The following is a 54,382-nucleotide window of genomic DNA, read 5'->3' on the forward strand; positions in this document are numbered from 1 at the left end:
TTGGGTATGAGGGCGATTGATACTGTTAAGCAGTCGGACGCTAAAGAATGGGCTATCAGAATGAGCGAAAAAGGATATGCCTATAAAACGATTGATAACTATAAGCGTTCCTTGAAAGCTTCATTTTACATGGCGATACAAGACGACTGTATCAGAAAGAACCCATTTGAATTTAAGCTAAGTGATGTTCTGGAAGATGATACAGAGCAGAAAGTTATCCTTACACCAGAGCAGGAAGAACGCCTGCTTGCCTTTATGGAAAAGGACAAGATTTATAGTAAGTATTATGATGAGGTTGTGCTTCTGCTGGAAACGGGACTTCGTATTTCTGAATTTTGCGGACTGACGACGCATATTGATATGCAGAACAGAATACTCAATATAGACCACCAGTTATTGAAAGACAGCGAAATGGGCTACTATATTGAAACACCAAAGACCAAAAACGGAAAACGGGAACTTCCATTGACAGAACGGGCTTATCAAGCAATCCAAAGAATACTAAAGAACAGAGGAAAAGCACAACCGCTGATTGTAGGTGGTTACAGCAATTTCCTATTCTTAAACCGTGAGGGCTTGCCTAAAGTTGCAGGAAACTATGAGGGCATGGTGCGAGGATTGATTAAGAAGTATAACAAATATCACACGGACAAGTTACCGAACATCACACCACATTCATTCAGACATACTTATTGTACGAATATGGCAAACAGAGGAATGAACCCTAACACTCTGCAATATCTCATGGGACACGCTAACATAACCATGACACTTGGTTATTACGCACACGGGACATTTCAATCTGCAAAAGCGGAGCTGGAAAGGCTGGCTTGTTAATATCGGAGCTTATATTTACTACTCATTTACTACTTTTGGTTGCATTTTCATGCTGGTAAATGCCAGCTTATGCAAGGTATCTTCCAAAAAGAAAATACCGATAAAGTCCTAAAATACGGGATATATCGGCATTTACCAACTTATGAAAAGATAATCAGAAATTTAGTAAGTTTTTGCATCAAAAATGCTGTATCCAGCTTTATTAAAAAAGAAAATATGTTCGGCATTTTATTGTGATATTCTTAATACTATGCTATACTATATGTATGAAGGAGAATCTTATACATTACCGCACTTGTGTGTGCAATATTAATTACCATATGGTATGGTCAGTGAAATACTGGCGGAAGATATTGAATGCGGAGATTGAAGCATATCTTCAGGAGCTGGTGCAGGAGATCGCAGCGGATAAAGGTTTTACCGTCCATTTGTTTGAATGCGGGGAAGGAGACCATGTGCACTGTTTTGTGTCTGCTCCTCCCAAATTATCCATAACTGCGATCGTGAAATATCTGAAAGGGATCACCGGCAGGAAATTATTCGAACGTTTTCCGGAAATAAGAGAACAGCTTTGGAAAGGAGAGCTGTGGAACCATTCCTATTATGTGGAAACGGTCGGGTCTGTGTCGGAAGAAAACATCCGCAGATATATTGAGCATCAGAGTAAAGTTTATTGAGATCATAGAGGTGGGAAATGCTGCTGTCAAAGAAAACATCCATAAAGGTCAGTCAGGAATATGCAAACGTCATCGGACATATGTGTTATGCGGCATCCAAGCTCTGGAATGTCTGTAATTACGAACGTCAGCATTACAAAGAAATGGGAATGGAGAAATACCCGGACTGGTATTATCAGAAAAAATCCCATAGAGAGGATCTGTGGTATAAACAGCTTCCATCTCAGACAGCCCAGGAAGTCTGCAAGCTGCTGGATAAAGCATGGAAATCTTTTTACGCCTTGAAAAGATCCGGAGGGATTGAGAATCCCAGACCACCGCGGTTTAAACAGGAAAGTATCCCCATTACCTATATGCAGATGGGAATTGTACATGAATGGGACACAGAAAAAGTCCGTCTGTCCCTTCCAAAAGCATTAAAAAGATATATGGAAGAAACGTATCAGATCCATGAGAACTTTCTTTATCTTGAAAATAAGATTTTCAGGGGCATGGATCAGATCAAACAGTTGCGGATCTACCCACCGGAAAAAGGTGAATGTAAAGTTATTGTTGTTTATGAGATTTCAGAGAGGGAAGAACTTTCGCAGAATGGACACTATCTGTCAGTTGATCTGGGACTTCATAATCTTATGACATGCTATGATTCCGGGAATGGGAATACATTTATCCTGGGCAGAAGATATCTTGCATTGGAAAGATATTTTCATAAAGAGATTGCAAGGGTGCAGGCACAATGGTATGGACAGCAGTCTGTGAAGGAAATAAAACATCCAGTCACATCAAAACATATTCGCAGATTATATCAGAAAAAGCAGAACTCGGTAACGGATTATCTGCACAAGATCACAAGATACTTTGCAAAATACTGCCGTGAACAGGGAATTACCTGTGTTGTGGCAGGGGATATCCGGAATATCCGGAAAGGAAAAGACCTGGGACACAGAACAAACCAGAAGTTCCACAATCTGCCGTATAACAGGCTCTATAGCATGATGGAATATAAGCTTAAGATGTACGGGATCCGTTTTGTAAGACAGGAAGAAAGCTATACCAGCCAGTGCAGTCCGCTGTCACCAGAGGTGGAAAAAAGATATGCACAGCCATGCAACCGAAAACAAAGGGGACTGTACAGGGACAGAAACCGGAAGTATAACGCAGATGCTGTAGGTGCATATAACATCCTGAGAAAATATCTCTCCGTATCCGGAGAGAAAAAGGAACTGTCCGTAACCGGACTAAAAACGCCAGAAATAATAAAAGTAGCTGTATAGCTCTAAAGAGCAAACAGTAGTGGTGTCATGGACGCACCCTGAAAAGGCGGTATCCCGCCTTAATTCAGATGCTCTGGTAACTCAGTTGCCGAGTAGTTCACATAGAAAATAAATCATTATAAAAAGATCCTGTTCATACTATGATATATGCGATGATTATGGAGATAACAATTATGACTGCCAGTATGGAAAGCCAGAAATAATCTATAATTCTTTGATTGCAAGGTATTTTGTTGTATTGCGTGTCTTGGTCAGGTTCACCTCCTCTCTATTTCGTCGAGTTTTTTAAGAAATCAATCTCCATTTGTTGCTGCTGTGTTTGAGCTTTTAGTAGTCGGTTTTCAGCTTTCAACTTCTCAATATCTGATAATTGAGAAATCGCTTTGTTCTTACCTCGTCGATCATATAATCCTTCGATTCCTTTATCTTTATATTTTCTAACCCATGCATAAACTTGTCCGTAGGAGCAACCATATTTATTCGCTGTAGAAGAATAATTACATCCCGTGTTCAAGGCTTTGCGGTATTTTTTTGGATTTCAATGTGTCAAACTCCCGTGTTTATGAAAGTTGTGTTTTTCTTGGCAATATGTTACAATTACTCTATATAAATTTATAACTTTTCTGGACAGAAAGTAAAAGGGGAACGTCATGAAGTGTATTAAAACAACGGACGCGGTAGGACATGTACTGTGCCATGATATTACCAGAATTGTGAAGGATGTGGTAAAAGATACAGCCTTTCGTAAAGGACATATTGTACAGGAAGAAGATATTCCGGTTTTGCTATCTCTGGGAAAAGACCATCTTTATGTGTGGGAGAAGGATGAAAATACTTTGCATGAAAATGAAGCAGCGCAGATTCTGTGTGATGTGTGCATCAATGAGAATATGCATCCAACGGATGTAAAAGAAGGAAAAATTGAGTTGATTGCAGATTGTGACGGAGTATTTCAGGTGGATGTGCCGAGGCTGGATGCTATTAATGAGATCGATGAGATTATGATTGCCACCCGTCATACAAATTTCCCGGTAAAAAAAGGTGACCGTCTTTTAGGAACCCGTGTGATTCCGCTGGTGATTGCAAAAGAAAAAATGGATTTGGTGAAGAAAACAGCAGGAGAAAAACCGCTGGTATCGCTGGCACCTTATAAGAAACGGAAGGTAGGAATTGTAACCACCGGAAATGAAGTATTTTATGGAAGAATTAAGGATACTTTCACACCGGTAATCATCGAAAAAATGAAATCTTACGGTGCTGAAATTCACGGACATATTCTGTGCAATGATGATATGGAAAAAATCACTGCCGCTATTATGAAATTAAAAGAAGAAGGGGCAGATCTGATTGTCTGTACCGGTGGTATGAGCGTGGATCCAGATGATAAGACACCGGGCGCGATCAAAAATACAGGAGCGAGAATCGTATCTTATGGTGCTCCGGTACTTCCGGGAGCGATGTTCCTGTTATCCTATCTGGAAGATGGCACACCGATAATGGGACTGCCGGGATGTGTGATGTATGCAAAAGCCACCGTATTTGATCTTGTTCTGCCACGTATTATCGCAGGTATAGAAGTGACAAAAAAAGATCTGGCACATATGGGAAATGGCGGATTCTGTCTTGGTTGCAAAGAATGTCATTATCCGAACTGCAGCTTTGGAAAGGGCGTATAAGAGCAGGACAGGAGGAATAAGCATGGAAAAGCTTACGGTAGAGTAGGCACTGGAAGCACTGCTGGAACATACAAAAGTAATAGAGGAAACGGAAACTGTACCACTTTTGCAGGCATGTGGAAGAGTGTTGGCAAAGGATATGATTGCAGGATTTGATAACCCGCCGTTTGACAGATCAACTGTGGATGGTTATGCCTGCAAAGCGGAGGATATAACGGATGCATCAGAAAGTCATCCGGTACAGTTGACGGTATTGGAAGAGATTGATGCGGGGCAGTATTCCAGAGTCACAGTGGAAAAGGGGCAGGCGGTTCGGATTATGACAGGCGCAGCTATTCCGAAAGGCTGTGACTGCTGTGTCCGTCAGGAGGATACAGATTATGGAGAAGAGACTGTCAGAATCTTCCGTCCGACCGGACAGTGGCAGAATTACTGTTATCAGGGAGAGAATTTTAAAAATGGAACGGTTCTTTTGAAAAAGGGTGACAAAATCGGATTTATTGAAGCAGGTATACTGGCCAGTATGGGAGTCATAAAAGTGAAGGTTTATCGTCGGGTAAGAGCAGCTGTTCTGACTACCGGAGATGAAGTAATGGCACCCGGAAAAAGATTGATTCCGGGGAAGATTTATGATTGTAATCAGGGACTTCTGGCGGCTCGCATGAAAGAATTTGGTGCAGAACTGGTGGAAGTGGCAGCCATAGAGGATCGCCCGCAGGCGGTGACAGCAGCAGGCGAAGTCATGGCTCTGGACTGGGGAATTACATTGCAGTGTGATACCACAGGAAAAGAAGACGCCAGCAGTGTAGGAGTGCGAAGTCACTTTATACATCCGGTACTACCGGAAGCAGATGGCACAACGAAAAACGTATTTCCATGTAAAGTGGAAAGAGTGATTGAGGACGTGTTTTCGTATATCTTGATCGTATCTACGAAAGAAGAAGCCAGGATTCGCGTAGATGTGACGAAAGAACAATGGCAGCAGTACCAAAAGCATATTTCTGGAAATAAGATATGGATTGGGATAGATGAAAAAGATGTGATGTTATTAAAATAAATGAAAGAATCACCGTATCAAGGTTGAGGTAATCTATGATACGGTGATTCTTTCGTGAAAAATGCGAAAAAGCTTTCAATATCCAGTTCTGGTGGTTTAATATGCGGTTGTCAAACATTATTTCGTAAATACTTTCATTCGATCCCTTCTGGCTGCACAGATCAGGGTCAGGTGATATTTTTTTGCAAGATCAATTGCTTCAGAAGTAGGAGAAGCCTTGCTGGAGAGAATTGGAATCCCTGCATGGATGACCTTTAAAGTCATATCAGTAGGTATTCTGCCGCTGGAATATACCATACATTGATGCAGGTCAATATTGTGCCGCAGAGCGTAGCCGATCACTTTATCCAAAGCATTGTGCCGTCCGATATCTTCGCAGGAAAACAGAATGTGATCTTTTTGAGCGAGAATGCAGCTATGTGTGGCAAAGGTAATGCCATGGAGAGGAGAACCATCCGCAAAGGCATCCGCCATATGAAAGATCCATTCTGGTTTCCAGAAAATCGGTGTAAGTGACTGCGGCTCTTTGGATGTAACAAAGTAATCATTTAAAATATGATTGCCGGTACAGCAGGTAGGAGTTACTTCTACAAAGGCATCCGATGAGGATTGTGTGCTGTGTGCCGAATTTTTTAAATAGACTTTTGCACGTTTTCCATATTCACAGATATAGATATGATCTACATCTTCGGAAGACGTGATGATTTGTTCTGTCAGCAATCTTCCAAGAACCAGTTCAGTCAGATGCTGGGGCAGGCAAACAAGTTTCATAGTCAGATGATCATTTATATAGACATCCATCATATGTTCGTTCAATACTTCTTCTTGTTCCGTACGGGATTCTCCATTTCTTCCGATATATTGATATGTTTTTGTCTCTAGCAGAGACAGATTTTGTTATTGTTCGTTAATATACATAATTTCTCCAATTGAAAAAACAATTCTTTTATCATGTTTACTATGTGTTATACTAGATCTAGTATAATAGACATCTCTTTATTTCGAAAGAGTGAATTGAGGGATGAAGGAGGAAATAAAATGGGAAAGATTATGGCGGTAAATATCAGTGAGAAGAAAGGTACACAGAAAAAGAATGTACATAGTGCCAGACTGATGGAAGAATTTGGAATCGAGAAGGACGCCCATGCCGGCAAGTGGCATCGCCAGGTGAGTCTTCTTTCTTATGAAAAAATAGAAGAATTCAAGGCAAAGGGAGCACCGATCGAAGACGGAGCATTTGGAGAAAACCTGATTGTAAGTGGATACGATCTGAAGGCATTGCCGGTTGGCACCAGACTTCGCAGCGGAGAGGTATTATTAGAAGTGACACAGATCGGGAAAAAATGTCATAGTGGATGTGAGATTTATAAAATTATGGGTGACTGTATTATGCCAAGAGAAGGTATCTTTACCAGAGTACTTCATGGTGGCGTATTGACAGAAGGCGATGAAATTGTGATAGAGAAGGCAGCAGGTGAGGCAGATGGAGGCGCTTACTGGTGTGAATGTGGCACTTTTGACAATTTATGACATGTGTAAGGCAATTGACAAGTCCATGGAGCTGACGGACATTCATCTGGTAGAAAAAAGCGGAGGAAAAAGCGGGTTATATCGAAACCCGAAAGAATAGTATGAAGGATAGATTTGGAAGAGAGATTGACTATCTGCGGATATCCATTACAGATCGATGTAATCTCAGGTGCGTCTATTGTATGCCGGAAAATGGAGTTGTGCAGATCCCGCATGAAGAAATTCTGACTTATGATGAGATTACCAGAATCAGCAGATGTATGACTGGTTTAGGTATACGTAAGATCAAACTGACCGGAGGAGAACCGTTAATTAGAAAGAATTGTGCCACACTGGTTCGAATGTTAAAAGAACTTCCTGGCATCGAAAAAGTGACATTAACGACCAATGGTGTATTGCTCGAAGAACAGATAGCAGATCTGGCAGAAGCGGGGCTTGATGATATAAATATCAGTCTGGATACTTTAAATGCAGCAGAGTTTGCAAAGGTAACCAGGAGAGAAAGTCTGGATCGGGTGCTGGAGGGAATCCAGGCGGCATTACAGTATCCGCAGATTGGATTGAAGATTAATTGTGTGCCGGTAGTGGAAGAGCAGGAAAATCTGGTATCGATAGCGAGACTTGCAAAGCAATATCCGATTCATGTTCGTTTCATTGAAATGATGCCGATTGGATATGGAAAGGATTTTCAGTTTCGGGGAGAAAGTGAAATATGCGAAATATTAGAGAAAGCATATGGAAGAATGACTCCAATAAAAGAACGATATGGGAATGGACCGTGTCATTATTATAAAATAGAAGAATTTCAGGGTAAAATAGGATTTATCAGTGCGATGACGCATAAGTTTTGCGACCAGTGTAATCGTGTGCGTATGACAGCAGAAGGATTTTTAAAAGCCTGTCTGCAATATCAGACTGGAACGGATTTGAAGAATTTGATGCGTTCAGGATGCACAGATGATGAACTGACAGAGGCAATACAGAAAGTAATATGGGAAAAACCGGTCAGTCATCATTTTACATCGGAAGAGATTGAGACAGATGAATGTAAATTAATGTCCCAGATAGGAGGATAAGGAATTATGAAAGCTGCGATTATCACATCCAGTGATTCCGGATATGCAGGAGAGAGAGAAGATAAAAGTGGTTCGGTAATCCAGGAAATTTTGGAAGCGAACGATTACGAAGTGGTGCATACCATTCTTTTGCCGGATGACAGAAAGATGCTGGCAGATGAGATGGCTCGTATAGCAGATGAGGGAATAGCAGAGCTGATTGTAACTACGGGTGGAACCGGATTTTCGCCGAGAGACTGTATGCCGGAGGCAACAAAGGATATTATAGAACGTGAAGTGCCGGGGATTCCGGAAGCAATGAGAGCATATAGTATGACGATTACACCAAGAGCTATGCTCAGTCGTGCAGCAGCAGGTATTCGAAAAGGAACACTGATCGTGAATCTGCCGGGAAGCCCGAAAGCAGTCAGAGAAAGTCTGGAATATATTATTCCAGCGCTGGAACATGGATTACAGATCCTGACCGGGGAGGCAACGAACTGTGCCAGAAAATAATCGGAAAATGCAGACTGATATATCTGAATTAGAAAACGGTCAGTTGGCAGAACAGCAATTGCCATCAGATTTTACGCTGGTAGTCCTGGCAGGTGGTGCCAGCAGCCATATGGGAAGGGAGAAGTCAGATCTGCTTTTAGATGGACAGACATTTTTGGAGATACAGATCGGAAAAGGATGTCAGTTGGGAGCAAAACAGATCTTAATTTCTGGATATCGTGGAACACAGTGTGGGGAAGAGATTGTGCCGGATCGAATTTCCGGTCAGGGTCCACTTGGCGGTCTGGAGAGCTGTTTTCGAAGGGCAAAGACAGGAAAATGCCTGGTGCTGGGGGTAGATACGCCGCTGGTACCTGTGGAAGAACTTCAAAATCTGTTGAAGTTCGCAATGGAAAAAGCCGACCAACCGGTGACTATGCTGTGTCATAATGGAAAAGAAGAATCGCTGATAGCGGTATATGATGCCAGACTTTATAAAGAGATCACAGATTTTCTGGCATCAGATGCATCCGACTATCTCAACGGAGCAATCATTCCGGTGGATGGAGGGTATCTCGTAAAATAGCATAATACAGAAGGCGTATAGGATTATGAAAGGCTTTCGATTAGGTTTTAAATGATTTTTCGGATAATAGCACTTCCATGCAGATCGCATACAGGATCTGCAAACAGGTGGTGTTTCAGGCAGAATTCGTCTACAGCTTTGTTACATCCGGAAAACTGGGTACTGTATACGTCATGGATCAGGAGAACTCCGCCGATAGACAGACGTTCATAAAACAGAGGTAATGCAGCAGCAGTTGGAGCATAGAGATCTGCATCTAATGATACGAAACAGAAAGTTTCATCGGTAATATCGGAAAAAGTATCCGGAAACCATCCTTTATGGATGATCACATGTGATGGATCAGGCATGATGCGAAGAACAGAATCTACATCTGTAGAAGAAAAGTCACCTGTTTTAGCGCGAGACAGATGCCTGGAGGTTTCTACGGCAATATCTTTTTCTGAAAAGCCTTCAAAAGTATCAAAAAGATGTATTTTTCGATCCGGAAAGGCCGTACTGATCAGGCAAGAAAAATCACCCTGGAAAACACCAAGTTCTGCCACATCTCCAGGGATATTTTGTTGATGCATCTGTTCGGCTAAAAGGCGCATAACCGCAACCCGTGCATCGAACATGCGAAGTGCAGAAGGATCACAAAATGAACCGTGATAGCCCAAGTGCTCCATCTGCTGCATCATAGAACCACGCCGCTCTTCATCCAATACACCAAGAATAATCAGATCAGGAAGAAGAGCAGCGGCCTTTGATGGAGAACAGATTGGGATATTACCAATAAATTGTCCATGTTTGCGCGGATCATTATCGGCAAAGCACATGATCTGATAGGAATTTCCAAGAAGTCGGGCAGTCATCTGCCCAATCTGTCCGGCACCGAATATAATAGTTTTGTAGACATGTTTTGTCATCATTTCATAGCAGCCTTTCTTTCAGCTCGAACCTGAATCATTTGTCCTGTGATAGATATTGCGATTTCAGCAGGTGTTTCTGCTTTAATATTAAGTCCCACAGGCGTGATAATACGGTCTAATTCTCGCTCATCGATTCCATACTCTTCTACGAGACGATGAAATACACCAGCTCTTTTGGCGAGACTTCCAATGACGCCGATATAGCATGCAGGTGTGGCAAGAAGTTGTGCCTGCACAATCGTATCATAGGCATGACCTCGTGTCATGACACAGCAATAATCAGCATCTGTGATAGAAATGCTCTGATCCAGATGATCAAAATCGCAAAGGATTGTCTCCGCTGCATCCGGGAAAAGAGCAGGATCTGTAAATTCCGGACGGTCATCCAGAACGATGCAGTGAAAGTCAACACTTGCAAGTATTGGTACCAGCTTTTGTGAAACATGCCCGCCTCCAAATACATAGACAGTTCCGGATGTACCGATTTGTTCTGTAAACAGGTCACAGGTTTCATTGCGATGACGGCATGGTCTTGCAGATAAGGAAGATAAGATGGAAGAAGGAACATCAGCATTTCCAGTCAATCCATAGGATGCACTGTAAAGACTCATACCGGATGTAGCATGAAGATCACAGATCAGCCAGAAATCTTTTCGTTCTTTATATAATGTTTCAGCAGTTACTGCAAGTTCCATAATAATAGGGTCATTATGGTCCAGATACTGGAAAAATACGGTAACATCACCACCACAAATCATACCGATATTCTCAACATCTTTGCGATTCAACCGGAATTCATGTTCACAGGATTCTTTCTTTTCAAGAATATCAAGCGCCATAAGCTCTGCACGATATTCGACAGAACCTCCGCCTATGGTTCCGGCAACTCGGCCTTTTTTTCCAACCAACATACGGGAACCGGCACCTCTTGGCGTTGATCCTGAGGAAGCAACGATGGATGCAAGCACAAGGTCGTTTCCTTTTTGAAATTCTTGTTGTATGATCTGAAATAAAGTTCTCATATATAAAACACCTCCTGTAATTTTCTATAAGTCATATCGTCATGTGACAGATGGTCTGTATCATATTTTGCAGATCAAGAGCCTGTTTAAGCTGTCGTTCATGAGATTTCAAAGCTTCGGGACTGTTACATTTACACAGACTTTCCGCAAATCGTTTTTCGATGGTTACACGTTCGGTTTCCTGAATCAGTTTATCTGATAAAAAGACGATAGCCGCTTCATTCAGAAGTGTCTTCTGTAAACCATGATGTTGTGAAATAATCTGACTGATTTCAGTATAGCCTAATTGTAAGAAAAGATCACCACCTGTTTTGGTGTGATGTTTTTGAAGTCTGGCAATATCGTGAAGGAGTGCTCCGGAGCGAATCAGTTTTTTATTAAAAAAGTAACCATGAGATTCCAGCAGATCGCAGAAATGGCAAGCCAATTCAGTCACTGCATCACTGTGCGCTTGTACATGATGAGGAAGAGACACCGAATCGCGAAGCATCCGGCATAGTTCGTCATGCAAGTCAGGATGAGGCAGCAGGTAAGTCAAATCGGATAAGACAACATGATCGTTATCGTCTGTGTTCAGATGATAATAGGAACCACATGGAAGACGAAAATACTGTCTGGCATGCTGTTTTGAATCAAGCAAATACAGATAAGAAGAAATTACATCTGTATGAGCAACAATCGCAATATCACCCTCAGAAGAACGAAGAATCTCATAAATTGCCTGCGAAAAACGCATGCCAGATGCGAAAGGAGTTTCTGCTCCTGGAATCGGGTAATCAGGATTCATTCCACGTGCTTCATATATGTCCGGCCATCTTTTGCGTATCTCATCAAATGAAAGACCATCCCATTCTCCCAGATTTCGTTCTGTTAAATCTGAGATAGTGATATGTGGAAGATCAGGTGTGATATGTGCAGCCGTTTCCATAGCTCTTGACAAAGGACTGCAGTAAACAGCAGTTATTTTATCATCCAGTTCTCCGTGAAGAAGGACTGACTGCAGATGTCCAAGCATAGATAAAGAAAAATCAGTCTGACCGATACAGTAAGAATGTTCATCTGGATATTGTGGTTTTCCGTGTCGAATAAGATAAAGATTACGCATTGAAAAATCCTCTGAAACACTTTTCAAATATTGCTTCGGAACAGGTACGTGTTTCCTCTGAAAAACGGGCATATCGCTTCAAAAATTCTTCTCCGTATGGTGTCAGCTCACTGTGACTGCCCTTTACACCGCCCTGACTTCGAATAATCAGCGGTTCATGAAGCTGAGATTCTAATGTATGGATCAGATTCCAGCTGGTGGAGTAGGAAATGTGCATGCGTTCGCAGGCATCACGAACAGATCCTGTTTCATGAATCAGTGTAAGCAGCGAATAGAGCTGTTCATCAAAGAAGACCTTTTCCCGTGCCAGCTGAATCTGAATCTCTGAACGGATCAGACTTTGATTGTGTGCACGAAGAAGTTCTGCATAATCCTCTGGTGTATCCGCATCATGAATGATTCCAGGATCTTCTACATTTAAACAATACATGGGAGTTCCACAATGTTCTACAGCACCCTTCAGACCAGTGTTTCCATCATTGCTTAAAATGGACTCAATTAATGAGGAACGAATCAGGATCGGATGACCTGGAGTTCCGTTACAGACCGGAGTGACAAGAGGCTGTCCAAGAGAAAGCATTTGTGTAACGGTATGTGCTGTGAATAGTGGAACATCTACAGGTGTAAAGAGTACCGTATCCACTTTGTCTTTTAAATATTCCAGTCCAATCCTGACAGAATCAAACATATGAGTAGTTTCATAGTCCTCATTTCGAAGAAAAATAACATGATTGGAAGCAAGGTGGCGTTCTAGAGCATCCGCATTGTATCCGGTTACCACTACTATTTTAGAGATTCCGGCCTGCCGGAAGTTATTAATCACACGCTGCGCGATGGAAATGGATCCAAGCTGAAGCATGGGCTTGAAGTCTCCCATTCGTGACGATTTCCCTGCAGCTACGATGAGAGCACCTGTCTGCATCATAGATACCTCCTAAAAATAACATTGTACAAATTTGACATTATTATAGCATGAAAAGTGAGGATAAATAGTAAAATTTTTAAATAAAGTAATAAAAACAATATAAAAAAGGACGAAAATAGCCAACTAATAATTATTTACAATTTGTAAAACTGTACAAAATTATGATAACATGAAATTATACAAAATAATGTAAACAGGAGAACGTTTCCATGGATAAGATTTTTGAAATTACCGCAAAAGAAGTTACGATACAGGTAAAAGATGAGCGCACAGGAGAGCAATACAGTCGGACACTTCCGATTGATTATTATGAGAATGCGAATGTTTTAAAACTCAGCGGTGAGAATCTGGACGGAAGCAGCTCTTCCATTGTTTTCTATTCTGTCAGAGGAATGGAAAGACTTAAAGATCTGACGGGTAAGGGAGCCGATCATGATCCATGCGGAACACATAAGTCAGAAGATTTGTAACATCGGAACGTGTATTTTTTAAAGGAGGAATGAAACATGATTAAAAAGACATTGAAGATCAATGGTGTGGAGCGAATCCTTATTCTTGATAAGGATGAGACATTGGCTCAGGTACTTCGTGAGCATCTTCTTCTTACAGGATGTAAGATCGGTTGTGGAGAAGGTCATTGCGGAGCATGTAATGTTATTATGAACGGAAAAGTTACAAGATCCTGTATTTACAAGATGAGCCGTGTTCCGGACAATGCAGAGATCACAACAATCGAGGGTGTGGGAACAATTTCTGATATGCATCCGATACAGGTTGCATGGATGGCATATGGATGTGCACAGTGTGGTTTCTGTTCACCAGGTTTTATTATTTCAGCAAAGGTTCTTCTCGATAATAATCCGAGCCCTACCCGTGAAGAAGTGAGGGACTGGTTTAACAAGCAGCGTAATCTCTGTCGTTGTACAGGTTACAAGCCGCTTATCGATGCGACCATGGCGGCAGCAGCAGTTATGCGTGGCGAGATGACCAAAGAAGACCTCGTATTCAAGCAGACAGGTGATTCTATTGTCGGTACAAACTATATCCGTCCATCAGCAGCACAGAAGGTAACAGGTACCTGGGATTTCGGTGCAGATGATGCATTAAAGATGCCGGAGGGAACTCTTCGTCTTGCACTTACACAGGCCAAGGTTTCTCACGCAAATATTCTCAGTATCGATACAACAGAAGCAGAGAGTATGCCGGGAGTTGTTCGTGTTATTACAGCGAAGGACATTAAGGCAGCAGGCGGAACCAACAAGATCAATGGTCTTGTAATGCTTCCGAAACACAATAAGACAGACGGATTTGAGCGTCCTGTACTCTGCGACGAAAAGATCTTTCAGTTTGGTGATGCGATTGCGATCGTAGCTGCCGACACAGAAGAGCATGCACGTGCAGCAGCAGATGCAGTTAAGGTGGAGATCGAAGAACTTCCTGCATATATGAACGCAATGGATGCAATTGCACCTGATGCAGCAGATATTCATCCTGGTATTCCAAATGCATTCTTTGAGACAAATTGTATCAAAGGTCCTGATTTTGACTGGGATAGTATACCAGATTCCCAGCAGGTTGAGATTGAATCTTACTGCTCACGTCAGCCACATCTTCACCTTGAACCGGACTGTGGCTATGGATATATTGATGAAGACGGTATGATAACAGTGCATTCCAAATCTATCGGTATACATCTTCATATGCCTATGATCGCAGATGGTATCGGTGTACCAATGGAAAACTTAAGACTTGTTCAGAACCATGCAGGCGGAACATTTGGTTACAAGTTCTCACCGACAAATGAGGCTCTGATTGGTGCAGCTGTTAAGATTCTGGAACGTCCGGTATCGCTGGTATTTAATCAGTTCCAGAACATTACTTATACAGGAAAGAGATCTCCTGCATTTATGAATATTAAGCTTGCAGCAGATGAAAATGGTAAACTCTTAGCACTTTGGGGTAACAACTATGTAGATCACGGTCCATATTCAGAATTTGGCGATCTGCTTACCATGAGACTTTCTCAGTTTACAGGCGCAGGTTATGGAATTAATTCTATTCGTAATAAATCAACAACCGTATTTACAAACCATGCATGGGGCTCCGCATTCCGTGCTTATGGTTCACCACAGTCTTATATGGGATCTGAGATTGCGATTGACGTGCTGGCAGCTAAGATGGGAATCGATCCGTTTGATATCCGTGAAATGAACTGCTATAAAGAATCAGAGGGCACTACCATCCCGACAGGTTATCCACCGGAGGTATATTGTGAGGAAGATTTGTTTAAGAAAGCACGTCCATTGTATGAAGCGGCGAAAAAACGTGTTGCCGAAAAGAATGCAGCTTCTGACGGAAAGATGAAATATGGTATCGGTGTATCTCTTGGAGTATACGGTTGTGGTCTTGATGGTGTTGATACATCAAATGCATTTGCAGAATTAAATCCGGATGGAACCGTTACGATGTATGCTGCATGGGAAGATCATGGACAGGGGGCTGATATGGGTGTTCTTGTATCATCTCATGAAACACTGCGTCAGGCAGGAATCAGACCGGAACAGATTAAACTGGTTATGAATGATACGAAGACATGTCCGAATGCAGGACCTGCAGGAGGATCACGCTCACAGGTTATGTCAGGTAATGCATGTCGTCTGGCTGCAGAAAATCTTGTAGCAGCAATGAAGAAAGAAGACGGAACATTCCGTACTTATGATGAGATGGTAGCAGAAGGGCTTGCAACAAAATATGAAGGTAACTGGGTAACTACATTCTGTGCAGATCATCCGATCGATCAGGATACCGCACAGGGCGATCCATTTGCAACTTATATGTATACTATCTTCCTGCCGGAAGTTGCTGTTAATACAGAAACAGGTAAAGTTACCGTTGAGAAATTTACTTGCGTAGCTGACGTAGGTACGATCATGAACAGACTTCTTGTAGAAGGTAATTTCTATGGTGGTCTTGTACAGGGTATCGGTCTTGCTCTTTCGGAAGATTTTGAAGATTTGAACCATGACACCACTTTGAAGAATTGTGGTATTCCATATCCAAAGGATGCTCCGGATGATATTGAACTTCACTTCAATGAAACATATCGTCCAAGTGGTCCTTACGGTGCGGCTGGTTGTGGTGAGGCTCCACTGGATGCTCCACATCCTGCAATCCTGAATGCAATCTTTAATGCGACAGGTGCACGTATTACACGTATCCCTGCCCGTCCGGAAAGGGTTCTTGCAGCATTAAAAGAACTTGAGAAATAAGCTTAATTCATAATGTGGTTGGAGTAAAAGCTGCCAACTGTGATATAATCAGGGGAGACGGGAAACTGCCTCCCCTTTACAGACGAAAGGAGTATCAGGTTATGACATACATACAGGAGAGGGGTTCTACTCACGTTTATCATGTAAATCGAATGTCAAAAGAAGAGATGGATCATATGATCAGTCTCTGCGTCCATGAACAGCCGGCCTACTGTGTTGCAGCCTGTCCTTTCAAAATGGATACAAAAGAGATGCTGTATTATGCTGCAAAAGGAAATTTTAAGAAAGCGTTGGCAATTTATGAGAAAATTACACCATTTCCAATGATTCTCTGTGATGGATGTACGGCACCTTGCGAAGATAATTGCAAGCTTTGTGAACTTGGTGATGGTGTCTCCATACGAGAAGTAGAACGTGCGATTGTCCGGTATGGAGAACCGGGAAGACGAAGCAGTGTATTCCGCATGAGAAAGAAGAAAAGGGCAGCAATCTTTGGTTCTGGATTATTTCCACTGTTTCTTGCAGGGGAATTGGAAAAGAAAATGTATCCTACGACAATTTATTGTAAGGAAGAAGATTATGAAAGCTATATTGCAGCGGCAGCCGGACATCTTTTGGAATCAGACCGCAGCAATGAAGCGAAACGTCTGAAATCTATGGATCTTTCTTTTGAATTTGGATGCAGTTTGAATCTTTCGTTTATCAGAGAAAAAATGGAACTGGCAGATGTGGTATGCGCATCAGAAGAAGTGGCAAAAATGTTAGCTCCGGAAGAAGCAGCAGATGTCGAGATTATGTTAAGAGAACAGGCAAAGATTGTCAGCGGACCTGCGGAATCTGTGATGGATGCGGCTTTTGCCGCAAAGCGGGCAGCTTTGACAGTGGATCTTCTGGTACAGAATTTATCGCCGCACAGCAACAGAGGCAGTGAAGGAGCAGTGACTACCAAGCTTTATACGAACATGGAAGGAATCCATGGATCGAATAAGATTTTCTGTGGTCAGGATGGGTATTCAAAAGAAGAAGCTGTAGAAGAAGCAAAACGATGTATTCAGTGTCATTGTGACGAATGCATGAAAGGCTGTGTGTATTTAAGTGAATATCAAAAACATCCGGGTTTATTAGCCCGTGAGATCTATAATAATACGCAGATTATCATGGGAGATCATCCGATGAACAAACCGATGAATGCCTGTGCCCTCTGTGGACAGTGTACGGTGATCTGTCCGAATGGATTTGATATGAGTCAGGTGTGCAAGTCAGCAAGAGAAAATATGGTATCTACAGATAAGATGCCGCTGGCGCCACATGAATTTGCACTGATGGACATGTTATTTTCAAATTCAGAGGCTTTTTTGAGCAGACTCCAGCCGGGATATGAAACTTGCAGATATGTATTTTTCCCAGGCTGTCAGGCAGGTGCGATAGCGCCGGATGTGGTTATGCAGGCATACGAAGATTTAAGTAATCGGGTAGATGGAGGTGTTGCTCTGATGCTAGGATGCTGTGGTGCAATCAGCGAATGGGCAGGCCGCTATGAAATGACAGAAAAAGTAAATGAGCAGCTGAAACAGGAACTAGCCAAGCTTGGTGATCCGATCATCATAGCAGGTTGTCCAACCTGTATGAAGCAGCTAAAAGAAAGTATTGGAGCGCATGTTATAGGAATCTGGGAAATTTTGAAAGAAATCGGACTTCCACAGCAGGCAAAAGGACTGGAGATACCGGTTGCCATACATGATGCCTGTGGTGCCAGAGGGGATGCACAGACACAGGATATTATAAGAGAACTTTTGTTGGATATGGGATGTACCGTTGAAGATACAGAATATTCCAGAGATTTGTCTCCATGTTGTGGATATGGAGGTCTGACGGCATATGCCAATAAAGATATGGCAGCGAAAATGACAGAAAAGTGTCTGGAACGTTCCGATGCACCATATATTACATACTGCATGGCATGCAGAGACCGATTTGCCAGAGAGGGAAGAGAATCCCGACATATACTTGAACTTCTGTATGGGGCAAATGCCAGCAATATGCCTGATATCAGTGAGAAACGCTACAACAGGCTCATATTGAAACAAACACTTTTAAAAAACATCTGGAATGAGGAACCGATCATGGAGAAAAAAGACTATACTGTTGCCTATACAGAAGAGGCAATCCATATGATGGATGAGCGCATGATACTGAAAAGTGATGTGGAACGTGTGTTATCAGATTACAGAGAAAATCAGGAGGCAATCCTGGATGAAGAAACAAAAGAACTGGTGACAAGAAGCAGACTGGGAAATGTCACATTCTGGGTGCGGTTTGTGGAAACAGAAGACGGATATCTGGTACACAGAGCATACAGTCATCGAATGAATATTATGAAAAGGGTGGGACAGTAATGGCAGTAGAAAGAACATATTATACGATTGATCCGGAAGGAAAGCTGACCTGCATGAAATGTAAGGTTCCTCTTGTAAAAGGAAAAGCAAAATTTATGTATCTGGAAAATGGGTTTCCTGTGGAAATGCCTGTCTGTCCAAAGTGTGGGTTTGTGTATGTTCCGGAAGAACTCGCACTTGGAAAAGTGCTCGCGGTGGAGCGTGCACTGGAGGATAAATAGATGAACAGGCATCCGGGAGGGGAAGCGCAGACGCTTCATCTTCTGGAGAACATAGAATGGAAAAAAGAAATGAAAGCACTGGATCTTGGAGCAGGAGAAGGAGACACGGTTCGAATCCTGAAATCATTTGGGCTGGAAGCACATGGCGTGGATCTTTTCCCACGGGGCAGTGATGTGGAAATTGGCGATTTTCTGCATTTGCAGTATTCATCAGACAGTATAGATCTTTGCATCAGCCAGTGTGCATTTTTTGTCAGCAGAGATCAGAAAAATGCACTATCTGAATGCTGGCGCGTTTTGAAAAAGGGAGGTTTTCTTTTATTGTCAGATCTTGATACCGGAAATCTTTTGAAAATGGCAGAACAGACAGGATTTACCATTCTCCGGCAGGAGGATCAGACGTTACTTTGGCGGGAATATTATCTGGAAGCAATCTGGAATGATTCGTTCTGCTGCGAAGAGTATAAGCTTCTGCAGAAAGAATATAAAGGAAAGAAGCTGCGCTATACCATGTTGGTTGGCAGAAAGGAGTAGCACATGGATCTTTATGAAAGAATCATAGAACTTAGCAGTATGGGTTATCATTGCTCACAAATGGTTATGATTATGACACTGGAAGCCATAGGTGAGGAAAATCCACAGCTTGTAAAGGCTTTGGGAGGTCTTGGCGGCGGGATCGGTTATTGTGGAGATACCTGTGGCTGCCTGACAGGAGGAGCCTGTGCGATAGGTTTGTTCCTTGGCAATCTGGCTCCGCAGGAGAAAGAAGATATACAGATGAAACCGGCTGTGCAGGAATTATATCAGTGGTTCCATAAGAAGACCGAAGAAGAGTTTGGTGCTTTTTATTGTAAGGACATCACTTCCAATCTGGATTGGGGAGTGATCATGGAGCAATGTCCTGCGCTGATTGCAGATACTTATACAAAAGTGATAGAAATACTGACAGAACGGGGAATATTGGAACTATGATTACGCTGGGTAAAACAAAAAGTGTATGCCCGATATGTATGAAAGTACTTACGGCAAAAAAATGTATCGGTGAAGATGGCATTTATCTGGTGAAAGAATGTGATATCCACGGAAAGTTTCAGATACTGATCTGGGAAGGAACGGCAGCAGAGTATCTTTCCTGGGGAAGAGAAAACCTGTCTGCGGAGACTCCGGTAAATCCCAAAATCAAAGAGAAATCCTGCCCGGATAATTGTGGACTCTGTGAGGAGCACGAACGAAAAGGCTGTTGTATGATACTGGAAGTGACAAAGCGCTGCAATATACACTGCCCGGTCTGCTTTGCTTCGGCAGGAGAATGTCTGGAAAACGGTGATCTTTCAATTGATGAAATAGAAAAGCAATATGATTTTCTGATGGATCATGGAGGACCATTCAATATTCAGCTCTCAGGTGGAGAACCAACCATGCGGGAGGATCTTCCGGAGATCATACATATGGGTAGAGAAAAAGGGTTTACATTTTTTCAATTGAATACCAATGGAATCCGTCTTGCGCAGGAAGCAGGATATGCCAGAAAACTAAAAAAAGCAGGACTGAATACAGTATTTCTTCAGTTTGACGGTGTCACAGATGATGTGTATCAGACATTGCGAGGACGCTCTATGATAGAACTGAAAGAAAAGGCTGTGTTAAACTGTTCGGAAGCGGAACTGGGAATTGCCCTGGTACCTGTCATTGCGCCAGGAGTAAATGACATGCAGGTTGGAGATATTCTGAAGTTTGCGATGGATCATATGCCATTTGTAAGAGGAGTACATTTCCAGCCGATCAGCTATTTTGGCAGATGTTCTCAGCAGCGTCCACAAGCTCCGATTACCATACCAAAGATGTTGAAGCTGATCGAGGAACAGACTGACGGGCTTATGAAAAGCAAGGATTTCGCCGGTGGTGGAGCAGAGAATCCATACTGTTCTTTTCATGCAAGTTATCTGAAAAAAGGTGAGAGGGAACTGAAACTTTTGGAAAAGAAATCAGGCAGAGGATGTTGTTGTACTACCAGCGATAATTCCAGACAGTATGTGGAAAATCAGTGGAGCTATAGCACAAAAAAATTTGATGATGGAGAAATGACACAGACAGATGCGCTGGATGAATTCCTGATCCGGGTTCATAATGAAACTTTTGCAGTATCAGGGATGATTTTTCAGGATGCATGGAATCTGGATCTTGAACGTCTGAAAAGATGTTATATCTGCGAGGTGGATTCTGATTATGGAATGGTGCCGTTTTGTGCATATAATCTGACGAATTCGAAAGGAATATATTTATACAGAAAGTGAAACGATCGAATATAGATGCAATGATCTGTAAGCAGGAAGGTATTACAGAGATTACAAGAGATGAAATACACAGAATACAGCTGGAGAAATTAAATATTGTACTGAAGAGAGAGAAAGAACGAGAGGGTTTTTACCGAGATTTGCCGGAAAGACTGGAAAGCCTGATAGATTTGAGAAGCCTTCCTTTTACGACAGAAACAGATCTGGCACGAGATGGAGGCAGGATGCTGCTTTGCTCCCAGGGGGAAGTCCAGAAAGTGATATCAGAACAGACAAGCGGAACTACCGGTGCCGGTAAACGTGTATTCTATACAGAGGGAGACTGTGAACACACCATAGAACTTTTTATGGCAGGTCTGGGTGAATTTATTTATCCTGGAAGTATAACGATGGTGGCTATGCCATTTTCAGGTCCTTTTGGATTAGGAGAACTGATCGCGGAGGCAATCAGACGTCTGGGAGCAAAACCTCTTTCAACCGGGACAGGAAGAACTTATGGCGAACTGAACAGGATTCTGGAAGAGGAGCAGCCGGATACGTATGTGGGAATGCCGACGGCATTGCTTTCCATGCTTCGAATGTGCGGAAAAGGCAGTATAAAAAGAGCACTGGTATCCGGAGATGCCTGTCCGAAAACTGTCATGAAAGCAATCGAAGAAATTCTGCAAACACGACTTTGGCCGCACTATGGTTCTAGAGAGATGGGGCTTGGAGGTGCCATTTGCTGCACGGCGCATGAGGGCATGCATATGCGGGAAAACCATTGTATTACAGAGATTATAGATGAGAACGGAAATGTGCTGCCGGACGGTAAATGGGGAGAACTGGTGATTACAACCATTGGAATGGAAGCACAGCCGTTGATTCGATATCGAACCGGTGACTGGTCAAGGATCATTCCAGGAAGATGCCTCTGTGGAAGTGAAATAAAACGCCTGGACTTTGTAAAGCGGATGGATCCATTGGGAAGTATCAGAGAGATGGATGAATTACTGTTTGAGATTCCGGAACTGGTAGATTATTGTGTGAAAATTGTAGATGGAAAAAAGGAAATTACAGCGCTTTTTACATCGGACAATGGAGAAGAACGAATCAGGAGTGTTTTGGAAGAGAAGGATATTCGTTCATGGAACTGCAAAAAAGCAAAGTGGGAAGATGGGGCGCTGTATCCTGGCAAACGAGTTACAAGGCAGTGATTTCGTGGTATCATGGAATCACTGCCTTGCCTGTTATTCGGGATAGTATGGACAATCTTCCTGGATACATTCGCGATTATCTTCGCAGTATTTACACGTTATAGAAGACAACGGAATGTTTACAGAACAAAACTGACTGTAAAAATGAACGGCTTCTTCAATGGCAATTCTGCTGGTACGTTTGCAGCAGCGAGGTCCACCAACATCTGCCAGTCTGGATAAAATAATGGAAACAAGTTTTTGAGGAAACGGCCATGCATCTTTGTGAAGTGGACTGGATCCAGTCATAACGGACATGAAAATACCGGCTCCGGCAGCAGCTCCACAGACACCCCAGTAACCACAGGTACCGCCCGGAACCTGCTTCGCTCTTTTACAGATTTCAGATAGTGCAGCATCGTAATCCATATGTTCTCCATTATTGCGAAACGCTGTCAGAAGAACGCACGGAACAATTGCATGATGCTCTGGTCCATGCATATGTACAGATGGAAGATCCATAATTTTTTCCAGAAGAAGCAAAGCATCTTTTTCGGTACTGTCTCTGAGCGCTGCGATTACCGGAGCATATGTGCCATAGCTGTGACAGGCATCACAGATAAAGTGACTATTTTCACAGACCGCATTGGTTAATTGCTCTTTATGGCAGATACTACACGTCTGAATAGAGCTTTCAGCACGATACGTAATAGGAGCACCACAAATCAGACATCCGGAAAAATGTTCCGCTTCACCACAACAACAGGAATTATTCGTATGATCCATTTGATTCACCTCCGGAGAATTTATTTTAATAGTGTTAACGATGTAAAAAGTATAACATAAAATGAAAAAGTAATGATAAAGTATCTTGACAATCATGTTACTTTGGGTATATGATTTTATCCAATAAAGGGGAGTAACCTGCGCTTAACAAATTGCGTTTGTGATGTTGTCAGTACGGTGGAAGCATCCGGTATCATAAGGAAATGGTGAGACTTTTATTGCATTTTTTATTATGCAATGAAGGTCTTTTTTTTATATTTTTTTCAAAGAGGTCTTTCATTGCATAAGAAATTCAGGTAGTAAATACTTAGAAACGATGAGGCGGAAGTGATGAAGGAAATTTATCAGCAGACGGTAGAAGAGGTTCTTGAAAGGGTGAATGGCAAGAAATCTGGGCTTACAAGTGAACAGGTGAAAAGATCCAGAGAAAAGTGTGGGTGGAATGAACTTACAGAAGGAAAGAAGAAAGGTATCCTGCAGATTTTCTTTGAAGGAGCTGTCTATTTCCCGACAGCTCCTTTTCTTGTATTCATTCGGCTGATACAAAGCGACAAAGCCGGCACAATATCATAAGTAATATATAAAACTCTGATGTACATATGATTAAAAAGAATCAATCATATGCATTAGCCGCTCATGAAAAATATCTCTTTCTTCGTAAATTTTTTCTAATTCTTTTTCAGTAAACAATGCATAGGCGCTATCAGGAACAGCTGTTAATCTATCACAGGTAAATGGTATACGTCGCCCACCTCTGAAAATGGCTGCTTCCCAGTACTTTTTTCTAAAATATTTAATTATTCCCATGTAGTACCATCTCTTTCCCATATTTGTTATTGACGTTCTGGCAAATAAAATACTTCTGTTCTTACTATATTATCATCAAAATCCGCAAGTCAAATTCCAGTTTGGAGAATTGAAAAAATGGAATTTACCTATTAAGACATATAAACTCTTGACAATAAAGCTCCTATATAGTATGTTTTTAATAAACTACTATATAGGAGCTTTTGTATGGAAATGAATGGAGGATTTCTTGTCACAAAAATAAAACAGCTTGGAGACCGGATTTTTGAGAAGATTCTCAGTGAAAAGAATATTGATGCGTTTAATGGAGCCCAGGGACGTATTCTTTATGTGCTGTGGCAGGAGGATGGTATCTCAATTAGGTCACTCTCGACTAAATGCGGATTAGCGATAACATCTCTTACTACGATGCTGGAAAGAATGGAAAATCAAGGGCTGATAAGCCGTGTTCAGTCTGAAACGGACAAAAGGAAAACACTCCTGTTTCTGACTGAGAAAGCACATGCCTTAAAGGGCGAGTACGATTCTGTATCTGATGAGATGGGCAGTATTTACTACAAAGGTTTTTCAGAGGAAGAAATTACCCGGTTTGAGAAATGTCTCGACCGCATCAGAAAGAATCTTGAGGAGTGGCAGAAGTCATGAGTATTTGTATCAAAGATCAGATTCAGAACATGAATATCGTCATTGGCTGCACAGTGGGGTGTACATATTGCTATGCCCGCAACAACGTGAAACGCTGGCATATGATTGATGACTTCGCTGACCCTGAATTCTTTCCGGGTAAGCTCAAGATGATGGAAAAGAAACGTCCGCAGAACTTTCTTCTTACCGGGATGAGCGATCTCTCCGGATGGAAGCCGGAATGGAGAGACGAGGTATTTGCAAAGATCCGTGAAAATCCACAGCATCAGTTCCTGTTCCTTACCAAGCGACCTGATTTGCTGGATTTTGATACCGATTTGGAAAACGCATGGTTTGGCGTTACGGTGACGAGGAAAGCAGAACTGTGGCGTATCGACGCCCTTCGGAAAAACGTCAGAGCAAAACATTACCATGTTACCTTTGAGCCGTTATTCGACGATCTCGGCACAGTTGACCTTTCCGGAATCAATTGGATCGTTGTGGGCACCATGACCGGAGCTCAGAGCAGGAAGATTCATACGGAGCCGGAATGGGCATGGTCTCTGGCGGACCAGGCACATAAGCTCGGCATTCCGGTGTTTATGAAGGAAGACCTTGTCCCTATCATAGGGGATGAAAATATGATTCAGGAAATGCCGGAAGAATTTAATAAAGTGTTAGAGGTACAGAAATCATGGAAGAAGTAATAAATGGAATCCTCATTCGTGAGGTGGAAACAAAGAACATCATGACTAAGTCTAGTCTGCCGGTAGGCGGTTACTCGGTCAATCCCTATGTGGGCTGTACACATGCCTGCAAGTATTGCTATGCTTCTTTTATGAAGCGCTTTACCGGGCACAAGGAGGAATGGGGCACTTTCCTTGATGTGAAGCATTGGACGGAAATTAAAAATCCGAAGAAATATGCCGGACAGCGGGTGGTCATCGGTTCTGTGACAGATGGCTACAATCCACAGGAGGAGCAATTCGGGAATACCAGAAAACTTTTGGAGCAGCTGATCGGCAGTGACGCAGATATTCTGATCTGCACAAAGTCGGATCTTGTGGTACGAGATATTGATTTACTGAAGAAGCTTGGACGTGTAACCGTTTCATGGTCAATCAACACACTAGATGAAAATTTCAAGAACGATATGGACTCTGCTTCGAGCATTGAGCACCGTATCGCTGCTATGAAGCAGGTATATGAGGCAGGTATCCGTACAGTCTGTTTCGTATCCCCGGTATTTCCCGGTATCACGGATTTTGAAGCAATCTTTGAGCGGGTAAAGGATCAGTGCGATCTGTTCTGGCTCGAAAATCTCAATCTTCGAGGCGGTTTCAAAAAGACAATTATGAATTATATCGCCGGAAAATATCCTGATCTTGTACCACTTTACGACGAGATCTATAACAAGCATAACCGCAGCTACTTTGAAGCACTTGAAGTAAAAGCTGAGAAAATGGCTAAGAAGTATGATTGTGCCTTTGTGGATAATGAAATGCCTTATGGCAGAGTCCCGCAGGGACATCCGGTGATCGTAGATTATTTCTATCATGAGGAAATCCGTGGGACAGAGAATACCGGAAAAAGAAATCGCTAACTTCCAGTTTGTATATATCTTTTAAAAGGTATATGATTAAGAAAAACGGTAGGAGGTATCTGAATGAAATCACATAAATATTGGTCTATCGGTGCACTGATTACAATGCTTGGAACTTTTTATACAGGTTATAAGGGATCAAAAGAAGGCCATAAGTACTTTGCAGCAAGTTCTTTGCTTTGCATGATTATGGCTATTTATACAGGACACAAGATGATTTCTGGTAAAAGTAGGAAGAAAAAAGAAGTTTCAGTAGAGAGTGTTGAAGATTAAAAAACAAAATATTTTAATAAATAACGCCGGTGCGGGATTTTTGATATCCAGTACTGGCGTTATTTATTCTACAGGGGCTTGGGGGGTGTAGCCACCAAATAGTCAGTTCGCATTCCTTGTCAAAAGACATCGGATCACAGTTCAGTACATCCATATAAAACTCTTTTCGTAGGATGCTTCGTCTGAATTCATCTGCAATCTCCGTCATAATAAAAATATCTCCATCATTTCAAAAGAGAATGCTGGAGATATTTCGCCTTGCTTATTCTTGTAGTAACCAATCGGCTATATCGTGAATTACGATTCCTTTATAGCTATATTGGGGATGTTTGGTTCTAGCAATAATCATTTTCGGATAAGCATCTCGAATCTGAAGCCGAGGAAAGCATTCTCTCTCAAATGTTTACTGTCCGGAAATGTTGTCGCTGATCTGAATATAAAACTTCTCGTTGCTTCTCTGAGCAATAAAGTCGATTTCCTTTTGATAGAGCTTGCCGACATAAACATTATATGAAAATAGATCATACGCTCTGTTTTTTGCAATATTTTATCTTGCGAATTTATCATTGTAACGAATATGCATATCTTCCCAATCCATGAACAATACATAAAATACTTTCCCGTATTGCGGGCTCTCTACAATTCTTCCATGATCAAGAACAGAAAAATAAGTTCCGTCAGCTTTTCGAAGATGAAAGTGAGTATAGTCATTTTCATTGCCGTTGTCAATCTGTTCCCAGATACTTGATTCTATCTGTTGCTGTTCATCTTCACGAATCAAGTTGCGAAAACTTTTCTCAGTAAGTCTGAACAGTTCATCTATATCTTTATATCCGGACATATGAAGAAATTCATCATTTGCAAAAATTAGTTCATCATCTTCTTTGTCAGCTCTGTATATGATGAATGCACCTGGAAGATGTTCAGAGATATCCTTGAATGCGAATCCAAGTTGTTTGCGGGCACCTGACCGAAGTCCTTCTCTGTAGACCATACATCCATTTTTTCCATGAAGCTTTATTTCATAAAGAGCTGCATCTGCGCAGCGCATGAGTTGTGAACGATTGGATGCAAATGTTGGATATTCTGCATATCCTAGAGAAATATAAAATGCATGTTCCTTACCATGGTATGAGAATGATTTAGGAAGTTTGGTGAATTTCTGCAGCTGTATATCTGCTTCTGCAAAGGTACAATTTGGTAAAAGAATGCAGAATTCGTCACCACCATTTCTTCCAAGTAATGCATCGGATGGGAAAAAAGTCTTCATGCTGTCTGCAAGATTCTTTAGTGCCCTGTCTCCGTAATTATGTCCATAGATATCATTAATAAACTTGAAATCATCGATATCAAGGAGCGCAGCCACAAAATGTGTTTTTGGATTTTTTTGAATCATTTTTTCTGCAAATTCATCAAATCCATAGCGGTTATAAATATTTGTAAGAGAATCTGTGCGTGCCAGTATCTGAAACTTTTTCTTATGTTCTTTTGCTACTAACCATACTCTGGTAAGAACTGACAGGAGAAGGCTTATTGTAAGAAAAATTCCGATGATGATTATCAGTAATGTGACATTTCTCCATCCACTTTTAGGAGTTACTTCAAATTTCCAGTTTTCGTCTCCTATTGTAAATGTATAAGAAACAGGACGATTTATTTGCCCATCTGATTGATAAACCACTTTATAAGTATCACTCCATGGAGCGTCTGTTTTTGAAATTTTGTATTCGTATCCAAAATTTGAAAGTGCACTGATTGAATCTGAAAAAATATCCGGAACACGCAGGATAACAATAGTAAATCCCCAGAAATACTCATGTCCGTTTTTATCTTTCAGGTATATGGGATTGCGGACTGCAATTCCATATCCTCCCTGTTTTAATTTGAAGGGGCCCTGCGTAATGATTGTATGGTTGTCTCTTGCGTAACAGGAAATTTTTCCGCGGTCTTTATCATGGATCAAATCAATCTTACCTGCCTCATTTTCATTAGCCGGATAAATATCTGTAACAACACCATTAGGAGCGAGCTGTACACTTTCAATAGAATCAGACATAAGATTTCCTGCAATTGTTTCAAACTGACGGATTTCGCCATCTTCACTTATTAAGATTTGCTTCAAGGTATCTGTGATCTCAATTCCATTTGTAATTTCATTCTTTATTTGTTCGCCATAGGTGGCTACGTTTAATTGTGCTGTTATGTGTCTCTGCTCTTTTTCGTGGGTGTCTGTTTTGTATACAATCAAACTAATAAGGCATATGCCCAGTAAAAAAGTGATAAGAGGCACAAGTGTTTTCTTTTTCACTTGGTTCACCTCATTTTGTTCATGGGAATTATTATAATAAAGCATTATATCATAGAAGTTGAAAAACAGAATAAGTTTTATGAAAAAACGAACTGTGCAAAATCTTTATACATCTATGACAAAAGAATGTATATCGATAGGGATTTGTGAAATCTATATATTTTAAGAAGGAGCCTTGGAATCATCATAAATATCCTGTATTTTTGCTTTTACAGCTTTACGACGTTTTTCTGTATCAGAAGGTACGTGGTGGAGCCATGCAAGATATCCTGAGCGAGAGACACCTAAAAATTTCAACATTCCGGAGACGGAAACCCGGCGTCCAGCCTTTTTGGCAGCTTCCGTCTTCTCAGACACTTCAAGATAAATGGCTTCCGTCATTTTTCCAGAATGTTGATTGCTTTTTTTAACACATCAAGTGCATCTTGGGCATCACGTAATTCACGTCTGAGACGGGCAATTTCCTTCTGCTCATCAGATGCATAATTACCAGAACCACGAACAGGAATATCACCTGATTCCCGGAAGTCTTTCAGCCATTTTGTTAATGTGCTGTATCCGATGCCAAGATTTTCTGCACATCCACGTACTCCGAGATCTTTGGAGTGTGTGGATTATTGACTAGAGCCTCTCCTGATGGTATATTTAGATTACCCGACGGGTAATTTAAAAAGGAGGGCAAACGTGCAGCTACTATACAATAACAGTAAAGTTCAGAAACAATGTACCGATTTAAAAACTGCAAAAAAATTGTTTGGCGGGAATGCTGCATTAGCAACCAGCCTATTTGCCCGAATAAATGCTATGCTGCAGGCGAGTGTAATTAAGGATATAGTAATGATGCCGACGTTTCATTTTCATAAGTTGAGTGGCAATATGGATGGATTTTTTGCTATAGATGTAAAAACGAGAAGAGATCCATGGCGTATTATTATTCAGCCATTAGATGAGAATGAAGAACCTTATGATCCTTGTAATATTGATGAAATTGCTGGTGTGGTTAGAATTGTTGAAGTAAAGGAGGTAAGTAACCATTATGAGTAATTATATTGAATATAATGATAAGATTGCTTTTCATCCTGGATACTATATCAAAGAAATCATTGAAGAAAGTGGACTTTCTCAGAAAGATTTTGCAAAACGATTGGATACCACGCCAAAGAATTTAAGCATTCTGGTACGTGGGGAGCAAAGCTTATCAATCGATATAGCCATGAAATTATCTCGAATGTTAGGGACTAGTGTTGACTACTGGCTGAATCTTCAGAAGAGCTATGACGCTTTGATTGCTGAGTTTGAATCATCCAAGGAATTAGAGCAGGAAAGAAGAATTTTCAAGTACTTTCAGTACACATATTTCAGAGAGAATTTTGGATTGCCTGATCTTCCGAGAAAAACAAATGAGCAGATTAAGTGCCTACGTGAATTTTTAAATGTTGCATCATTATCTGTTTTTACAAAGCAAAATATGGCAGTTAGTTTCCGAAGTGCATCTGAGGATATGAAAGAGGCTAATACTGCCAGAGCAAATGCAATGGTTCAGATCGCAATTAATCAGGCACTGAAGATAGAAGCACCTAAGTTTGACAAAAAGAAGTTTGAAAAAGCTGTTGATTATGCATTGACATTAACAACACAGCATGGTGATTTTTATCCACTGATTAGGAAGGCCTTTGAAGATGCGGGAGTAATATTCGTAATACTTCCAAATCTTCCGGGTTCAGGAATAAATGGTGCAACCAAGAAGATTGGGCAGAATGTAATGCTGATGGTGAATGACAGACGTTTCTATTCAGATACATTTTGGTTTACTCTGTTCCATGAGATTGGCCATATTATTAATGGTGATTATGGAATTACGTTTGAAAATGAGCACGCTGGACAGGAGGATGCAGCAGATAAATATGCGGAAGACAAATTGATCCCTCCGGGAGAATATGAGGCTTTCGTTAGAATGAATGAGTTTAGCGAAAATGCTATCCGCAGATTTGCTGAAAGAATTGACAGAGATCCGGGTATTGTCCTTGGCCGCTTGCAAAATGATCAGATTGTTCCATTTACAAATGTTGCACTGTCAAAAGCATTAAAACACAAATACAAAGTAATAACATCATAAAGAAGTATATAACTTGAGGTCGTCTACCGTTATCCACGATAGATGGCCTTATTTTTTATCCATTTGGGGAGAAAGGAGGTGAAAGCGATTGGAGGAATTTAAGGCGAAAAGACATGCGGTCAAAAGGATGACCCGAAAGGGACTTGTGGAAACAGATTCCAGAGAAGGGATAGTGAAGGAAACTGCGGAAGCAAAGTCCGGTGGAAGGCGCATCAATGAGGCTGACTTTGTGTGCACCATCATTTGGTACTGCACGCAGTACATGAATTATATTATCCTGGGAATCGCTGAATTCATGTTGGTAGGTGTATTGGCTGCAGGAGCATTTGTCCTGGCATTGGAGTCAGAAGTGAGAAACTGGCAGTGCTGATGAGAGGATACCTGCAATCTATGAAGGCAAATCTGAGAGAAATTATTCACTATATTGACGAGTCAACACTTGAAAAAGCGAAGAACGAAAAAGTTCAAAAGCAAGAGTCTCCCTCAAAGACGTCAAAAGACGTAGAGGAGTCTGTTGATAAGATGATCTCCAATCGTATGAGCAAAGCATATTCTGAATGGAAATCAAATCAAGATACACAGCCATTTAATGAAAATATAGAGAAGGAATACCAGAAGCTTTTGGAAACACTGTCTCCGGAACAAGAGGAAGTGCTTACGAAGTATTGTGATGAAATATTTGCCAGCGGAGCAGAGACAGAAGAGTTTTTCTATCGCCTGGGTATAAAGGATGGACTGAGATTAAAAAGTACGGTAAAATCTGTATTAGAAATGATGTCGTGAAATCGGAAGTTGGAGGGATAATGAGATGAATATAAAAGATTTTAAGTGGACGAGAGAACCTGATGATTACACGCTGACAGATGACAAAATTGAGATTATTACACAGCCTGGAACTGATTTGTGGCAAAGAACTTACTATCATTTCCGCAATGATAATGCTCCGGTTCTGCAGATAGAAACAGAGGAAAAATTTTTTTCATTTATAGTGAAAACTGATTTTAAGGAAAGCCATCATCGCTTTGATCAGTGCGGTGTGGTTATGTATCTTGACAGTGAGAATTGGTTGAAAGGTTCTATAGAATATGAGAATGACTATTTTCAGCACCTGGGAAGTGTTGTGACAAACAATGGATATTCAGATTGGGCAACTACGGAAATTGATGCAGAGATTAAATCTATGTGGTATCGTCTCAGTAGACGTGAAGATGATTATTGCATTGAATGTTCTGAGGATGGAATACGGTTTAAGCAAATGAGGATTTGTCATATGTGGGCTGGTGCAGGAAAAATCAAATTTGGAATTTATGCATGCAGTCCGGAAGATTCATCGTTTAAAGCGGTATTTACAGATATGAAATTGATGGAGTGTCAATGGAAAGCCCACGATGGTCAAATGCCGGATGAGATGTAGCAGACCGTATTTGATATAAAAAACCAATATGAAAATAGTTAAAGTTTTTCAGTTTGTGTAACTGAGAAAAATGAAAATTGCGGAGGTGGATTTGTTGAAGGAAAGTACATATCAAACTCCTTGCGGAACAATTCACTATTGGTCAAATAATCTGAGTTTGGATACAACGACGCTTGTATTTTTACCAGGGCTGACTGCTGACCATAGATTATTTGATAAACAGGTTGAGTACTTCGATGGAAAATATAATATTATTGTATGGGATGCACCGGCTCATGCCTCTTCCTGGCCGTTCCGCTTTGACTTTGATCTGTTTGATAAGGCAAAATGGCTGAATGGGATTCTTGAAAAAGAAGAAATCATAAAACCAATTATAATAGGTCAATCAATGGGAGGATATGTGGGACAGGCTTATGCACAATTGTATCCTGACCGGCTGGCAGGTTTTATTTCCATTGATTCAGCACCGCTGCAGAGGAACTATGTGACAGCAGTGGAGATCTGGCTTCTGAAAAAAATGGAACCAGTATATGCACATTACCCATGGAAGTTGCTTTTGAAATCCGGAACTGAGGGAGTTGCAACTTCTGAGTATGGCAGAAATCTGATGAAGGAAATGATGCTGGTCTATGATGGTGATCAGCATCGTTATGCCCAAATTGCCGGGCATGGATTTCGTATTCTGGCAGAGGCAATGGAAAAGGATCTGCCATATGAAATCAAATGTCCTTCCCTGTTGATATGTGGTACAAAGGATCATGCCGGTTCATGCATAAGGTATAACAGAGAATGGCATCGAAAAACGAAAATTCCTTTAAAGTGGATTGAAGGGGCCGGTCATAATTCTAATACAGATAAACCGGAGATGATAAATAGTTTGATAGAAGAATTCCTTTCAAACATATAAAGACTATTGAAAACAATTGGTCAACCGTTATAAAAGGACAATAAACAAATCGGAATCAGTAGGAGGATCATTATGAGATTTTATAACATATTTTTCAGCCCGACAGGAGGTACAGAGAAAGTAGCAGATATTGTTGCGAAAGGGACGAAGCTGGATGCTGAAGAAATCGACCTAATTAAAGAACCAAATAAACTCATGAAGGTGAAATTTGAAAAAAAGGACCTATGTTTGGTTGCTGTACCGTCTTACGGTGGACGCATTCCATCAGTTGTAACGGATATGTTCCGCAAAGTAAAGGCAGATGGTACGAAAGCAATTCTTGTGGCAGTATTTGGAAACCGTATGATTGATGATACTCTATTGGAACTACAGGATGTTCTGGAGGCATCAGGATTTGTATGTATCGCAGGAATGGAGGCAGTCGCAGAGCATTCCCTGATGCACCAATTTGGAACCGGACGCCCGGATCAGCAGGATGAAAAGGAATTGCTGGAATTTGCCGCAAAGATTATGCAAAACAGCGAAGCACAAAGGACACCTGCATTTCCGGGAAACAGACCATATCGAGAATATGGTGGTGTTCCACTCAAACCTGTTGCAAATGGAAAATGCACTTCCTGCGGTCTGTGCGCAAAAGAATGCCCGGCAGGTGCCATTCCGTTGGACAATCCGAAGATGACCGATAAGGATAAGTGTATTTCTTGTATGCACTGTGTAGCAGTCTGTCCGAAGAAAGCAAGAAATTACAGTAAGCTTGTCAGTTTTATCGCTGGACTGAAAATGAAAAAGGTTTGTTCCAGTAGGAAGGAAAACAAATTGTATTTATAATAGGGCGAGCAATACAATGAGAAACATGTAAATTGATACGTGAACAATCGGCTCAGTATGATATTTAATTAAATATTGCAATGAAAAGATCATTTACCGTAAACAAGCAGTAGATGGTCTTTTTTATATCTTTTTGTGAACAAGTAGAGATTTATAGCTGGTAATATGTGTTTTATCATAATCCGTGAAATAAGATGAGTTAATTCTTCGATTTACATATTTTTTAAGGTGTTCCGGCATGGTATTATGATACTTATAAAGAACCAATTATATCTGTTGGAGAGAGCGGTGAAAAGTTATGAAGTTATTGTTTAAACAAAGGCTGTTTTCATGGTTTGACAGCTATGATATCTATGATGAAGCAGGCAACACTGTTTATGTAGTAAAAGGCCAGTTGTCCTGGGGACATAAACTTGTAATTTATGATGCCTATGGAAATGAAGTAGGAATGGTTGTTCAGAAAGTACTTACTTTTCTTCCTAAATTTGAAATTTATAAAAACGGCAGTTATATCGGATGCCTGAGCAAAGAATTCTCATTCCTGACGCCACATTATAATATTGATTACAATGGATGGCATATTGATGGAACCATTATGGAATGGGACTATAGCATTCTTAATCAAAGCGGTTATTCAATTGCACGGGTTAGTAAAGAACTGTTTCATATGACTGATACATATGTTATTGATGTGCAGGATCCAGGAAATGCATTGGATGCGTTGATGTTCGTACTTGCGATTGATGCAGAAAAATGTTCCAGAAATTAAATAGTTGATCTTGTTGTCGAAGATATTCGGAGATGGGGAGGTAGCATGGGATTATTCAAAAAGAAAATCGTGAAAAAAACATATGACCGAGAACATATGAAACCAGTTATTCGTGCAAGCATTTGTACCGGAGAAGAAGTAGCAGGATTCAAAGACATACGGACTGGAAAAATCGAAGAAATCATGCTGATCAGATCTCCAGAGGACTTAGAAAAATTCAAAGAGATATATGAGATAACAGAGGAAATTGCAAAAGAATATTAGACATTGGATGAGGAGGAGATGTTGTCATGAGAACTATAGGTAATATCCTTTGGTTTATATTTGGAGGATTACTGGGCGGTTTGGCCTGGGTTTTTGCAGGTTGCATATGGTGTATTACAATTATTGGAATTCCGGTAGGTCTGCAATGCTTTAAATTTGCAACCCTGGCATTCTGGCCGTTTGGAAAAGAAATCGTGTATGGAAATGGCATGTTTTCATTTCTGGTAAATCTTATATGGATTATATTTTTTGGATGGGAAATGGCACTTGGAAACCTGATAGTGGGTTGTATTTGGTGCATTACGATAGTTGGAATTCCATTTGGAAAGCAGTTCTTCAAGATGGCAAGACTCTCTTTCATGCCATTTGGTGCAAGTGTGATAGGGTAGAATGTGTAAGGTCTTATTGATGAAAAATGAAATAATATTATTCACGGATGGTAATATTAATATTGGAGTTCAAATAAAACCTGAACAGGAAACAGTCTGGTTGACACAGAAGTATTGTTTGATGTTAAGCATATGCAGCAGCCGGTCACTGATAAGGAATTTAAAAATTTCACAGACTGTGCGGTTAAGAAAAGTAACGAAAATGCCCTGATTTTCACAACTGAAGATATGGAGAAGCCTTTCATAAGCTTTGATGAAGGAATGTAGAATTTCTTTGAACCGGAGCTTCAGAAGAGATTGTATGAAATGGAAAAAGTCATTTAATATATATTGATCAATGATATAATATTCTAAAATGTTGATGATAAAAGAAATATAGTAATTAAAAATGTTACAAAGTTGTTCTTGATAAAAATATTATTTGATAACAGGAGATGTTTTATGTTAAAAAGAAAAGTGACGCATTACATAAAAAATGGGTAGATTCAAAAAACAAAAAATGTTTTGTAATTCAGGGAGCCAGACAAACAGGAAAAACATATATAGTTGAAAGATTTGCAGAAGAGAACTATGAAGAAATTGTTGAAATTAATTTTAAACAGATACCTTCTGCGATGGATATTTTTTCCGGTGATCTAAAAGTAGATGATATGGTTATGGCTATGTCCGTATTTGATGACGGAAAGTGCAAAAGCATTAGATAAAATATTGCAGACCATGAGAGAGTGGGGAAACTGATATTTAATAACTTTGAATTTGGAGGTTATCGGAAATGACTGAAAGAGAAAAAATGCTAAGTGGAGAGTTGTACGATCCAACGGACAAAGAATTGGAGCAATTACGTGTGAATGCACGTAAATTAGCAAGAAAATACAATTCGACGGATGAAGATGATCAAGAAAAACAAGCACAGATATTGAGGGAATTATTGCCAGCAACAGAGGAACTCCCCTATTTACAGGCGCCTGTTTATTTTGATTACGGATGTAATACGTTCTTTGGAAGATTCAGCTCTGCTAATTTTAACTTTACATGTTTAGATGTATGTGAAATACATATAGGCGATAATGTGATGATTGGTCCAAATGTTACATTGGCAACTCCTATGCATCCATTATTACCTGAAGAACGCAATATTAGGAAAAGAGAAGATGGAAATTTTTATAATCTTGAATATGCGAAGCCAATAACTATAAAGGATAATTGCTGGCTGGAATCCAATGTGGTTGTTTGCGGTGGTGTCACCATAGGAGAAGGGTGTGTAATTGGTGCAGGGAGTGTTGTAACAAAAGATATTCCGCCGTATAGTTTGGCAGTTGGAAATCCATGCCGGGTCATTCGAAAAATAACTGAGAAAGATCATATGCCAGATGGAATTGAAAAGAATTAAAAATTTGCATGGATGATAAGCAGTTCATCTGAATAAAGAAAATAAAATGATCACAATTAATAACGCCGATGCAGGATTTTTATAATCCTATATCGGCGTTTGTTGGTTATAAGAGAATGTATTTTACACTTATTTTCCAAATGTATTGCTGGATTTAGCAGCAGCTTTAGCTGCCATGGTGTTAGTGGACTCAAACAAGGAAGTTGTCGGTGCGACCGGACACATCAGTACCCGTCCTGTTCCACGATAAACATTTACCAGACCCTCTCCGCTAACTGCAGATCCGACAAGTGTTTTTGTAGATCTTTCTACGGTAAATTCAAGATTTGATGACCAGCATACAGCAAGGTTTCCATCAATTTTCAGTTCATCATTTTCCAATATGACTTCAATCAATTCATCTTCGGGAACATTAGACTCCAGTGCAGCTACACCATTTCCCTGCAAACTCAGATTAAACAGACCTTCGCTACCTAATACTGCTGATGAAAGGTTCTTTCTGGCTACAACTTTACTTTTTACATTTGCATCACAAGCCAGGAACATGCCATCTTCAATTGTCATTCCGGCTGGTCCCCATTTGCCAATGTCTGTAAGGATAATATATTTGTATGTCGGTTCTAATACCAGACAGCCTTCACCAACATATTCCGGTTTAACTGCGGTTTCTTTTGTAACCGCACCCTTGAATGCCTTTCCAAGGAAATCTCCGATACCTTTTACACCAGATGTGGCTTGTACATTACCACCCATCCATTGCATGGCACCAGCCTGGATAACAGCTGAATGGTCTTTATCAATATCAATAACAACCTGTCTTCTTCTGACATGCATTTTACTCATGAAATACTCATTCATTGCATTCATAGGTGAAACGCTGGCATCCTGCACATATTCAAGCACGTGGAAGTTTTCGATACTTTTCGCATATTTTCTGTTTTCATTTTGCAAGTTTTCAATTCGCATAGCATAATCTCCCTTTTAATAATAATTTATGATGTTGCTCGGATATGCTTATTATAAAAGAGGCAGCATAGATAGGAAACAATTCGTGCAGAGAAATATAAAGACAGAATTCTCAAAATTCGAGAAATATAAAGATGCAATTCTTCATGGTGGCTGTGTATTATGAAAAATAAATTTGTTATAGTGACAATATCAACAAAAAAACAGAATATAAACGGGGTGATCAGATGGAAGTGGCACAGAGAATTCGATTAATCCGGATAATAGAAAAGATGGAGAAAAATCCGGCATTCAGTAATAAGCTTGGCATAAAGAACACATCTGAATATTTAGCAGAAAAAGAACAGAAAAAATGAAAGACACATATCAGAATGAGTTTCAGAAGGAGTAAAAAATGTTATCGTTATTATTTGCAATTTGTATGATTTGGTTTGTTGGAAAATTTTTTGTTTTTGGGTTAAGAGCATCCTGGGGAATTATGAAATTACTTTGCACAGTTATTTTCTTCCCGGTGATATTGATTGGTATGGTTGTAGGTGGACTGATGTACATTGCTTTTCCATTGTTGATTGTCGGTGGCATTATAGCATTGGTGACGTCACATTCATAATCGATCAGGAGGAGAAAACGTATGGGATATGATATTGAAAAAGAAAAAAGAGAAGCAATTGAAGCTGGACGTAGAGCTTTGAACAGTCTTCAGGCAGCAAAAGAAAATTTAAACAGTGCAAAGAACTGGGGACTGGTAGATATGTTTGGCGGTGGTTTTTTCACTACGATGCTAAAACATTCTAGAATTGATCAGGCCAAACGGAATATGGAACAGGCAAAGTATGATCTTCGTAATTTCAGTAGAGAATTAAATGATGTAAATATGGTATGTAACTTGAATATCGATACTGGAGATTTTCTTTCTTTTGCGGATTATTTTTTTGATGGATTTGTTGTGGACTGGGTGGTCCAGGATCGAATCAATAATGCACAAAGACGGGTAGAAGAAGCAATTCGAAGAACAGAAAGTATCGTCAATCAATTACAGCGTATGTAAAGGAAAAGGCAATGAGTCAGAAATGGTTCATTGCCTTTCGTCGCGTTATGGCTTATTTTAATTTTTCTTTTTTGGCATTTAAGAGCTCAAGATTCTTGGTGAAGGTGCTTTCTCCGGAACCTTGATACCAGCTTTGCGGATCATAGCATCAAAATTTTTTTCAATTATATGCAGGGTATTCTGTTGCTTCTGGAGATCCTGCTTTTCTTTTTTTGCTGAGGACAGTTCTTCTTCCAGTTCCATCTGTTGGCGCTACAGTTTTTCAGCCGACGGAAGTTTGTGAATACCAAATTCTGAGCACGTATGATGTCACGACAGGCCCGATAGACTTCACAGTGTTTCTGAATTACTTGTTGATTTTGAATTGCCAGCCTCGTTTGCTGAATCTTATTATCGGTAGCGTGAATGGAAGCCTCCAAATCTGCAACATGATTTTTGAATTCTTCGTAGTTTAGTTGGCAATTAAAGGCCTTTAATCAGCGTTTAATCTGCCATAGGACCCAATTATCCCCGCCATAGAACCAGTTGGTTGTCGGGATTTTCGCACAGCCATTTATTGTAAGATGATAACATCAAAAAAGAAGAAAAATCCAAGGAGGACTGGCAGATGAAAGGTTATAACACAAGGTCAGTATGGATAATATCAGCAGAAATAAGGTATCTGCTGTCGGAACAGAAAAAGTTTCAAAATAAATCAAAAAATATTGATGAAGTCTACCAATCAGTGTTTTTTCGTTGTATAATGTTTTTGTCGTACAGGGTCACTTTCCTTTGTAATGTTTTGGGTCAAATTCATTATACATCAGAAAGTTCTGTACGATATTTTTTTATGAAAAAGTTGTAAAGTGGTGTTAGATAATAAAATATTGGAACAATGAAAGAGGAACAGGAAATATTTGAGCGAATTGTTATGACGAGAAAGATTTCTGGTCAAGATAGATAAGAATTAGAGTACAGGAGAAAGTAAATGGTAAAACAAATAGTAAGAGATGTTTTCTTCTTAGGCCAGCCATCTGAACCGGCCACGAAAGCTGACATCCAGGTTGGAAAGGATCTGCAGGATACGCTGCAGGCGAACAGAGAACGTTGTGTTGGTATGGCGGCGAACATGATTGGTGTAAAGAAGAATATCATCATTGTGAATATGGGATTCATAAATGTTGTGATGTTCAATCCGGTGATTGTTTCAAAACGTGACATGTATGAGACAGAAGAAGGCTGTCTGTCGCTGGATGGTGTTCGTAAGACGACCAGATACCAGGAAATAGAAGTAGAGTATTATGACTTCAAATGGAAAAAACAGCGCCAGAAATTGTCAGGATGGACAGCACAGATTTGCCAGCATGAAATTGATCATTTGTCTGGAAAGATTATTTAACCGCATGCGGATTGCGAATATTCGCTTGACTCAAAGCGGATTGTGAGGTGACGGATATGCTGAAAAACGTACTGATCGTGGTGGATGATATAGAAAAATCCATAGAGTTTTATAAAGACTTATTTGGACTGCAAGTGATTCTTAAGAATGAAGGCAATGTGATCTTATCGGAGGGACTTGTTTTGCAGGATGCCGACGTATGGGGGAAAACATTGAATGAAACTTCTACGCCATTCAATAACAGGATGGAACTGTATTTCGAGGATTTTGATATAGATGGATTGCTTGCAAAATATGAATCCGGTAAGTATTTCGTCCGATATGCCACTGAACTGACAGAACTTGCAGGTGGGCAGAAGCTTGTAAGGCTGTATGATCCGAGTGGTAATCTCGTCGAGGTTCGTACGCCATTTATGTGTAATTAAAGGAGAAGATATGCAGATTTTTGTTGATGCAGATGCCTGTCCGGTAATTGGTATTGTTGAAAAAGTTGCAAAAGAGCACAGTATTCCGGTAACGTTATTGTGTGATACCAATCATGTGTTATCTTCTGATTACAGTGAGGTGATTGTAGTTGGAGCCGGAGCAGATGCCGTGGATTATAAACTGATCAGCATTTGCCATAAAGGCGATATTGTTGTATCACAGGACTACGGTGTGGCTGCAATGGCATTAGGAAAAAATGCGTATGCGATTCATCAATCCGGGAAATGGTATACCAATGAGAATATTGACCATATGCTTATGGAACGGCATCTGAATAAGAAAGCACGAAGGGCATCCGGAAAGAATCATTTAAAAGGACCACGAAAACGAACATCGGAGGATGATGAGCATTTTAGAGAATCCTTTGAGAAAATGATACATATGGCAATGGATAAGGAGAATTGATTTGAACGTACAGATTTTTGGAACAAAGAAGTGCAATGATACAAAGAAAGCAGAACGTTTCTTTAAGGAACGTGGGATCAAGTTTCAGTTTATTGATATGAAAGAAAAGGGCATGAGCAAGGGCGAATTCAATTCGGTTGCCCAGGCAAATGGTGGACTGGAAAATATGATAAACTGGGAGGGCAAGGATAAGGATCTGCTTGCGCTCATTAAGTACATTGCAGAGGAAGATAAACTTAAGAAGGTGCTGGAAAATCCGCAGGTGATTAAGACACCGGTGGTTCGTAATGGAAAACAATCCACTCTTGGATATCAGCCGGATATCTGGAAGGCGTGGAAGTAAGAGACAGGATGTTTTACCATGTATGAGGAAGAAGAAAATCGCTGGCGTTGTTCCTTCCGGTCTGATGGAAAATGGATCAATGTAAACGAACTTCTGCAGACGTTTGGCGGAGGTGGACATGCTGCAGCAGCTGGTGTGCGCAAACGGACGAATGATGTTGAAAAATTCAGGCAGGAAATCCTTGAGCGGATTGTTATGATGAGAAAGTTTTCCGGGCAGGATAAATAAGAATTAGAAACAGAACACAGGAGAATCGGGAGGTGTAGAATGATGGAAAAGAAAAGAACCTATATTGCAATCGATCTTAAGTCATTCTATGCGTCTGTGGAATGTAAAGAACGAAATCGCGATCCTTTGACGACCAATCTTGTGGTTGCGGATAAAAGTAGAACAGAAAAAACGATCTGTCTTGCGGTATCGCCAGCATTAAAGTGTTATGGGATACCAGGAAGGGCTCGTTTATTTGAAGTTGTTCAAAAAGTAAAAGAAGCCAACAGCGCCCGCAGGTGGAAAGTGCCGAACAGAACTTTTATCGGAGCCTCTGATGACAGCACAGAATTAGATACCAATCCGGAACTGGAGATTGATTATATTGTTGCTCCTCCCCGGATGGCTCTCTATCTGGAATACAGCACCAGAATTTACAGTATTTATCTGAAATATATTGCGCCGGAAGATATTTTCCCGTATTCGATCGACGAAGTATTTATGGATGTAACGGATTATCTGCATACTTATAATATGACAGCAAGAGAACTTGCAATGACCATGATACAGGATGTGCTGAAAACGACAGGTATAACGGCAACTGCTGGAATCGGAACGAATATGTATCTGTGTAAGATTGCGATGGATATCGTGGCGAAGCACATTAAAGCAGATAAAGATGGTGTACGAATTGCAAAACTGGATGAAATGTCATACCGAAGGAAACTCTGGGGTCACAGACCACTTACTGATTTTTGGAGAGTAGGAAAAGGATATGCAAAGAAGCTGGAAGAATACGGGCTTTATACAATGGGAGATATTGCCAGATGTTCCATCGGAAAAGAAAATGAGTTATATAATGAAGACCTGTTATATAGGTTGTTTGGTGTTAATGCAGAGCTGCTGATTGACCATGCCTGGGGATATGAGCCCTGTACCATGGAAATGGTCAAGGCTTATAAGCCGGAAACGAACAGTGTTTGTTCCGGGCAGGTACTTCATTGCCCTTATGATTTTGAAAAAGCAAAATTAGTCGTCAAAGAGATGACGGATCAGATGGTTTTGGATTTGGTGGATAAGAAGCTTGTAACGGACCAGATCGTGTTGACGGTTGGTTATGATATTGAGAATCTGAACAATTCCGACAGGAAAAAGCAGTATCATGGAGAGGTTACCATAGATCGTTATGGAAGAAGAATTCCGAAACATGCACATGGAACGACCAATCTGAAACGGCAGACTTCCTCAACCAAGATGATAACGGATGCAGTAATAGAGTTATATGACAGGATCGTTGACAGAAACCTGCTTGTCAGAAGAATCAATATCACAGCGAACAGGCTTGTGGATGAAAGTTCTGTCAAGAAAGAAGAAGTATATGAGCAGCTGGATCTTTTTACGGATTATGAGGCGCAAAGGAAAAAGCAGGAAGAGGAAGAGGCTGCGCTGGATCGCGAAAAACGTATGCAGGAAGCAATGCTCAGTATCAAAAAGAAATTTGGAAAAAACGCTGTACTGAAGGGGATGAATCTTCAGGAAGGTGCAACCGCCAGGGACAGAAATGAACAGATTGGCGGTCATAAGGCGTAAAGGAGTTGAAAGAGGATGAAAAATAATTCTTATGACGATATCATTAATTTACCGCATCCGGTCTCTAAGAATCATCCGCAAATGCCACTTCGGGATCGGGCAGCGCAATTTGCTCCTTTTGCAGCCCTGACCGGACATGATGCTGCGATAAAGGAAACGGCAAGATTGACCGATGAAAGATTGGAACTGAGCGAGGAAGCGATTGCTCAGCTGAATGAAAGAATCAATATAATCAGAAATAATATCGGTATAGAACAGAAAGTATCGATAACTTATTTTATTCCCGATGCAAAAAAAGCAGGCGGCTCCTATGTTACGTGCTCTGGTATTGTAAAAAAGATAGACGAATACGAGCATACCATCATTATGACGGATCAAACGGTTATTCCAATCGAGCAGATAAGTGATATTAAATGTGAAGAGTGGTAAATGTGAAAAATGTTTCACAGGTGTTGATTTACTGTTTATAGTATTTCGCAACATCGTTTTTGAATTTTTCAAAAAGAGGATAATAAATATTTATAATGTCCTGAAATTTCTCTGCGGCGAAAGTACCATCGTAATCATGAGACAAATGATTTCTGGATTTCAGCATTTGCAGCCAGGTGTCATCATCAATAATACCATTGGTAAATGCCTGCTGCAGAGTTTCGCGTGGAGAGCCAACTGCAAAATCAAGAATTCCCATTTTTTTGATCAGAATATCTTTCATAACTTTCCAGGAGATGTCGAAAGTAAGACTGAAATTGAGAACAGTTCCTTCGAGAACAAAATCGGTCTTGGGGTCGGCTGTTTTGCTTTTTGCAAGATTGGAGAGACTTTTACAGAAAGTGTTATAGCGGTTAATAAATTTGTTTTCCATATTTTTTTATATCCTCCAATAAATACTCATTTTTTATACTGTCAAAGTCAAAAATATCAATTTTCCTTAGCGTTTCAATCTTCTGAAGATCATCTTCTAACTGCATTAGATTATCACAGCCGTATACTACAAAATCAATATCACTGGTGGGGGTTGCAGTGCCTGTGGCGAAGGAACCGAATAAATCAAGGCGTTTTACGTTATTTTTTTTGCAAATCATGGTTACTTTTTCGATGATTTCGGAAATGGGCATTACGTTCATGATCCACTCATGTCCTCCTTTACTTGGAAAATTCTGATAAAATATGATAGCAGTTTCTATAGATTAATTCAACCTTAAAGATACTGACTGCGGTTGGTGTTATTCTATAGTCGTAATCCTTTTGTGGTGTTATGGATTATTTTAATTTTTCTTTTTCGGCATTTAAGAGTTCAAGATTGAGCCCTTGTTCTCCAGCTGTTTTATCTACCCAAAGATTCAAAGAGTCTATGGCTAAAGAAATTTCATCAAGTTTTTTACTGATATAAGCAAAATCTTTCATTTCATCATCGCTAATCTTACCGTCACGGGCAATCTGGATCAGACGACCGGTAAGAGGATTGATTTCATTTAAACTGGCAATTGTCTCCAAAATGATATTTGACAGATCGGTCATTTCTATTTCTGGAACATAACGATAGCCGATTTCGCATTTGTGAGAGCAATAATAATTGCAAAGATCTGGTCTTTTATAGGCATCTGCCATCTGGAGGATATCATAAGGCGTAGGTTCTTGTGTTTCGTATTCAAATTTTTCAATTTTTGAATCAGAGACAGCATCCATTCTTTCACTGGCTTCTGCTCTTGTAAGTCCTGCCGCTTCTCGGCAAAGCTGGTAAATTGTTTTGTTTTCCCTGGTGGATTGTTTACCCATGAGAATTTCCTCCTCGTATATCGCTAAACTTGCAGATTATTTATGTTCCAGGCCGCATGCTGAGCGTGTATTTCTTGTATTAATTTTATTATACATAAATTATGAATTAACAACAAGTAATAGACTTTGTAAAATTACCTATTTTATAAATCATTTCACGGGAATTTTTTACAATTAAATAATCCATTCCAAGGGAAAGCCAGCCCAGCTATTCATTGGAAAGACCATAGAAAAGACAGGTTCAGATACACTGATTAACCTCAGTATGTTCGGAACTGTTTTTTTTGTTGCTATCGTTACTTTCGGCTGCCTTTGCCACACTTGCTTCCTGGAGATTTCAATGACAAACCCTCTCCCATAAGGTATAATAAAGTAGAGTATTTTGTTTTGCTCACCACGAAACGAGAGGGAGATTTACATTAATGGATGCGAATGTGATCAATGAATTGAATTAAAGGAAGCAGAAGCGGCAAAATGGCTTACAAGGGATCAGTTAGATAGTGTTGCCTGGTTACCGGCAGACGTCACTTTGATAGATAAAATCCGAAGGTACATGAAATAAGCTAAGATCGAGGAGAAACTTCCTGGACAAAACAATAGAATATTATAATAAAAATGCGGATATGTTTGTCTAGGGGACTCGTTTGGTAGATTTTACGGTTATACAGGAGCGGTTCACTAAAATGCTTCCGGTAGGTTCAAGGATATTAGATTTTGGTTGTGGTTCTGGTTGAGATTCACGATATAGCTGATTGGTTGTTACAGAGAAATCAAAGTTGGTGGAGAATATTTGTTATGATCAGAAAGATGCAGAACATAGATATTGATAGAGTTGCTGACATATGGTTAAAGACCAATTTAAAAGCACATTATTTTATTCCTGAGCAATATTGGACAAGTAATTATGAATTAGTGAAAGAAATGATGTTACAAGCGGAAGTCTATGTGTATGAAGATGATAAAATGATTCAGGGATTTGTCGGATTAAGTAACGAATACATGGAAGGTATTTTTGTTTCTGATGAAATGCAGTCATGTGGTATAGGTAAACTTTTATTAGAGTATATCAAGAATAAAAAAGTTAGATTGCGATTAAACGTATACCAGAAGAATGCCAGAGCCATCTCTTTTTACCAAAGAGAAGGGTTCGATATTCAATGCGAAGGATTCGATGATGCTACTGGTGAAAAAGAATACACAATGTTGTGGCAACAGAAATAGAAAGCGGATTTTTGGGGAGGATTTTATATGGAGTTTAACAATAAGGTAGTGATTGTGACGGGAGGCGCGCAGGGCATTGGAAAGACCATTGCAGAGGAATTGCCTTTATGAAAAAAGCATAAATATAATGACAACACCCAAAAGAAAGGAAGAAGTAATCATGTATAAAAAATTAATGACATGCCTGGAAAGCGTAAGAAAGAAAATTGATTTCAAACCAGAAGTTGCACTGATCCTTGGATCCGGACTTGGAGATTTTGCAGATGGAATTCAGATTGAACAGACCATCGACTATACGGACATCGAGGGATTTCCGGTTTCTACTGTAAAAGGACATAAGGGACGTTTTGTGTTTGGGTATGTGGAGAAAACACCGGTTGTAATCATGCAGGGACGTGTTCATTATTATGAAGGATACGCAATGTCAGATGTTGTTCTTCCAACGCGTCTTATGGGAATGCTCGGTGCGAAAAAAATCCTTCTCACTAATGCTGCAGGAGGAGCTAATCCTTCCTATAAACCGGGAGATTTCATGATGATCACAGATCACATTACAACGGGAGTTCCAAGCCCTCTGATAGGACCGAACATGGATGAGCTGGGAACCAGATTTCCGGATATGAGTGAGGTATACAGCCGCCGTCTTCAGGATGTGATCCGCAAATGTGCAAAAGAATGTGACATCAAACTTCAGGAAGGTGTTTATGTACAGTTTACAGGACCGAATTATGAGACTCCTGCAGAAGTAAGACTTGCACAGAGATGGGGTGGAGATGCAGTTGGAATGAGCACCGCATGCGAAGCTATGGCTGCCCGACACATGGGAATGGAAATCTGTGGAATTTCCTGTATCACAAATATGGCAGCAGGAATTTCCCAAAAAGAGCTTAACCATAAAGAAGTGCAGGAAACAGCAGACCGCGTAGCGAAATCCTTCAAGGAATTAGTAACAAAAGTTGTTGTAAATATGTAAGATCCATAAGTAAGACAGCAGAAAGGAGACAAAAATTATGAAGAAATATAAGAGAATATTTACTATTGTAATAGACTCCTTTGGGGCAGGAGAAATGCCGGACGCAGCCCAGTACGGGGATGAAGGAACAGATACTATGGGACATATTTCCCAGAATGTAGATGAATTTACGATTCCAAACCTTCAGAAGCTTGGAATTGCAAATCTTCATCCGTTGAAACAGGTTGCAGCAGTGGAGCGACCAATGGGTTATTATACATTTTTAAAAGAAGCCAGTACCGGAAAAGATACTATGACAGGACACTGGGAAATGATGGGGCTTCACATCACAAAACCGTTTAAGACTTTTACAGAGACCGGATTTCCAAAAGAGCTGATCGATGAGCTTGAGAAGAGAACGGGACATAAAGTAATTGGAAACAAGAGCTCCAGCGGAACAGAGATCCTGGATGAACTGGCTGAGGAAGAAATCGCTACCGGTCATATGATCGTTTACACATCTGCTGATTCTGTATTGCAGATCTGCGGAAACGAGGAGACTTTCGGACTGGATGAACTGTATCGCTGCTGTGAGATCGCCCGTGATATCACCATGAGGGATGAGTGGAAAGTCGGACGTGTTATTGCAAGACCTTACCTTGGCAAGAAAAAAGGTGAGTTCAAACGTACCAGCAACCGCCATGATTATGCACTGAAGCCTTACGGAAAAACTGCGCTTAATGCATTGAAGGATGCAGGTTATGATGTGATCTCCGTTGGAAAGATTTTTGATATTTTTGACGGCGAGGGACTGACAGAGTCCAATAAGTCAAAAAGCTCTGTTCATGGAATGGAGCAGACAATTGACATTGCGAAAAGAGAGTTTGAGGGGCTTTGTTTTGTAAATCTTGTAGATTTCGATGCTCTTTGGGGACATCGACGCAATGTAAAGGGATACGCAGAGGAACTTGAAAGATTTGATGTAAAACTTGGTGAACTTCTTAATGAGCTTCGTGAGGATGACCTTCTGATCATTACAGCTGACCACGGAAATGATCCGACACATACAGGAACTGATCACACAAGAGAAAAAGTACCATTTTTTGCTTATTCTCCATCTATGGGGGGATACGGAAAACTGGAAGATCAGAATACTTTTGCAGTAATCGGTGCAACGATCGCAGATAATTTTGAAGTTAAGATGCCGGAGGGAACAATTGGAAGTTCTCTTCTGGATGAACTGAAGTAAAAGGAACGTAAAATGGATAAAAAAGATATATTAAAAAAGGTGGATCACACATTACTTGGACAGACTGCAACATGGGATGATATTCGAGGAATCCTGGATGATGCCATGAAATATGAGGCTGCATCTGCATGTATTCCGGCTGCTTATGTAAAACAGGCAGCGGAATATGTAGCGGGAAAACTTCCGATTTGTACAGTGATCGGTTTCCCGAACGGATATAATACAACTGCTGTAAAGGTATTTGAGACGAAAGACGCCATTGCAAATGGTGCTTCAGAAATCGATATGGTTATTAACATCGGATTTTTAAAGGATGGAAAATATGAGGAAGTAGAGAATGAGATTCGTGCGATCCATGAAGCTTGTGATGGAAGAATCCTCAAAGTCATCATTGAGACATGCCTTCTTACAGAAGAAGAGAAAATTAAAATGTGTGAGATCGTTACAAATGCAGGAGCAGAATTTATCAAAACTTCTACCGGATTTTCTACAGCGGGAGCAACTTTTGCAGATGTAGAGCTGATGAAGAAATATATTGGAAAAAATGTAAAAGTTAAGGCAGCAGGTGGAATTTCATCCTTCGATGATGCAGAAAAATTTATCAGTCTTGGCGCAGAGCGTCTTGGAACAAGCCGTCTTATTAAGATCCTGAAAAATACGGACACTGGTGCAGGATATTAACACTGTGAAAGAGGACTGTCAAAGACAGGATTATACATGAATTATGAACTAACAACAAGTAATAGAATTTGTAAAAGTATCATTTCACATTTTTCTACCAGCTGTGGATAAAGGATGGACGGAATCTAAAAAATACGATAAAATCTGTATTAGAAATGCTGTTGTCGTGAAATTTACAAACGCTCGAAAAAGGAAAAATAAACATGGCAAAGAAAGATTTGCTATCCGGTACCGGCGTTAATTTATACAGGTGATATTATGAAAATTACTTACATTAACCATAGTGGATTTTTGGTTGAGACCAGAGACTGCTACTATATTTTTGATTATTACAAGGGTGAATTACCGAATCTTGACAAGGAGAAAGAAGTGATCGTTTTTTGCAGTCACTTCCATAAGGATCATTTTAACCCACAAATTTTTGGGATCCTTGATGATATGGGAATGACTTATCAGGCAATCCTGGCGAATGATATACGAAAAAGGAATCATTTGTCGGATATGAAGATCACATATGTTTATCATGATCAAGCTTATAGTTTGGATAATGAAACCAAAGTTGATACATTGCTATCTAACGATAGTGGTGTCGCATTTATTGTCAAAACAAAGGAAGGTACCATTTATCATGCCGGTGATTTAAACGACTGGTATTGGGATGGTGGGTCGAAAGCTGATAACCAGAGACTTACTTCAGCATATCGCGCGGCGATCAGGAAAATCAAGGGTATGCATTTTGACGCTGCATTTGTTCCCTTGGATCCGAGACAGGGAGATCACTATGCTGACGGGATCCTGTATTTCCTTAAAAATGTAGATTGCAATGTCATTTTTCCAATGCATTACTGGAATGATGCCAATGTAATTAAGCGGTTTATTACTGAATATCCGCAATATAAGTCACGCATTAGAAACACAGAATGTACAAAAGGAGAAGAAATTTCATCGTAGACCCAGATGGCTACTGGCTTGAGATTCTGCCGTAAAGCGGATGCATGTTGGTGATCTTTTATGGATCAGAGCATTTTATTCTGTGGTCATTTGTAATGAATTATGAGTAGAAGGAGACGGGCATGGAGCACTTACGTTGTGTAGTTGAGAGAATTACATATCAGAATGCCGACAATGGCTACACGGTTCTGAAATGTGCGGTGAAGAATTACAGTGATCTTGTCACAGTAGTTGGCACGATGCCGGATACCCATGTTGGTTCTGTGCTGTCTCTGGAAGGTATGTGGAAGATGGATGCCAAATATGGGCGGCAGTTTTTGGTGGAGAAATTTGAGGAGACACTTCCTGCTACAGTATATGGAATCGAAAAATATCTTGGTTCCGGTCTGGTGAAGGGCGTTGGTCCAAAGTTTGCAAAAAGAATTGTGGAAAAATTCGGGAAGGATACACTGGATGTTATTGAAGAGACACCAGATGAACTGCTCAAAGTATCAGGTATAGGAAAAGTACGTGTAGACCGGATCAAAACAAGCTGGCAGGAGCAGAAAGAGATCAAGAATATCATGCTTTTTCTGCAGAGTCATGAGGTCAGCACCTCTCATGCGACAAAGATTTTCAAGACGTATGGAAGTGAGAGCATTGCGATCGTAAAGGAGAACCCATACCGGCTTGCAGATGACATCTGGGGAATTGGATTTAAGACAGCGGATTCCATTGCACAGAAGATGGGGATTGACAAAGGCAAATTTGTCCGTCTGCGCAGTGGTATTTTTTATACATTGAATAAGCTGGCAGAAGCAGGTCATTGTTATACAACAAGAGAACAGCTGACTGGAAGGGCAAAGGAACTTCTGGAAGTGGAAGAACCGGAGCTGGAGATCACCTTGGATGAGATGATCCGCACGAATGATGTGATCAGAGATGAAGCAGAAGATCGGGAAGCAATCTATCTGCCCCCATATTATTTTTCAGAAAGTGGCTGTGCAAAGCGGCTGCTTCGGTTGATGTCCTGTGGAAAGAAGAAATCTGAGGATACGGAAGAAATATTGAAGAAAGTAGCAGCTTCATCAGAAATTACTTATGACGAGATTCAGTGGCAGGCGGTAAAGACAGCGGTTTCCTCTAAGGTCATGGTGCTGACCGGTGGACCTGGAACCGGAAAGACTACAACAACTCTGGGAATTATTTCTGCATATAAGCAGGCTGGATGTCAGATCATTCTTGCTGCACCGACTGGAAGAGCAGCAAAGAGAATGTCAGAAGCAACTGGAATGGAAGCAAAAACGATTCACCGATTATTGGAATATAAACCTCCGGAAGGCTATCAGAAAAATGAAGAACATCCGCTGGAAGGAGATGTGCTGATACTGGATGAATGTTCCATGATCGATATTATGCTGATGTATAATCTTTTAAAAGCATTGCCGCAGCAGATGTCTCTGATTCTGGTAGGCGACATTGATCAGCTGCCAAGTGTCGGAGCGGGCAATGTTCTCAGAGATATTATTGATTCCGGATGTGTTCCTGTAGTTCGTCTGACACGGATTTTCCGTCAGGCACAGGGAAGTCGGATCATCATGAATGCACACCGGATCAATAAAGGGGAAGGCATTGATATGAGAGGCGGGAAAGATGCCGACTTTTTCTTTGCCACCAAAGAGAGTAATCAGGAAGTGGTGGATACTATCGTCCAATATTGTAAGACGAACCTGCCGAGATACTATCATGTAGATCCACTGCAGGATATTCAGGTGCTGACTCCGATGCAGAGAGGCGAATGTGGGGCAGTAAATCTGAACCAGGTGCTGCAGGAAGCCATGAATCCGTCAAAGATCTTTCTGCGGAGAGGCGGCACACAGTACCGGCTGAAGGATAAGGTGATGCAGATCCGGAATGATTACGATAAGGAAGTATTTAACGGAGATATTGGGACTATCACAAAAGTTGACGTGGAAGAACGGGAACTGACAGTTCTGTTTGATGAACGGGAAGTAGTTTATGATGTGACAGAGCTGGACGAACTGGCGCTTGCCTATGCAGTGACGATCCACAAATCCCAGGGAAGCGAATATCCAATCGTTGTCATGCCATTTACCATGAGCCATTTTGTCATGCTGCAGAGAAATCTCCTTTATACGGGTGTGACCAGGGCGAAAAAGATCCTGGTACTTGTCGGAGAGAAGAAAGCTGTGTATTATGCGATAAAAAATGAAACGACAACTGGCAGAAATACATGTCTGGCAAGACGTCTGCAGCCGGACAGCAAAGAAGCACAGGAAGTGAAGGCACAGCTTTTGAAAGAAGCAGTAGACGAGACCGCAAATGAGAACGGAAGCGACAGTAAGAAGATGATCGTCTATAAGGGCAGCATCCAGCCTTCTATGGTATGTGAGACACCGGCAGTTTATGAGGGAAATCTTTGGAAACGCCTGTCGCAGTCAAAGTTCAGAAGCAGTTTTTCCCTGAAGGCAAACGATCGGAGTTATGTATCAGAAAAGGGAATGGAGAAAGTACGTGAGCATGCCTGTGATTTTATCAGAAAGCGTCTTGCACCGGCAGAAATACCAAATGATGGAAAACAGACACCGATGAGAGGGCATCCGGTTTTTGTAGCCCAGCATGCCACAGCTACCTGTTGCAGGGGATGTCTGGAAAAATGGCATTGTATTCCGAAAGGACGGGAATTGACAGAAGCGGAGCAGGAATATGTTGTAAATGTGATCATGGAATGGATCGGTCGGGAAATTCATTGAGAGAACGTCTCGGCTTTGGGGTCTGATTTCTATAGCCGTAATCCTTTAATATCTTTAATACGTGATAAGATCGTATTGCAGCTGCAGCTGATAACGCCGGGCAGTGTAGCAATAAGTGAAATTATGAAACCTGTGGAGGAATAGGATAATGTCAAAAGATGAATATTTGATCACAGATGCGCCTCTTAAAGCGCTGACGGTTTTTGCAATGCCAATGATTTTGGGCAGCTTTTTTCAGCAAATATACAATATGGCTGACTCTATCATCGTCGGCCAATTTGTTGGTTCCTCCGCACTTGCAGCTGTCGGGGCCTGTGCAGCGCTGACCAATGTTTTTATTTGTGTGGCACTGGGGGCAGGTGTCGGTGCCGGTGTGCTGGTGAGCCGCTATTTCGGTGCCAGGGAGTATGGAAAAATGAAGACCATCGTGTCAACATCCTTGTTTAGCTTTTTAATTCTAAGTATAGTCCTTGGGGTTTTTGGATTTTGCTTTTCCCACTGGATGATGAGTGTGTTACAAACCCCTGGCGATATACTGGATGATGCAGTGTTATATCTGCGGGTCTATTTCGTGGGATTTCCGTTTCTGTTTATGTATAACATTCTTTCCAATATGTTTACTTCCATAGGCGAATCAAAAATCCCGCTGGGGCTCCTGATATTTTCGTCAATCTTAAATATTTTTATGGATCTCTGGATGGTGGCCGGACTTGGTCTCGGTGTGTTTGGTGCAGCCCTTGCGACTCTTATAGCACAGGGAATTTCTGCGGTGTTTTCACTTTTGCTTTTCCTTAGCCGGATGCGTCGATATAAAAGTCGCTTTGACTGGTTTGACAGGCAGGAGTTACATTCCATGCTTCAAATTGCTGTACCTTCGGTTCTTCAGCAGTCTACAGTGTCCATCGGTATGATGATCGTACAGGCTGTTGTAAATCCCTTCGGTACACAGGCACTTGCGGGGTATGCGGCGACGATGCGGGTAGAGAATGTTTTTTCATTGATTTTTGTATCCATTGGCAATGCGGTTTCCCCATATGTTTCCCAGAATCTTGGCGCAAAGAAAATTGAACGGATCAAAAAAGGATATCACGCTGCACTGGTGTTAGATGTATGTTTTGCAGTTCTTGCTTTTATAGTCATTGAAACACTGCACACGCAGATTTCCTCGCTATTCCTTGGTAAAGATGGAACTGCCCTGGCCTATCAGGTATCCGAGGGCTATATGAGATGGCTTGGTTACTTTTTCATCTTTATGGGAATCAAAATGGCAACCGATGGGGTTCTTCGTGGTCTTGGGATCATGCGCCCGTTCCTCATTGCAAATATGGTGAACCTGGCGATCCGCCTGTCTGTTGCTTTGATCTGTGCACCGCGTTTTGGCATTGTATTTGTC

At 40.8% G+C, this 54,382-nt stretch carries 64 protein-coding genes and 3 pseudogenes; 52 read left to right on the plus strand and 15 right to left on the minus strand.

Annotated elements, in window-relative coordinates; all coding sequences use genetic code 11:
* The 3 genes from ABCM67_RS11705 to ABCM67_RS11715 form a co-directional block, all read left to right on the plus strand.
* On the plus strand, positions 1–837 hold an 837-nt coding region (locus tag ABCM67_RS11705; RefSeq protein WP_342992886.1), incomplete at its 5' end, for a site-specific integrase.
* Between the two features lie 260 nt (positions 838–1,097).
* Positions 1,098–1,514 carry an IS200/IS605 family transposase gene (gene tnpA / locus ABCM67_RS11710; protein ID WP_110103580.1) on the plus strand — a complete coding sequence of 139 codons (417 nt, stop codon included), beginning with the start codon at positions 1,098–1,100 and terminating at the stop codon, positions 1,512–1,514.
* Positions 1,515–1,531: 17 nt separating this feature from the next.
* Entirely contained in the window at positions 1,532–2,788 is a 1,257-nt protein-coding gene (locus tag ABCM67_RS11715; protein ID WP_015526510.1) for an RNA-guided endonuclease TnpB family protein, read from the plus strand.
* 268 nt (positions 2,789–3,056) lie between these two features.
* Here ABCM67_RS11715 and ABCM67_RS11720 read toward each other — a convergent pair whose 3' ends face one another.
* Positions 3,057–3,302 carry a helix-turn-helix domain-containing protein gene (locus ABCM67_RS11720; protein ID WP_092071104.1) on the minus strand — a complete coding sequence of 82 codons (246 nt, stop codon included), beginning with the start codon at positions 3,300–3,302 and terminating at the stop codon, positions 3,057–3,059.
* Between the two features lie 136 nt (positions 3,303–3,438).
* Here ABCM67_RS11720 and ABCM67_RS11725 point away from each other — a divergent pair, with 136 nt between their 5' ends.
* Together ABCM67_RS11725 and ABCM67_RS11730 are read left to right on the plus strand one after the other, a co-directional pair.
* Positions 3,439–4,464, plus strand: coding sequence for a molybdopterin-binding protein (locus ABCM67_RS11725; RefSeq protein ID WP_147602750.1), 1,026 nt, complete (start codon positions 3,439–3,441; stop codon positions 4,462–4,464).
* A 58-nt stretch (positions 4,465–4,522) separates the two neighbouring features.
* Entirely contained in the window at positions 4,523–5,521 is a 999-nt protein-coding gene (locus ABCM67_RS11730) for a molybdopterin molybdotransferase MoeA (RefSeq protein WP_342992889.1), read from the plus strand.
* A gap of 117 nt (positions 5,522–5,638) precedes the next feature.
* Here the strand turns inward: ABCM67_RS11730 and fdhD are convergent, their stop codons facing one another.
* Entirely contained in the window at positions 5,639–6,337 is a 699-nt protein-coding gene (fdhD, locus tag ABCM67_RS11735; RefSeq protein WP_243004415.1) for a formate dehydrogenase accessory sulfurtransferase FdhD, read from the minus strand.
* A 222-nt stretch (positions 6,338–6,559) separates the two neighbouring features.
* Between fdhD and ABCM67_RS11740 the strand changes: the two genes are divergently transcribed.
* The 5 genes and pseudogenes from ABCM67_RS11740 to ABCM67_RS11760 all read left to right on the plus strand — a co-directional run bounded on the left by ABCM67_RS11740 (position 6,560) and on the right by ABCM67_RS11760 (position 9,187).
* The gene (locus tag ABCM67_RS11740; protein WP_129976025.1) at positions 6,560–7,051 is read left to right on the plus strand and encodes an MOSC domain-containing protein; all 492 of its coding nucleotides are present in this window, start codon (positions 6,560–6,562) and stop codon (positions 7,049–7,051) included.
* Positions 7,002–7,151, plus strand: a pseudogene (locus tag ABCM67_RS11745) (cyclic pyranopterin monophosphate synthase MoaC); the annotation flags it as partial. The gene ABCM67_RS11740 and the pseudogene ABCM67_RS11745, both read left to right, overlap by 50 nt.
* A 1-nt stretch (position 7,152) precedes the next feature.
* Positions 7,153–8,127 (plus strand): GTP 3',8-cyclase MoaA, encoded by a 975-nt coding sequence (gene moaA / locus ABCM67_RS11750; protein WP_044960389.1) that lies wholly within the window; start codon positions 7,153–7,155, stop codon positions 8,125–8,127.
* A gap of 6 nt (positions 8,128–8,133) precedes the next feature.
* Positions 8,134–8,622 (plus strand): MogA/MoaB family molybdenum cofactor biosynthesis protein, encoded by a 489-nt coding sequence (locus ABCM67_RS11755; protein ID WP_021976150.1) that lies wholly within the window; start codon positions 8,134–8,136, stop codon positions 8,620–8,622.
* A gap of 7 nt (positions 8,623–8,629) precedes the next feature.
* Positions 8,630–9,187 carry an NTP transferase domain-containing protein gene (locus ABCM67_RS11760; protein WP_291580391.1) on the plus strand — a complete coding sequence of 186 codons (558 nt, stop codon included), beginning with the start codon at positions 8,630–8,632 and terminating at the stop codon, positions 9,185–9,187.
* Between the two features lie 47 nt (positions 9,188–9,234).
* On the opposite strand, the gene ABCM67_RS11765 is transcribed toward ABCM67_RS11760, so the two are convergent.
* Genes ABCM67_RS11765 through ABCM67_RS11780 form a run of 4 tightly spaced genes read right to left on the minus strand, consistent with a single transcriptional unit; the run spans position 9,235 to position 13,150 of the window.
* Entirely contained in the window at positions 9,235–10,098 is an 864-nt protein-coding gene (locus ABCM67_RS11765) for a TylF/MycF/NovP-related O-methyltransferase (protein ID WP_110103571.1), read from the minus strand.
* Positions 10,095–11,120, minus strand: coding sequence for an XdhC/CoxI family protein (locus tag ABCM67_RS11770; protein ID WP_015526500.1), 1,026 nt, complete (start codon positions 11,118–11,120; stop codon positions 10,095–10,097). The genes ABCM67_RS11765 and ABCM67_RS11770 overlap by 4 nt, the downstream gene beginning before the upstream one ends.
* A gap of 31 nt (positions 11,121–11,151) precedes the next feature.
* Positions 11,152–12,225, minus strand: a complete 1,074-nt coding sequence (locus ABCM67_RS11775; RefSeq protein ID WP_110103573.1) for a histidine phosphatase family protein — start codon at positions 12,223–12,225, stop codon at positions 11,152–11,154.
* The gene (locus ABCM67_RS11780) at positions 12,218–13,150 is read right to left on the minus strand and encodes an NTP transferase domain-containing protein (protein WP_227573955.1); all 933 of its coding nucleotides are present in this window, start codon (positions 13,148–13,150) and stop codon (positions 12,218–12,220) included. Before ABCM67_RS11780 ends, ABCM67_RS11775 begins: the two co-directional genes overlap by 8 nt.
* A 209-nt stretch (positions 13,151–13,359) precedes the next feature.
* Here ABCM67_RS11780 and ABCM67_RS11785 point away from each other — a divergent pair, with 209 nt between their 5' ends.
* The 8 genes from ABCM67_RS11785 (at position 13,360) to ABCM67_RS11820 (ending at position 22,526) form a co-directional block, all read left to right on the plus strand.
* Complete coding sequence (locus ABCM67_RS11785; RefSeq protein ID WP_015526497.1) at positions 13,360–13,620, plus strand: hypothetical protein; 261 nt, start codon at positions 13,360–13,362, stop codon at positions 13,618–13,620.
* Between the two features lie 36 nt (positions 13,621–13,656).
* On the plus strand, positions 13,657–16,419 hold the full coding sequence (locus ABCM67_RS11790; RefSeq protein WP_147602747.1) for a molybdopterin-dependent aldehyde oxidoreductase: 2,763 nt from the start codon (positions 13,657–13,659) through the stop codon (positions 16,417–16,419).
* Between the two features lie 101 nt (positions 16,420–16,520).
* On the plus strand, positions 16,521–18,815 hold the full coding sequence (locus tag ABCM67_RS11795) for a pyridine nucleotide-disulfide oxidoreductase/dicluster-binding protein (RefSeq protein WP_118609145.1): 2,295 nt from the start codon (positions 16,521–16,523) through the stop codon (positions 18,813–18,815).
* On the plus strand, positions 18,815–19,036 hold the full coding sequence (locus ABCM67_RS11800) for a DVU_1557 family redox protein (protein WP_005427475.1): 222 nt from the start codon (positions 18,815–18,817) through the stop codon (positions 19,034–19,036). The genes ABCM67_RS11795 and ABCM67_RS11800 overlap by 1 nt, the downstream gene beginning before the upstream one ends.
* Positions 19,037–19,570 carry a class I SAM-dependent methyltransferase gene (locus ABCM67_RS11805; protein ID WP_110103577.1) on the plus strand — a complete coding sequence of 178 codons (534 nt, stop codon included), beginning with the start codon at positions 19,037–19,039 and terminating at the stop codon, positions 19,568–19,570. It begins immediately after the preceding gene.
* A gap of 3 nt (positions 19,571–19,573) precedes the next feature.
* Positions 19,574–20,008: a DVU_1555 family C-GCAxxG-C-C protein gene (locus ABCM67_RS11810; protein ID WP_021650124.1), complete on the plus strand. Its 435-nt coding sequence runs from the start codon at positions 19,574–19,576 to the stop codon at positions 20,006–20,008.
* On the plus strand, positions 20,005–21,330 hold the full coding sequence (gene trsS / locus ABCM67_RS11815) for a radical SAM (seleno)protein TrsS (RefSeq protein ID WP_129976037.1): 1,326 nt from the start codon (positions 20,005–20,007) through the stop codon (positions 21,328–21,330). The genes ABCM67_RS11810 and trsS overlap by 4 nt, the downstream gene beginning before the upstream one ends.
* Positions 21,331–21,350: 20 nt before the next feature.
* Positions 21,351–22,526, plus strand: a complete 1,176-nt coding sequence (locus tag ABCM67_RS11820) for a DVU_1553 family AMP-dependent CoA ligase (RefSeq protein ID WP_015526491.1) — start codon at positions 21,351–21,353, stop codon at positions 22,524–22,526.
* A gap of 33 nt (positions 22,527–22,559) precedes the next feature.
* Here the strand turns inward: ABCM67_RS11820 and ABCM67_RS11825 are convergent, their stop codons facing one another.
* A complete protein-coding gene (locus tag ABCM67_RS11825) occupies positions 22,560–23,291 on the minus strand; it encodes a DUF5714 domain-containing protein (protein WP_059086549.1) in 732 nt (243 codons plus the stop codon).
* Positions 23,292–23,621: 330 nt separating this feature from the next.
* Between ABCM67_RS11825 and ABCM67_RS11830 the strand changes: the two genes are divergently transcribed.
* On the plus strand, positions 23,622–23,864 hold the full coding sequence (locus ABCM67_RS11830; RefSeq protein WP_015526489.1) for a cation-transporting P-type ATPase: 243 nt from the start codon (positions 23,622–23,624) through the stop codon (positions 23,862–23,864).
* Positions 23,865–23,894: 30 nt separating this feature from the next.
* On the opposite strand, the gene ABCM67_RS11835 is transcribed toward ABCM67_RS11830, so the two are convergent.
* Positions 23,895–24,098, minus strand: a complete 204-nt coding sequence (locus ABCM67_RS11835) for a hypothetical protein (protein WP_147602745.1) — start codon at positions 24,096–24,098, stop codon at positions 23,895–23,897.
* Between the two features lie 207 nt (positions 24,099–24,305).
* Between ABCM67_RS11835 and ABCM67_RS11840 the strand changes: the two genes are divergently transcribed.
* From ABCM67_RS11840 to ABCM67_RS11855, 4 genes are all read left to right on the plus strand, one after another.
* Positions 24,306–24,743, plus strand: coding sequence for a radical SAM mobile pair system MarR family transcriptional regulator (locus ABCM67_RS11840; RefSeq protein ID WP_005608550.1), 438 nt, complete (start codon positions 24,306–24,308; stop codon positions 24,741–24,743).
* On the plus strand, positions 24,740–25,429 hold the full coding sequence (locus ABCM67_RS11845; RefSeq protein ID WP_110104282.1) for a radical SAM mobile pair protein A: 690 nt from the start codon (positions 24,740–24,742) through the stop codon (positions 25,427–25,429). The genes ABCM67_RS11840 and ABCM67_RS11845 overlap by 4 nt, the downstream gene beginning before the upstream one ends.
* Positions 25,417–26,325, plus strand: coding sequence for a radical SAM mobile pair protein B (locus ABCM67_RS11850; RefSeq protein WP_059086551.1), 909 nt, complete (start codon positions 25,417–25,419; stop codon positions 26,323–26,325). The genes ABCM67_RS11845 and ABCM67_RS11850 overlap by 13 nt, the downstream gene beginning before the upstream one ends.
* Positions 26,326–26,388: 63 nt before the next feature.
* Entirely contained in the window at positions 26,389–26,598 is a 210-nt protein-coding gene (locus ABCM67_RS11855) for a DUF6219 family protein (RefSeq protein WP_008392833.1), read from the plus strand.
* Between the two features lie 262 nt (positions 26,599–26,860).
* Here ABCM67_RS11855 and ABCM67_RS11860 read toward each other — a convergent pair.
* The 3 genes and pseudogenes from ABCM67_RS11860 to ABCM67_RS11870 form a co-directional block, all read right to left on the minus strand.
* A pseudogene (locus ABCM67_RS11860) lies at positions 26,861–27,109 on the minus strand (ATPase); the annotation flags it as partial.
* Positions 27,110–27,145: 36 nt separating this feature from the next.
* A complete protein-coding gene (locus ABCM67_RS11865; RefSeq protein WP_147602742.1) occupies positions 27,146–28,906 on the minus strand; it encodes a diguanylate cyclase in 1,761 nt (586 codons plus the stop codon).
* A 162-nt stretch (positions 28,907–29,068) separates the two neighbouring features.
* Positions 29,069–29,287 (minus strand): hypothetical protein, encoded by a 219-nt coding sequence (locus ABCM67_RS11870; protein WP_015526483.1) that lies wholly within the window; start codon positions 29,285–29,287, stop codon positions 29,069–29,071.
* A gap of 303 nt (positions 29,288–29,590) precedes the next feature.
* Between ABCM67_RS11870 and ABCM67_RS11875 the strand changes: the two genes are divergently transcribed.
* From ABCM67_RS11875 to ABCM67_RS11930, 12 genes are all read left to right on the plus strand, one after another.
* Entirely contained in the window at positions 29,591–29,950 is a 360-nt protein-coding gene (locus ABCM67_RS11875) for a type II toxin-antitoxin system RelE/ParE family toxin (protein ID WP_173746543.1), read from the plus strand.
* Positions 29,943–31,022: a HigA family addiction module antitoxin gene (locus ABCM67_RS11880; protein ID WP_147602740.1), complete on the plus strand. Its 1,080-nt coding sequence runs from the start codon at positions 29,943–29,945 to the stop codon at positions 31,020–31,022. The genes ABCM67_RS11875 and ABCM67_RS11880 overlap by 8 nt, the downstream gene beginning before the upstream one ends.
* Before the next feature lie 88 nt (positions 31,023–31,110).
* Positions 31,111–31,392, plus strand: a complete 282-nt coding sequence (locus tag ABCM67_RS11885; RefSeq protein ID WP_147602739.1) for a hypothetical protein — start codon at positions 31,111–31,113, stop codon at positions 31,390–31,392.
* 20 nt (positions 31,393–31,412) lie between these two features.
* Positions 31,413–31,805: a hypothetical protein gene (locus ABCM67_RS11890; RefSeq protein WP_227588488.1), complete on the plus strand. Its 393-nt coding sequence runs from the start codon at positions 31,413–31,415 to the stop codon at positions 31,803–31,805.
* A gap of 25 nt (positions 31,806–31,830) precedes the next feature.
* On the plus strand, positions 31,831–32,436 hold the full coding sequence (locus ABCM67_RS11895; protein ID WP_118609018.1) for a DUF1349 domain-containing protein: 606 nt from the start codon (positions 31,831–31,833) through the stop codon (positions 32,434–32,436).
* Positions 32,437–32,530: 94 nt separating this feature from the next.
* Positions 32,531–33,343, plus strand: a complete 813-nt coding sequence (locus tag ABCM67_RS11900; protein WP_044960374.1) for an alpha/beta hydrolase — start codon at positions 32,531–32,533, stop codon at positions 33,341–33,343.
* Positions 33,344–33,415: 72 nt separating this feature from the next.
* On the plus strand, positions 33,416–34,171 hold the full coding sequence (locus ABCM67_RS11905) for a 4Fe-4S binding protein (RefSeq protein ID WP_021650110.1): 756 nt from the start codon (positions 33,416–33,418) through the stop codon (positions 34,169–34,171).
* Positions 34,172–34,469: 298 nt separating this feature from the next.
* The gene (locus tag ABCM67_RS11910) at positions 34,470–34,940 is read left to right on the plus strand and encodes an LURP-one-related family protein (RefSeq protein WP_021650109.1); all 471 of its coding nucleotides are present in this window, start codon (positions 34,470–34,472) and stop codon (positions 34,938–34,940) included.
* 45 nt (positions 34,941–34,985) lie between these two features.
* The gene (locus tag ABCM67_RS11915; protein WP_015526477.1) at positions 34,986–35,204 is read left to right on the plus strand and encodes a hypothetical protein; all 219 of its coding nucleotides are present in this window, start codon (positions 34,986–34,988) and stop codon (positions 35,202–35,204) included.
* A 26-nt stretch (positions 35,205–35,230) separates the two neighbouring features.
* The gene (locus ABCM67_RS11920) at positions 35,231–35,593 is read left to right on the plus strand and encodes a YccF domain-containing protein (RefSeq protein WP_015526476.1); all 363 of its coding nucleotides are present in this window, start codon (positions 35,231–35,233) and stop codon (positions 35,591–35,593) included.
* 434 nt (positions 35,594–36,027) lie between these two features.
* Complete coding sequence (locus tag ABCM67_RS11925) at positions 36,028–36,297, plus strand: AAA family ATPase (RefSeq protein WP_118609014.1); 270 nt, start codon at positions 36,028–36,030, stop codon at positions 36,295–36,297.
* Between the two features lie 68 nt (positions 36,298–36,365).
* Positions 36,366–36,983, plus strand: coding sequence for a sugar O-acetyltransferase (locus tag ABCM67_RS11930; protein WP_118609013.1), 618 nt, complete (start codon positions 36,366–36,368; stop codon positions 36,981–36,983).
* Positions 36,984–37,112: 129 nt separating this feature from the next.
* On the opposite strand, the gene ABCM67_RS11935 is transcribed toward ABCM67_RS11930, so the two are convergent.
* Entirely contained in the window at positions 37,113–37,949 is an 837-nt protein-coding gene (locus ABCM67_RS11935) for an AIM24 family protein (RefSeq protein ID WP_021650106.1), read from the minus strand.
* 394 nt (positions 37,950–38,343) lie between these two features.
* On the opposite strand from ABCM67_RS11935, the gene ABCM67_RS11940 reads away from it, so the two are divergent.
* The 9 genes from ABCM67_RS11940 to ABCM67_RS11980 all read left to right on the plus strand — a co-directional run bounded on the left by ABCM67_RS11940 (position 38,344) and on the right by ABCM67_RS11980 (position 43,835).
* Complete coding sequence (locus tag ABCM67_RS11940; RefSeq protein WP_015526469.1) at positions 38,344–38,559, plus strand: hypothetical protein; 216 nt, start codon at positions 38,344–38,346, stop codon at positions 38,557–38,559.
* Between the two features lie 21 nt (positions 38,560–38,580).
* A complete protein-coding gene (locus tag ABCM67_RS11945) occupies positions 38,581–38,997 on the plus strand; it encodes a hypothetical protein (RefSeq protein ID WP_021650102.1) in 417 nt (138 codons plus the stop codon).
* 967 nt (positions 38,998–39,964) lie between these two features.
* On the plus strand, positions 39,965–40,375 hold the full coding sequence (locus tag ABCM67_RS11950; protein ID WP_015526465.1) for a peptide deformylase: 411 nt from the start codon (positions 39,965–39,967) through the stop codon (positions 40,373–40,375).
* A 56-nt stretch (positions 40,376–40,431) separates the two neighbouring features.
* Positions 40,432–40,800 (plus strand): VOC family protein, encoded by a 369-nt coding sequence (locus ABCM67_RS11955; RefSeq protein ID WP_118609012.1) that lies wholly within the window; start codon positions 40,432–40,434, stop codon positions 40,798–40,800.
* 10 nt (positions 40,801–40,810) lie between these two features.
* Positions 40,811–41,266: a YaiI/YqxD family protein gene (locus tag ABCM67_RS11960; RefSeq protein WP_118609011.1), complete on the plus strand. Its 456-nt coding sequence runs from the start codon at positions 40,811–40,813 to the stop codon at positions 41,264–41,266.
* Position 41,267: 1 nt separating this feature from the next.
* The gene (locus ABCM67_RS11965) at positions 41,268–41,609 is read left to right on the plus strand and encodes an arsenate reductase family protein (protein WP_021650098.1); all 342 of its coding nucleotides are present in this window, start codon (positions 41,268–41,270) and stop codon (positions 41,607–41,609) included.
* 18 nt (positions 41,610–41,627) lie between these two features.
* On the plus strand, positions 41,628–41,837 hold the full coding sequence (locus ABCM67_RS11970; protein ID WP_173741640.1) for a DHHA1 domain-containing protein: 210 nt from the start codon (positions 41,628–41,630) through the stop codon (positions 41,835–41,837).
* Positions 41,838–41,879: 42 nt separating this feature from the next.
* Entirely contained in the window at positions 41,880–43,406 is a 1,527-nt protein-coding gene (locus tag ABCM67_RS11975) for a DNA methylase (RefSeq protein ID WP_342992890.1), read from the plus strand.
* 15 nt (positions 43,407–43,421) lie between these two features.
* The gene (locus ABCM67_RS11980) at positions 43,422–43,835 is read left to right on the plus strand and encodes a hypothetical protein (RefSeq protein WP_059086564.1); all 414 of its coding nucleotides are present in this window, start codon (positions 43,422–43,424) and stop codon (positions 43,833–43,835) included.
* Positions 43,836–43,863: 28 nt separating this feature from the next.
* Here ABCM67_RS11980 and ABCM67_RS11985 read toward each other — a convergent pair whose 3' ends face one another.
* The 3 genes from ABCM67_RS11985 to ABCM67_RS11995 all read right to left on the minus strand — a co-directional run bounded on the left by ABCM67_RS11985 (position 43,864) and on the right by ABCM67_RS11995 (position 45,182).
* Complete coding sequence (locus ABCM67_RS11985; RefSeq protein WP_022426101.1) at positions 43,864–44,268, minus strand: HI0074 family nucleotidyltransferase substrate-binding subunit; 405 nt, start codon at positions 44,266–44,268, stop codon at positions 43,864–43,866.
* The gene (locus ABCM67_RS11990) at positions 44,249–44,530 is read right to left on the minus strand and encodes a nucleotidyltransferase domain-containing protein (protein WP_022426100.1); all 282 of its coding nucleotides are present in this window, start codon (positions 44,528–44,530) and stop codon (positions 44,249–44,251) included. The genes ABCM67_RS11985 and ABCM67_RS11990 overlap by 20 nt, the downstream gene beginning before the upstream one ends.
* A 136-nt stretch (positions 44,531–44,666) precedes the next feature.
* A complete protein-coding gene (locus ABCM67_RS11995) occupies positions 44,667–45,182 on the minus strand; it encodes a helix-turn-helix transcriptional regulator (RefSeq protein WP_092071021.1) in 516 nt (171 codons plus the stop codon).
* A 445-nt stretch (positions 45,183–45,627) separates the two neighbouring features.
* On the opposite strand from ABCM67_RS11995, the pseudogene ABCM67_RS12000 reads away from it, so the two are divergent.
* From ABCM67_RS12000 to ABCM67_RS12035, 8 genes and pseudogenes are all read left to right on the plus strand, one after another.
* Positions 45,628–45,744, plus strand: a pseudogene (locus tag ABCM67_RS12000) (8-oxo-dGTP diphosphatase MutT); the annotation flags it as partial.
* Positions 45,745–45,977: 233 nt separating this feature from the next.
* Positions 45,978–46,403: a GNAT family N-acetyltransferase gene (locus ABCM67_RS12005; protein ID WP_173723471.1), complete on the plus strand. Its 426-nt coding sequence runs from the start codon at positions 45,978–45,980 to the stop codon at positions 46,401–46,403.
* 160 nt (positions 46,404–46,563) lie between these two features.
* Complete coding sequence (locus ABCM67_RS12010; RefSeq protein WP_022427082.1) at positions 46,564–47,376, plus strand: purine-nucleoside phosphorylase; 813 nt, start codon at positions 46,564–46,566, stop codon at positions 47,374–47,376.
* Between the two features lie 37 nt (positions 47,377–47,413).
* On the plus strand, positions 47,414–48,604 hold the full coding sequence (locus tag ABCM67_RS12015) for a phosphopentomutase (protein ID WP_256163866.1): 1,191 nt from the start codon (positions 47,414–47,416) through the stop codon (positions 48,602–48,604).
* A gap of 12 nt (positions 48,605–48,616) precedes the next feature.
* On the plus strand, positions 48,617–49,285 hold the full coding sequence (gene deoC, locus ABCM67_RS12020) for a deoxyribose-phosphate aldolase (RefSeq protein WP_092071010.1): 669 nt from the start codon (positions 48,617–48,619) through the stop codon (positions 49,283–49,285).
* Between the two features lie 258 nt (positions 49,286–49,543).
* Positions 49,544–50,236: an MBL fold metallo-hydrolase gene (locus tag ABCM67_RS12025; RefSeq protein WP_114002500.1), complete on the plus strand. Its 693-nt coding sequence runs from the start codon at positions 49,544–49,546 to the stop codon at positions 50,234–50,236.
* A gap of 122 nt (positions 50,237–50,358) precedes the next feature.
* Complete coding sequence (locus ABCM67_RS12030) at positions 50,359–52,989, plus strand: ATP-dependent RecD-like DNA helicase (RefSeq protein ID WP_342992887.1); 2,631 nt, start codon at positions 50,359–50,361, stop codon at positions 52,987–52,989.
* A gap of 148 nt (positions 52,990–53,137) precedes the next feature.
* On the plus strand, positions 53,138–54,382 hold a 1,245-nt coding region (locus tag ABCM67_RS12035; RefSeq protein WP_342992888.1), incomplete at its 3' end, for an MATE family efflux transporter.

The organism is Blautia sp. 2227st1_G12_2227SCRN_220401 (assembly GCF_039062885.1).
In the GTDB taxonomy this organism is placed as follows: Bacteria; Bacillota; Clostridia; order Lachnospirales; family Lachnospiraceae; genus Blautia_A; species Blautia_A fusiformis.

Bases quoted from the DNA above. Each gene is read 5' to 3' on its own strand.
- ABCM67_RS11820 (WP_015526491.1), top strand. From the start codon at position 21,351: ATGATCTGTAAGCAGGAAGGTATTACAGAGATTACAAGAGATGAAATA.
- trsS (WP_129976037.1), top strand. From the start codon at position 20,005: ATGATTACGCTGGGTAAAACAAAAAGTGTATGCCCGATATGTATGAAA.
- ABCM67_RS11765 (WP_110103571.1), bottom strand. From the start codon at position 10,098: ATGATGACAAAACATGTCTACAAAACTATTATATTCGGTGCCGGACAG.
- ABCM67_RS11830 (WP_015526489.1), top strand. From the start codon at position 23,622: ATGAAGGAAATTTATCAGCAGACGGTAGAAGAGGTTCTTGAAAGGGTG.
- ABCM67_RS11800 (WP_005427475.1), top strand. From the start codon at position 18,815: ATGGCAGTAGAAAGAACATATTATACGATTGATCCGGAAGGAAAGCTG.
- ABCM67_RS11930 (WP_118609013.1), top strand. From the start codon at position 36,366: ATGACTGAAAGAGAAAAAATGCTAAGTGGAGAGTTGTACGATCCAACG.
- ABCM67_RS12025 (WP_114002500.1), top strand. From the start codon at position 49,544: ATGAAAATTACTTACATTAACCATAGTGGATTTTTGGTTGAGACCAGA.
- ABCM67_RS11845 (WP_110104282.1), top strand. From the start codon at position 24,740: ATGAGTATTTGTATCAAAGATCAGATTCAGAACATGAATATCGTCATT.
- ABCM67_RS11870 (WP_015526483.1), bottom strand. From the start codon at position 29,287: ATGACGGAAGCCATTTATCTTGAAGTGTCTGAGAAGACGGAAGCTGCC.
- ABCM67_RS11970 (WP_173741640.1), top strand. From the start codon at position 41,628: ATGTATGAGGAAGAAGAAAATCGCTGGCGTTGTTCCTTCCGGTCTGAT.
- ABCM67_RS11780 (WP_227573955.1), bottom strand. From the start codon at position 13,150: ATGATGCAGACAGGTGCTCTCATCGTAGCTGCAGGGAAATCGTCACGA.
- ABCM67_RS11935 (WP_021650106.1), bottom strand. From the start codon at position 37,949: ATGCGAATTGAAAACTTGCAAAATGAAAACAGAAAATATGCGAAAAGT.
- ABCM67_RS11855 (WP_008392833.1), top strand. From the start codon at position 26,389: ATGAAATCACATAAATATTGGTCTATCGGTGCACTGATTACAATGCTT.
- ABCM67_RS11715 (WP_015526510.1), top strand. From the start codon at position 1,532: ATGCTGCTGTCAAAGAAAACATCCATAAAGGTCAGTCAGGAATATGCA.
- ABCM67_RS11925 (WP_118609014.1), top strand. From the start codon at position 36,028: ATGTTTTATGTTAAAAAGAAAAGTGACGCATTACATAAAAAATGGGTA.
- ABCM67_RS11740 (WP_129976025.1), top strand. From the start codon at position 6,560: ATGGGAAAGATTATGGCGGTAAATATCAGTGAGAAGAAAGGTACACAG.
- moaA (WP_044960389.1), top strand. From the start codon at position 7,153: ATGAAGGATAGATTTGGAAGAGAGATTGACTATCTGCGGATATCCATT.
- ABCM67_RS11880 (WP_147602740.1), top strand. From the start codon at position 29,943: ATGAGTAATTATATTGAATATAATGATAAGATTGCTTTTCATCCTGGA.
- ABCM67_RS11910 (WP_021650109.1), top strand. From the start codon at position 34,470: ATGAAGTTATTGTTTAAACAAAGGCTGTTTTCATGGTTTGACAGCTAT.
- ABCM67_RS11835 (WP_147602745.1), bottom strand. From the start codon at position 24,098: ATGGGAATAATTAAATATTTTAGAAAAAAGTACTGGGAAGCAGCCATT.
- ABCM67_RS11725 (WP_147602750.1), top strand. From the start codon at position 3,439: ATGAAGTGTATTAAAACAACGGACGCGGTAGGACATGTACTGTGCCAT.
- ABCM67_RS11940 (WP_015526469.1), top strand. From the start codon at position 38,344: ATGTTATCGTTATTATTTGCAATTTGTATGATTTGGTTTGTTGGAAAA.
- ABCM67_RS11805 (WP_110103577.1), top strand. From the start codon at position 19,037: ATGAACAGGCATCCGGGAGGGGAAGCGCAGACGCTTCATCTTCTGGAG.
- ABCM67_RS11955 (WP_118609012.1), top strand. From the start codon at position 40,432: ATGCTGAAAAACGTACTGATCGTGGTGGATGATATAGAAAAATCCATA.
- ABCM67_RS11770 (WP_015526500.1), bottom strand. From the start codon at position 11,120: ATGAGAACTTTATTTCAGATCATACAACAAGAATTTCAAAAAGGAAAC.
- ABCM67_RS12005 (WP_173723471.1), top strand. From the start codon at position 45,978: ATGATCAGAAAGATGCAGAACATAGATATTGATAGAGTTGCTGACATA.
- ABCM67_RS11755 (WP_021976150.1), top strand. From the start codon at position 8,134: ATGAAAGCTGCGATTATCACATCCAGTGATTCCGGATATGCAGGAGAG.
- ABCM67_RS11840 (WP_005608550.1), top strand. From the start codon at position 24,306: ATGGAAATGAATGGAGGATTTCTTGTCACAAAAATAAAACAGCTTGGA.
- ABCM67_RS11825 (WP_059086549.1), bottom strand. From the start codon at position 23,291: ATGGATCATACGAATAATTCCTGTTGTTGTGGTGAAGCGGAACATTTT.
- ABCM67_RS11985 (WP_022426101.1), bottom strand. From the start codon at position 44,268: ATGGAAAACAAATTTATTAACCGCTATAACACTTTCTGTAAAAGTCTC.
- ABCM67_RS11760 (WP_291580391.1), top strand. From the start codon at position 8,630: ATGCAGACTGATATATCTGAATTAGAAAACGGTCAGTTGGCAGAACAG.
- ABCM67_RS11890 (WP_227588488.1), top strand. From the start codon at position 31,413: ATGAAGGCAAATCTGAGAGAAATTATTCACTATATTGACGAGTCAACA.
- ABCM67_RS11995 (WP_092071021.1), bottom strand. From the start codon at position 45,182: ATGGGTAAACAATCCACCAGGGAAAACAAAACAATTTACCAGCTTTGC.
- ABCM67_RS11775 (WP_110103573.1), bottom strand. From the start codon at position 12,225: ATGCGTAATCTTTATCTTATTCGACACGGAAAACCACAATATCCAGAT.
- ABCM67_RS11810 (WP_021650124.1), top strand. From the start codon at position 19,574: ATGGATCTTTATGAAAGAATCATAGAACTTAGCAGTATGGGTTATCAT.
- ABCM67_RS11895 (WP_118609018.1), top strand. From the start codon at position 31,831: ATGAATATAAAAGATTTTAAGTGGACGAGAGAACCTGATGATTACACG.
- ABCM67_RS11990 (WP_022426100.1), bottom strand. From the start codon at position 44,530: ATGAACGTAATGCCCATTTCCGAAATCATCGAAAAAGTAACCATGATT.
- ABCM67_RS11920 (WP_015526476.1), top strand. From the start codon at position 35,231: ATGAGAACTATAGGTAATATCCTTTGGTTTATATTTGGAGGATTACTG.
- ABCM67_RS11915 (WP_015526477.1), top strand. From the start codon at position 34,986: ATGGGATTATTCAAAAAGAAAATCGTGAAAAAAACATATGACCGAGAA.
- ABCM67_RS11795 (WP_118609145.1), top strand. From the start codon at position 16,521: ATGACATACATACAGGAGAGGGGTTCTACTCACGTTTATCATGTAAAT.
- ABCM67_RS11790 (WP_147602747.1), top strand. From the start codon at position 13,657: ATGATTAAAAAGACATTGAAGATCAATGGTGTGGAGCGAATCCTTATT.
- ABCM67_RS11850 (WP_059086551.1), top strand. From the start codon at position 25,417: ATGGAAGAAGTAATAAATGGAATCCTCATTCGTGAGGTGGAAACAAAG.
- ABCM67_RS12015 (WP_256163866.1), top strand. From the start codon at position 47,414: ATGAAGAAATATAAGAGAATATTTACTATTGTAATAGACTCCTTTGGG.
- ABCM67_RS11980 (WP_059086564.1), top strand. From the start codon at position 43,422: ATGAAAAATAATTCTTATGACGATATCATTAATTTACCGCATCCGGTC.
- ABCM67_RS11945 (WP_021650102.1), top strand. From the start codon at position 38,581: ATGGGATATGATATTGAAAAAGAAAAAAGAGAAGCAATTGAAGCTGGA.
- ABCM67_RS11785 (WP_015526497.1), top strand. From the start codon at position 13,360: ATGGATAAGATTTTTGAAATTACCGCAAAAGAAGTTACGATACAGGTA.
- ABCM67_RS11975 (WP_342992890.1), top strand. From the start codon at position 41,880: ATGGAAAAGAAAAGAACCTATATTGCAATCGATCTTAAGTCATTCTAT.
- ABCM67_RS12030 (WP_342992887.1), top strand. From the start codon at position 50,359: ATGGAGCACTTACGTTGTGTAGTTGAGAGAATTACATATCAGAATGCC.
- deoC (WP_092071010.1), top strand. From the start codon at position 48,617: ATGGATAAAAAAGATATATTAAAAAAGGTGGATCACACATTACTTGGA.
- ABCM67_RS11905 (WP_021650110.1), top strand. From the start codon at position 33,416: ATGAGATTTTATAACATATTTTTCAGCCCGACAGGAGGTACAGAGAAA.
- ABCM67_RS12010 (WP_022427082.1), top strand. From the start codon at position 46,564: ATGTATAAAAAATTAATGACATGCCTGGAAAGCGTAAGAAAGAAAATT.
- ABCM67_RS11950 (WP_015526465.1), top strand. From the start codon at position 39,965: ATGGTAAAACAAATAGTAAGAGATGTTTTCTTCTTAGGCCAGCCATCT.
- ABCM67_RS11960 (WP_118609011.1), top strand. From the start codon at position 40,811: ATGCAGATTTTTGTTGATGCAGATGCCTGTCCGGTAATTGGTATTGTT.